This is a genomic window from Aquamicrobium sp. LC103 (assembly GCF_001014615.2).
Lineage (GTDB): Bacteria > Pseudomonadota > Alphaproteobacteria > Rhizobiales > Rhizobiaceae > LBCQ02.
Genome location: NZ_LBCQ02000010.1, coordinates 217,571 through 273,202, shown reverse-complemented (window position 1 = coordinate 273,202; position 55,632 = coordinate 217,571). Strand labels below are relative to the sequence as shown.

The window sequence follows — 55,632 nt, the reverse complement described above, 5'->3', positions numbered from 1 at the left end:
TGGCGGCGGCAGTGCAGACGCCGGCCGACGCCGGCGAAACGAAAAGCTGGGATCTCGATCCCGTCCTCACGGTCGAGCATCTGACGATGCGTTTCGGCGGCCTGGTCGCCATCAACGACCTGTCCTTCAACGTGGGACGCGGCGAGATCACCGCGCTGATCGGTCCGAACGGCGCCGGCAAGACGACGGTCTTCAACTGCGTCACCGGCTTCTACAAGCCCACCGAGGGTCGCATCGCCATGCGCCACGGGCTCGGCCAGCAGGCTCAGACCGTGTCGGAGGTCACCCATAGCAGCCTGAAATGGAAGCCCTCGCCCGAAGGCGCGGTCTTCCTTCTGGAGCGCATGCCCGATTTCGAGATATCGCACCATGCCAAGGTGGCGCGCACCTTCCAGAACATCCGCCTCTTCGGCGGCATGACGGTGCTGGAGAACCTGCTCGTCGCCCAGCACAACCCGTTGATGAGGGCGTCCGGCTTCACGCTCGGCGGCATCCTCGGCCTGCCCGGTTTCCGCAAGGCGGAGCAGGCTTCGATCGACAAGGCGGTTTACTGGCTCGAACAGGTCCGCCTGATCGAGCGCGCCGACGATCCGGCCGCCGACCTGCCCTATGGCGACCAGCGCCGGCTCGAGATAGCGCGGGCGATGTGCACGGAGCCGCATCTCCTCTGCCTCGACGAGCCGGCGGCGGGACTCAACCCGCGCGAATCGCACGAACTCAACGAATTGCTGCAGTTCATCCGCAGGGAACACGGAACCTCCGTGCTGCTGATCGAGCACGACATGGGCGTCGTCATGGAGATTTCCGACCACATCGTCGTTCTCGACTACGGCGTGAAGATCTCGGACGGCGATCCGGCGGCGGTGAAGACCGATCCGAGCGTGATCGCGGCCTATCTCGGCGTCGAGGACGAGGATCTGGCGGAGAAGCCGGAAGTCGCGTCGATCGTCGTCGAAGCGCTGGGCGAGGAAGCCGCGGAGGAAGCGGGCATCGAAATTCCGCCCGCGCGGAAGAACGGAGGCGACAAATGAGCGACGCTTCCGAAATGCTCCTCTCGGTCCGCAAGGTGGAGACCTATTACGGCAAGATCGTCGCGCTGCGCGGCGTCGACATCGACGTCCATCGCGGCGAGATCGTCACGTTGATCGGCGCCAACGGCGCCGGCAAGTCGACGCTGATGATGACGATCTGCGGCAGCCCGCAGGCACGGGTCGGGCAGATCGTCTATGACGGCCAGGACATAACCACGATGCCGACGCACGAGATCATGCGGCTCGGCATCGCCCAGTCTCCGGAAGGCCGGCGCATCTTCCCGCGCATGACCGTCATGGAGAACCTACAGATGGGCGCTTCGCTGGTGCCGGACCAGTATTTCGAGGACGATCTGAAGCGTGTCTACGATCTCTTCCCCCGGCTCAAGGAGCGCGCGGGCCAGCGCGGCGGAACGCTCTCGGGCGGCGAACAGCAGATGCTGGCGATCGCCCGCGCGCTGATGGGCCGACCCAAGCTGCTCCTGCTCGACGAACCTTCGCTGGGGCTGGCTCCGCTCATCGTCAAGCAGATCTTCGAGGTCATCAAGGAACTGAACAAAAACGAGGGCCTGACGGTGTTCCTGGTGGAACAGAATGCGTTCCACGCGCTCAAGCTCGCCCATCGCGGCTACGTCATGGTCAACGGCAACATCACGATGAGCGGCACCGGCCCCGAACTGCTCAAGCGCGAGGAAGTGCGCGCGGCCTATCTCGAAGGCGGGAGGCACTAGGCATGGAAAAGGAATACAGCCTTCTCTGGGAAGTCACCTTCTGGGAGTTCCTGTTCGTGACCGTCGCGCTCGCGGGCAGCGCGGCCTACATGACCGGTCGGGCGATCGCGAGAAGCTGGCAGGGGCTGCCGGTGCTCGCGATCTACATGGTGCTGCTGGCTGCTGCCACGCGCTTCATCCATTTTGCCCTGTTCGAGGGCTCGCTCCTGACCATCCACTATTACATAGTCGATCTCATCGTCCTGCTCCTGATCGCGTTCGCCGGCTTCCGGTTCACCCGCGGCAAGCAGATGGCGAGGCAATACGGATTTCTCCTCGACGGAAAGGGCGCCTGAAAGGGGGGCGAGACCGGCAGTTGGCAAGCTGCCGACGAAGTTCGACGGATGAGCTTTATTTCGCAAAGGAATTGGGCTTTGATGTCGATCAAGCGGGTAGGGAACGCCCGCATGGTGTCGGACCTGGGAATTCGAAACACCAGCCCAGCCGGCACCGGAATTGTCAGGTGTTTATGGGAGTCATCATGAAGAAGGCACTATTGGCAGGCGTGGCGCTCGGCTTCGCGTTTTCGAGCCCCGCATTCGCAGACATTCTTATCGGTACTGCCGGACCTATGACCGGTCAGTACGCGTCCTTCGGCGCGCAGATGAAGGCTGGCGCCGAACAGGCGGTCGAAGACATCAACGCCGCCGGCGGCGTCAACGGCGAAATGCTCAAGCTGGAGATCGGCGACGACGCTTGCGATCCGAAGCAGGCGGTCGCGGTCGCCAACCAGATGGCCGGAAACGGCGTCGTGTTCGTGGCCGGCCATTTCTGCTCCGGCTCCTCGATCCCCGCTTCGGCGGTCTATTCCGAGGAAGGCATCATCCAGATCTCGCCGGCCTCCACCAACCCGACCTTCACGGACGAGCGTCCGGGGCCGGGCATCTACCGGACCTGCGGTCGCGACGACCAGCAGGGCGATGTCGCCGGCAAGTATCTGGTCGAGCATTTCGCCGACAAGAAGGTGGCGTTCGTCCACGACAAGACCGCTTACGGCAAGGGTCTCGCCGACGCGACGATGGCGGCCTACGAGGCGGCCGGCGGCAAGCCGGCGCTCTACGAAGCCTACACCGCCGGTGAAAAGGACTATTCGGCGCTGGTCTCCAAGCTGAAGCAGGAAGGCGTCGGCGTCCTCTATGTCGGCGGCTACCACACGGAAGCCGGCCTGATGGCGCGCCAGATGAAGGAGCAGGGCATGGATACCGTGCTCGTCTCCGGCGACGCGCTCGTCACCGACGAGTACTGGGCGATCACCGGCGATGCCGGCGAAGGCACGCTGATGACCTTCTCGCCCGATCCGCGCAAGAACCCCGATGCAGCCCCGCTGGTCGAGAAGTTCCGCGCCAAGGGCATCGAGCCGGAAGGCTACGTGCTGTACACCTACGCTTCGATCCAGGCATGGGCCGATGCCGTGAAGACGGCCGGTTCCACCGACTTCGACCCGGTGGTGAAGGCGCTCGACGACGGTACGTTCAAGACCGTGCTCGGCGACCTCAACTTCGACGACAAGGGTGACGTCACGCTTCCGGGCTACGTCTTCTACGAGTGGAAGAGCGGCAAGTATGACTACGTGACCCAGTAAGCCGGGGTTTCATCATCGTACGGACGGCCCGGCGCTTGCGCCGGGCCGTCTGCTTTCCGGGCTCTTCCGGTTCGGTTTGCACTGCAGCATTTTGCGGGCTAATGAGGACGCAGGTTGTCGTTGCGTCACCTTCGGAGGCCCGTTCGTGAAGATTTCAAAAATCCTCGTCGCCAATCGATCCGAGATCGCCATCCGTGTTTTTCGGGCGGCCAACGAGCTGGGCATCCGCACCGTCGCGATCTGGGCCGAGGAGGACAAATATTCGCTCCACCGCTTCAAGGCCGATGAGAGCTATCAGGTTGGCCGCGGACCGCATCTGGAGCGCGACCTCGGGCCGATCGAAAGCTATCTGTCGATCGAGGAGGTGATCCGGGTGGCGAGGCTGTCGGGAGCCGATGCGATCCATCCCGGTTACGGGCTGCTTTCGGAAAGCCCGGAATTCGCCGAGGCCTGCGCCGACGACGGCATCGTCTTCATCGGCCCGAAGCCGGAAACGATGCGGCGGCTCGGCAACAAGGTCGCCGCCCGCAACCTTGCCGTCGAGGTCGGGGTTCCGGTCGTGCCCGCGACCGAGCCGCTGCCGGACGACATGGAAACGGTGAAAGAGATGGCCGCCGAAATCGGCTATCCCGTCATGCTCAAGGCGTCCTGGGGCGGCGGCGGCCGCGGCATGCGCGCGATCCGCGCCGAAGCGGATCTGGCACGCGAGGTGACGGAGGCAAGGCGCGAGGCCAAGGCCGCCTTCGGCAAGGACGAGGTCTATCTGGAAAAGCTCGTCGAGCGCGCCCGCCATGTCGAGGTCCAGGTGCTCGGCGACACGCATGGCAATGCGGTCCATCTCTTCGAGCGCGACTGCTCGATCCAGCGGCGCAACCAGAAGGTCGTGGAGCGCGCGCCGGCGCCCTATCTCAGCGATGCGCAGCGCGCGGAGCTTTGCGGCCACGCGCTGAAGATCGCCGAGGCTACCGACTATGTCGGTGCGGGCACCGTCGAGTTCCTGATGGATGCCGACACCGGCAAGTTCTATTTCATCGAGGTCAACCCGCGCATCCAGGTCGAGCACACGGTCACCGAGGAGGTGACGGGCATCGACATCGTCAAGGCGCAGATACGTATCCTGGAGGGCGCGGCGATCGGCTCGCAGGCATCCGGCGTGCCGGCGCAGGGCGACATCCGCCTCAACGGCCACGCGCTGCAGTGCCGTATCACCACCGAGGACCCGGAGCAGAACTTCATTCCCGATTACGGCCGCATCACCGCCTATCGCGGCGCGACCGGCTTCGGTATCAGGCTCGACGGCGGCACGGCCTATTCGGGCGCGGTGATCACCCGCTACTACGATCCGCTGCTGGAAAAGGTGACGGCCTGGGCGCCTTCGCCGGAAGAAGCGATCAACCGCATGGGGCGGGCGCTGCGCGAATTCCGCATTCGCGGCGTGGCGACCAACCTCACCTTCCTCGAGGCGATCGTCAACCATTCGAAATTCCACGACAATTCCTACACGACGCGCTTCATCGACACGACGCCGGAGCTGTTCGAGCAAGTGAAGCGCCAGGACCGCGCCACCAAGCTGCTGAATTATCTCGCCGACGTCACCGTCAACGGGCATCCGGAGACGCGCGACCGGCCGAGGCCCAACGCGGAGGCCGCCGCGCCGCGCGTGCCATATGCCAACGGCGCGATGCCGGATGGAGCGAGACAGCGGCTCGATGCGCTCGGGCCGGAGAAGTTCGCCGCCTGGATGCGGGCGGAGAAGCGCGTGCTCGTCACCGACACGACAATGCGCGACGGGCATCAGTCGCTGCTCGCCACCCGCATGCGCACCCACGACATCGCGGCGATCGCCGGCGTCTATGCGCGTGCCCTGCCGCAGCTTCTTTCGCTCGAATGCTGGGGCGGGGCGACCTTCGACGTCGCGATGCGCTTCCTGACGGAGGATCCCTGGGAGCGGCTCGCCAAGGTGCGCGAGGGGGCGCCCAACCTGCTCCTGCAGATGCTGCTGCGCGGTGCGAACGGCGTCGGCTACACCAATTATCCCGACAATGTCGTGCGCTATTTCGTGAAGCAGGCGGCAAAAGGCGGCATCGACCTCTTCCGTGTCTTCGACTGCCTCAACTGGGTCGAGAACATGCGCGTGGCGATGGATGCCGTGTGTGAGGAGAACAAGCTCTGCGAGGCGGCGATCTGCTACACCGGCGACATCCTCGATCCAGCCCGTGCGAAGTACGACCTCAAATACTACGTCGCGCTCGCCAAGGAGCTGGAGGCCGCCGGTGCGCACATCATCGCGGTGAAGGACATGGCCGGCTTGCTCAAGCCCGCCGCGGCGCGCGTTCTCTTCAAGGCGCTGCGCGAGGCGACGGAGCTGCCGATCCATTTCCACACGCACGACACGTCGGGCATTGCCGCCGCGACGGTGCTGGCGGCGATCGAAGCCGGTGTCGATGCGGTGGACGCGGCGATGGACGCGCTGTCGGGCAACACGTCGCAGCCCTGCCTCGGATCGATCGCCGAGGCGCTCTCCGGCGACGCGCGCGACCCCGGCCTCGACACCGGCTGGGTCAGGCGGATTTCCTTCTACTGGGAGGCGGTGCGCAACCAATATGCCGCTTTCGAAAGCGATCTGAAGGGACCCGCTTCCGAGGTTTATCTGCACGAAATGCCGGGCGGCCAGTTCACCAATCTCAAGGAGCAGGCGCGCTCGCTGGGGCTCGAGACCCGCTGGCACGAGGTGGCGCAGGCCTATCACGACGTCAATCTGATGTTCGGCGACATCGTCAAGGTCACGCCGTCCTCCAAGGTGGTGGGCGACATGGCGCTGATGATGGTGAGCCAGGACCTGACCGTCGCCGATGTCGAGAACCCGGCGAAGGACATCGCGTTCCCGGATTCGGTCGTCTCCATGCTGCGCGGCGATCTCGGCCAGTCGCCGGGCGGCTGGCCTGCGGCACTGCAGAAGAAGGCGCTGAAGGGCGACAAGCCGATCACGGTGCGACCCGGTTCGCTCCTGAAGGCCGCCGATCTCAAAAAGGAACGCAAGGAGATCGAGACGAAGCTGGAGCGCACGCTTTCCGATATCGAGTTCGCCTCATGGCTGATGTATCCGAAGGTCTTTTCCGACTTCGCCGCCGCGCAGGAGGAATACGGTCCGGTCAGCGCGCTGCCGACGCCGGTCTATTTCTACGGCATGAGCCAGGAGGACGAGATCTTCGTCGAGATCGAGCGCGGCAAGACGCTTGTCATACGCTGCCTCGCCATCGGCGAGGTGGACGAGAAGGGCATGGCCACCGTCTTCTTCGAGCTCAACGGTCAGCCGCGCCGCGTCAAGGTGCCGGACCGCAAGCACGGCGCGTCCGCCGGCAAGGCGCGGCGCAAGGCGGAGGCCGGCAACGACGCGCATCTCGGCGCGCCGATGCCCGGCGTGATATCGACCGTGGCGGTCGCGGCCGGGCAGAAGGTCAAGGCCGGCGACGTGCTGCTTTCCATCGAGGCGATGAAGATGGAAACCGCGCTTCACGCAGAGCGCGACGGCGAGATCGCCGAGGTGCTGGTGCGCGCCGGCGAGCAGATCGACGCGAAGGATCTGCTTCTGGTCTATGCCTGACGGTCCCTCCGCCGCCCTCCCGCGCATATGTTCGAGCATTTCCGGACAAGGTGAAATCGCCCCCTGCGAACAGCGCCCCCTCCGGCTGCCGGAGGGGGCTTCAGGCAGAACTGAAACGGTCTAGACCATATCGCAAAGGAGCCCAGTCTTGAGCACGGCAAGCGACGCGCGTTTCTGGGACCGGTCCTCACGGAAATATGCCGCGGCTGCGATTACGGATCCGGCGGGATATGAACGTACACTGGATCGGACTCGCGCCCTGTTGGGATCGGATGTCCGGGTGCTCGAGCTGGGCTGCGGGACGGGAACGACGGCGCTTCGGCTTGCGGGCGGCGTGCAAGACTATCTTGCGACGGATATTTCGGCCGAAATGATCGCGATCGCCGAGGAGAAACATGCCGCCGATCCCATTCCCGCGCTTTCCTTCCGCGCCGCGACCGTGGAGGTGCTTGCATCCGAGGCCGGACAGTTCGATGCGGTCCTGGGCTTCAACTATCTTCACCTGGTCCGCGACCTGTCCGGCACGCTGCGCCGCATCCATGACCTCCTCGCAGCGGAGGGCTTGTTGATCTCCAAGACGCCCTGCGTCGGCGACATGAACCCGCTCATCCGACTTGCCCTGCCCGTCATGCGCGCGATCGGCAAGGCGCCCTATGCCGGGGTCTTCCGGGCGGCGGAGCTCAACCAGCATCTGCGCGCGGCGGGTTTCGACATTCTTGCGACCGAAAGCCACTCAACCAGGGGCAACGAAGCCCGTCCCTACATCGTGGCGCGCAAGAGATGACGTGAACGATCGAGCCCATGTGAAGCCCGTTCCGTTCCGGTCTTCTCGCGCTGTTCGAATGTTGGAGAAAACCCGAGGCGGTCGACGGCGCGCTGAGCGCAACGGCCCTCGGCCTTTCCGGTTTGGATTGCGCTCCGGCCGGTCAGCGCTCGCTCTCGCGCGGCGGCGCGCCGGAAATCGTCGGCGTCGGCCGGGGCTCGGGCGCCGGCACTGCCGCTGTCGGCGCCGTCCGCGCGGCGCTCGGCGCGGTCTCGCCGGCCGATGCCTGATCGGGATAGCTGATGAAGGAGCGGTAGATATAGCCGCGTCGGCCCTGATAGACCGCTTCGCACCAATTGCAGTCGCGCGCCGCCTCGATCACCGCATTGGCGGGGACGACCAGCAGGACCTCGGCCTCGTCGGCGGGGCCGGAACGGAGGTTCACATACCGCCCGACCGTGGCGGGAGACAGGGAGATATTGGTGAAATCCGGCTCCGCCGCAGCCTCGGGCGGCGGCACGGCTTCCGACTGCGGGGCGGAAGGTTCGAGCGCGCTCATCTCGTCGGCCTGAGACCTCTGTGCCGCCTCGAGCGCGGCGATCTCCTCGGCCGTTTCCGCGACTTCCACGTCTTCTTCCGTCAGGGCCGAAACGTCGGCCCCGATGGATGCGGTCGCATCCCGGTTGAGGCCGGCCTGCGCCGCCGGATCTCCGTTGAGCTTGGCGCGTGCCGCCTCGACGAGTTGCTCCTGAATGGCGGATTGATCCTCCTCGGCTGCCTGCGGGCCGGAAGCGGCGGGCGCCTCGGCCGTCGCCTCGGCTTCGTCGCCCCAACGCGGATCGTTCCCAGCCGGCGCCCGCATCGCGTTTCCGGCATCCGGCGCGGCTGTCTCGGGCGTGGCGACGCGGGGCAGGGTTTCGGCCTCCGCGGCCGTCGCGTCGATCGCGATAACCTCCGCGGCTGAGGTGTCGGCGGTCCGGGCGGGCTGGGCTTCGACCGTTGCGGATGGCGGATTGCCTCCCGACAACGTCAACGCCACCAAAGTGACGATCGCGGCGACACCGAACAGCGAGATTGCCGCCGGCAGCGCGAGCGTCCGCCACCGGTCGCGCGCGTCGGGTTTGAGATTGTGCCAGTAAGAGCTCACGCTCGCGGCGGCCCGGTTTAGCCAAACGGGGGCCTTTGCCGTTTTCAGGGGGCTTTTCACGCCAAGGTCTCCACGCAGTTACGCTGGTACATGACTGAGCCGTGCCCCATCGGCTGCCAACGGAACGCCGATCAGGCGAAAGCTCAGCTTCCTCCGCCTGCCGAGCCATGTTTTGCTGCCTGAATGTGGCCGCGTTTGGTCCGGAATCTGGCAAGAGGCAAGAATCCTGGGTTTCTTGGTCCAACGACTTTCCGCCCGTTGCCATTGACTGGCAACTAAACCGATTTAATTTCCCTTCGTTGCAAAAATGGATTCGCATATGGACGCCACCAACGTCATGACGAGTGCGCGGCTTGGCCGCTGGGCCGTCGCCGCCATGTTCTTCGCCAACGGCTTTCTCGTGGGCAGTTGGGCGCCGCAGATCCCGCTGGTCCTCACGCGTCTCGAAATCCGCGAGTCGACGCTCGGTATTCTCATCCTCGTCTTCGGCCTGGGCGCGCTGGTGGCGATGCCGTGGGCTGGCTATCTGATCTCGCGCCACGGCTCGAAGAACGTGCTTCGCCTCTTCGCGCTGACGAGCACGGTCGGGCTCCTCGTCGTCGCGCTGTCGCCGAACCCCTGGCTAGCCGCGCCGGCCATGTTCTTCTTCGGCGGTGTCGTCGGCGGCACCGATGTGGCGATGAACACCAACGCGGTGGCCGTGGAGAGGCGGCTCGGGCGGGCGATCATGTCGGCCTCGCACGGCTTCTGGAGCCTGGGCGGCTTCGCCGGCGGCGGCCTCGGCGGCCTTTTCATCCAGAACTACGGCTATCTTCCCCATGCCGGTTTCGTCACGCTCGTCGCGCTGGCGATCGTCCTTGGCGCCTGTTTTTATCTGGTGGGGGAAGACAGGCCCGTCGCGCAGGAGCACCGCAAGTTCTCGTTTCCATCCAGCCCGACCGTCTATCTGGTCGGAATGATGGCGCTCTTCTCGATGATCCCCGAGGGCGCGATCCTCGACTGGGCCGCGCTCTACCTTCGCCAGGAGCTCGGGGCCGACATCGCAACCGCCGGCTTCGCCTTTGCCGCGTTCTCCGCCACCATGGCCTCGATGCGCTTTCTCGGCGACGGGGTGCGCAACCGGTTCGGCGCGGTCACCACCCTGCGCGTTTCGAGCCTCATCGCGGCCGTGGGCATTCTGCTCGGCGGGCTCGCGCCCAATGCCTGGGTGGCGATCGCCGCCTTCGCCTTCGCCGGCCTGGGCATCGCCAACATGGTGCCGATCGCCTTTTCGGCGGCGGGCAACCAGGAGGGCATGGCCGCGGGAACCGGCATGAGCGTCGTCACCACGATGGGTTATTCGGGCATCCTGATAGCGCCCTCGGCGATCGGCTTCATCGGCGAGCATACGGGCTTCGCGCCGATCTTCATGGTGCTTTCGGGGTTGTTGGTCGTCGTCTGCCTCATGGCAGGCCTCGCGCATCGCGCGGATTTCAAGGCGCACTATCCTGCCGAATAGGGACGCGGTTCGGCTTCCGCGAAGTCAGGCCTCCATCCATCATCTGGCTTGCCGCCATCTGACGGAGCTGCCCGTCGGGGGCAATCGATTCCACTAGATTCTGCCCATGAGCATCAGGATCAGGACGATGATCAGGACCACGCCCAGTATGCCGGACGGCCCATAGCCCCAGCCGCGGGAGTAAGGCCATGCCGGGACCGCGCCGAGCAGGATCAGGATGAGGATGATGATCAGAAGCGTGCCGAGTGACATGGCGATCCCCTTGAAATCAGGGTTGTTGAGACACCATGACAATGCGGCGCGGAGCCGAAAAGTTCCCCCGGCGAACGGTTGCGGACCGTTGCCGGGGCTTTAGTTTTTCTATTCGGCCGCCTTCGGATAGGCCACGGCCTCGTCGGGAAGCTTGTCATCATTCTCTTCAACCTTGGCGCCGCCGCGGCGGAAGAGACGGGACCAGAAGCTGCGCTTGCCTTCGGGGCGCTTCTCCCGCGTGAAGACCATCAGCGCGGAGGGCGTGACCACCAGCGTCAGCACCGTCGCGAAGGCGAGGCCGTAGACGATGGCGCTCGAAAGCGAGATCCACCACTGCGTCGACGGCGCGTTGATCGTCGTCTCATGATGCGAAAGCTCCAGCCCCAGGCCGAAGGCGATGGGCAGCACGCCCAGGATCGCGGCCGCCGCCGTCAGCACGACGGGACGGGCGCGCTCGCGGCAGGTCTGGAGCACCGCATCGAGCTTGTTCCAGCCTTCGTCGCGCAAACGGTCGTAGGTGTCGATCAGAACGATGTTGTTGTTCACCACGACACCCGCCAGCGCGATGATGCCCAGGCCCGACATGATGATGCCGAAGGCTTGCCCGGTGAGGAGAAGGCCAAGGAACACGCCGATCGTCGACATGACCACGGTCATCAGCACCAAGAACACGCTGGTGAACTTGTTGAACTGTGCCAGGAGCACGATGAAGATCAGGAAGACGGCTGCGCCGAAGGCCCTGGACAGGAAGGCGCTCGCCTCGTCGCTCTCCTCGCTCGAGCCGGCCAGCTTCCACTTCGTCTCGCCGATCTCCATGCCGCCGAGAAGCTGGGAGACCTGCTCCTGCACGGCGGCGACCTGGAAGCTGCTCGCGACATTGGCCTGGACGACCACGGTACGCTCGCCGTCGATGCGGTTGAGGATGCCGACACGCGGCTCGGGCTTGCGCGTGACGAAGTTGGAGATCGGCACAGAACCCTGCTGGGTCTCGACGCGGAGCTGGTCGAGCGAGGACAGGGTGCGCCGGTCCTCCGGCAGGCGCAGGCGGATATCGACCGCATCGTCGGCGCCGGCCGGCCTGTAGTCCGTGAGCTTCAGGCCGGTGGTGACGAGCTGAACCACCGTTCCGACCGCCATCGGGCTGACGCCGTAGCGGGCAGCCTTGCTGCGGTCAACCTCGATCGCCCAATCGACGCCGGGCGGCGGCAGGCCGTCCGATATGTCGATGACGCCGGGGACCTCGCCGATGCGCTGCGCGACCGTGCGGGCCGTGTCGTCCAGCCCTTCCGGGTTGACGGCGGAAAGACGGATCTGGATCGGCTTGCCGGTGGGCGGGCCCGCGTCGGGGACGCGCACCTCCACGTCGACGCCGGGAATGCCGGCCATGGCGACGCGCAGCTCATCCAGGATTTCATGCGCCGGCTTGCGCTCGCGCCAGTCGACGAACTCGTATTGGATGACGCCGACGACGTCCTCCGGAATGTCCTGCCCGCCGCCCTGCGTCTTGCCGACGCGCGTGTAGACGGATTCGATGCCGGGCCACCCGAGCAGGCGATTCTCGGCTTCGCGCGTGGCGAGATCCATCTCGGCCAGCGAGAGGTTGCCGCGCGCATGCACGTAGAGCAGGCCGTAATCGGGCTCGACATTCGGGAAGAACTCGACGCCCGCGCCGTATTTCGTGTAGGCGAACTGGACACCGACCAGCAGCGCCACCGTGAGCACCAGCACCGTCTTCGGAAACTGCACCGCGCGCTTGACGATGGCCATGTACCAGCCGTCGCGATGGTCCTCTTCCGTGTAGGGATGCGCCTTGGCGAACATCGCGCCCAGCGTGGGCGTGAAGACCAGCGCGTAGAGCATGGACGCCGCCAGCGTCACGATCAGCGTGATCGGCAAGTACTTCATGAAGTCGCCGACGATGCCCGGCCAGAAGAGCAGCGGCGAGAAGGCCGCGATGCGGGTCATGGTCGCCGCGATGACCGGGCCGGCCATGCGGTTCGCCGCCAGCTCGAAGGCCTGTTCCCTCGGCATGCCTTCCGACATGCGCCGCTCGGCGAATTCGGTGACGATGATCGCGTCGTCCACCAGCATGCCGACCGCCAGGATGAGGCTGAACAGCACGATCATGTTGATCGTGTAGCCCATCATCGCCAGCAGCAGGATGCCCATCAGGAACGACGACGGAATGGCAAGGCCGATCAGGATCGATGAGCGGCCGGACAGCGCATAGAGAATGACGATGAAAACCAGGATGACGGCGATCACCACATGGTTCTGGAGCTCGCCCAGAAGCTGTTCGATGAAGACCGATTTGTCCTGGGTGTAGGTGACCTCCATGCCTTCCGGCAATTGGGTCTGGTACTGGTCGGCTATCGCCTTCACGGCCTCGACCGTATCGACCAGGTTGGAGCCGATGCGCTTCTTCACCTCGATGGCGATCGCCGGGCGGCCGTCGAGCCGGGTGATCGTTTCGGCATCCTTGAAGGTGGAGCGCACGGTGGCGAGGTCCTGCGCGCGCACGACAGCGTTCGGCCCGGCGACGATCGGCAGGTTCGCGACGTCGTCGACGGTTTCGATCAGCGCCGGCACCTTGACGGCATACTTGCCTTCCGAGCCCTCGATGGCGCCTGCTGCCACGAGGCTGTTGGACTGGCCGACGGCCTCCATCATCTGGTCGAGCCGCAGCCCGTAGGAAGACAGCTTCATCGGGTCGATCACGACCTCGACGAGGTCGTCGCGCGCGCCCTGGAGAGAGCCTTCGAGAACGCCGGGCACCTCCTCGATGCGGTCGCGCAGCTCGCGCGCCGCCTTGGTCAGCATGCGTTCGGGCACGTGGCCCGAAAGCGTCACCACCAGCACCGGGAATTCGGAGATGTTGACCTCGTTGACGGTCGGCTCCTCCGCGCCCTGCGGCAGGTCGCCCCTGGCGTCGTCGACCTTGGAGCGGGTATCGTCCAGCGCCGTCTTCAGGTTCGTCGAGGGGTCGAACTCCAGCAGCACGTAGCCGCCGCCCTGATAGGCGGCGGAGCGCATCTCCTTGATGCCCTTGATGCTCTTGAGCTTGGTTTCCATCGGCCGCAGCAGCAGCCGTTCGGAATCCTCAGGCGAGATGCCCTGATAGGTCAGGCTCACATAGATGATCGGAATCGCGACGTCGGGCTCGGCTTCCTTCGGGATCGCCTGGTAGGCCAGCGCGCCCGCGATGACCAGGAACAGGAGGACCGAAAGCGTGAGCCGCGCATTGCGGATCGCTATGCCAACGATGTTCATGCCTATTGCGTCCCATTCGCCGGTTTACCCGCCAGTTCCTCTAGTTCTTCCTTGTCGGCCTCGACCGCCTGGACGGTATCGCCGTCGCTGACCAGTTCCTGGCCGGCGACGATGATGCGCGCGCTCTCGGGGATGCCGGCGAGCACCAGACCCTTCGGCGTGTCGTCGACCAGGTCGATCGGGTAGAACATCACCTTGTTGTCGGCGCTGACCGCGCGGATGCCGAGGTCGCCATTGTTGCTGAGCGAGACGACCGAGCGCGGCAGTATCACCGAATCCACGGGATCGGCGCGAAGCGTGATTTCAGTGGTCATGCCGGCCGGAACGGCGAGGTCGTCGTTGGGAATCGCGATCTCGACGCGGAAGGTGCGCGTCGCCGTCGTCGCGTCGCGACTGATATAGCGGACCACGCCGCCGCCTTCGATCTCCTGCCCGTTGACGAGGCGCACGTCGGCCTTGTCGCCCGGCTTGATGTAGCGCAGATCGCGCTCGGAAACCTCGCCGATCGCCAATACGGGATCGAGCTTCAGGATGGTCGCGACCTGCGTGCCGGCCTGGACCGAGCCGCCGATCTGGACGTCGATGCGGTCGACGACGCCGTCGAATGGCGCGCGCACTTCGATGCGGCCGAGCTCGGCAAGGGCCGCCTCGAGCTGCGATTTCGCGGAAGAAAGCGCCGAGCGCGTATTGTCGAGCTGCAGCTTGGCCAGATTGCCGCTTTTCGCAAGCCTCTCCGCCGCGTCCGCTTCCGCCTGGCGCTGGGCAAGCAACTGGCGGGCGGTGTCGACCGCGGCTTCCTTCTCCTCGGCGTCGAGCTTGATGATCAGGTCGCCGGCCTCGACGCGGTCGCCCTGGTCTACCGGCCGTTCGGCGACGATGCCGGGCGCGCGGGTCGCGAGCGTGGCGCGCTTATCGGCTTCCGTGTGACCGGAGATGCGGATGGCGCGGGAATGCGTCACGCGGGGCGGCGTCACCACCGCGACGGTGCGCGCGGGCGCGGCTTGCTGTTCCTTTTCCGCGGGCTTGGCGGTCTCGTCGGCGGCGCTGCCGACCGAGGAGAACTCGCCGGTGGCGACCCAGGCGGCGGTCGCGAGGAACACGCCTATGGCGGCAATCTTGTGAAACTTGAACTTCGACATTTTCGAATCCGTCAAGCAAGCCCCGACCAAGCCGCCGCCATCGGCGAAAACACGGGTGGATATGGGGGTGCGTTTCTTTCCGTTCAATCAGCTTTTCGCCGATTCCCGGAGGGGTGGTGCATCTATACCATTTTCGCAGTGCAATATAGTCAAGAAAATTGACATGATCATCAATCCTCCGGACATGGCATGCCATTTGCGGACAGCCGTTCTATTGCGCTGAACGTCTCCTCCGCTGAGCCGGGCGTGGGCTCTTTTCCTGGAACCGGGCACCGACCCCAGGCCACGACTTCGTTGTCCCGCACATGGACTATAAGTTCTTCCAATGTACGTCCTCCATTTCTTTCGCGATCCTTATCTGTTCTCGGATTTGCGCCGAGAACCTCCCGCCGAAGCAGGATACCAAAGGTGCCCCGGCAGGAGCTGTCAGCAATGTTTTGCCGAGCCTCATGCAAAGGCCACCTCGCGGGAAAGTGGCAGTTGCCTCACCCGCTTGCCGGTGAGCGCGAAGACCGCGTTGGCGAGGGCCGCGACGGCCGGCGGCGTGCCGATCTCGCCGGCCCCGCCCATGCGCCCGGCATTTTCGAGTATGGCCACTTCGAATTGCGGGCACTGATGGATGCGCATGGCGTCGAAATCGTGGAAATTCGACTGTTCGACCATGCCGTCGGCGAAGGTGATCTCCTGGTTCATCGCGGCGGAAAGACCGTAGATGGCGCCGGAGAAGAGCTGCGCCTCGACGATCGAGGGATCGAGCGCGGTTCCGACATCGGCCGCAATCCACACCTTTTCGATGCGAATACCCTCGGGCGTGTCGGCGATCTCGACGATTTCGGCCACCCAGCTTCCGAAACTCAGCGTGAAGGCGAAGCCGCGCGCCCTGCGGTCCGGCAGGGGATCGCCCCATCGCGCCATGTCGGCGACCTTCTCGATGGCGCCGAGCGCGGTCGGGAAGTCCGTCATCAGCCGGCGGCGTAATTCGATCGGGTCGGTGGCGGATGAATGCGCGATCTCGTCCATGAAGCATTCATGGAAGTAACCGTTGTAGGAATTGCCGACGGAGCGCCAGAAGCCGACCGGCAGCGGCAGCGGGGCCTTCACCGCCGCCACGCGATAGTTCGGTATACGGTAGGGCTGGTTGTAGGAGCCGTCGACGACGGTCGCGTCGGGGCCGAGCGCGGAAAGCGCCGGATAGAAACGCGGCATGACGCTCGCCATGATCGACGGCGCGGCGATCTTCATGTCCAGCGCCTCGGGCAGGCCGTTCTCGCCGAGCCGCGCCGTGAATCGCCCGATAGCCGCCGGCCGGTACATGTCGTGGGTGATGTCCTCCTCGCGGGTCCAGATCACCTTGACCGGCGCACCGCCGGCTTCCATCGCGAGCCGGGTCGCGAAGACCGCGTAGTCCGCCTCCAGCCTGCGGCCGAAGCCTCCGCCGAGATAGGTGACGTGGACGTTGCAGGCGGCCTCCTCGATGCCGGCCTCGCGTGCGCAGACGGTGCGCAGCAGCGTCGGCGCCTGGTTCGGCGCCCAGATGTCGAGCACGCCGTCGGCGAATCGCGCGGTGGCGTTCATCGGCTCCATGGTCGCGTGGGCGAGGAAAGGCACGCGGTATTCGGCTTCGACGACGCGCTCGCGCGGCGCGTCGGCAAGCGCCGTGTCGACGTCGCCGTCATTGCGCAGCGCCGTGCCCGCATCCGTCTCCATAGCGCGCTGGAGTTCGCTCCAGATGCCGGCGTCGTCGGGCGGGAAGGGAGCTTCGCCCCATTCGGCCTCGACCGCGTCGGCGGCGCGGAACGCATGCCATGTGCTTTTCGCGATGACGCCGTAACCCTCGCCGAGATAGGTGCGCAGCGGAACGATCTTGACGACGCCCGGCAGCTTCTCGGCCTCGGCCGCGTCGATCGAGACCATCCTCGCTCCGCGCCTCGGGCTCATCCTCACGGTCGCGAACAGCATGTCCGGCAGGCTGACGTCGACGCCGAATATCGGCGCGCCGGTGACCTTGGCGTGCATGTCCGTCCGCGGCTGCGACCTGCCGAGCAGGCGCCAGTCGGAGCGGGGCCGAAGCGCGGCGTCGGATGGCGGGCGAAGTGCCGACGCGTCCAGCGCCAGTTCGCCATAGGAAAGGCTGCGCTCCGAAGCGGGATCGACGACGCGGCCGGCCTCCGTCCGCAGCGTTCCGGCGGCGACGCCGAGCTTTTCGGCGGCCGCCGACTTCAGCATTTCGCGCGCCGTTGCGCCCGCCTGGCGCATCCTTTCGAATGCGTCGGTGGTCGAAGTGGAGCCGCCCGTACCCTGGATGGCGAGGAACTTGCCGACCACGCCGACGCCATCGCGCGCGAGGTTTGCCAGTGTCGACTCGTCGAACACGGGGAAGGGCAGGCCGTCCTTGATCATCGTCACATTGGCGTAGGCCGATGCCGGCGGCCCGTGCTCCACTACGATCGCGTCGAGTTCGACGTCGAGCTCTTCCGCGACGAGGGCGGCGAGCGTGGTGGCCACGCCCTGGCCCATCTCGGCGCGCGGGACGATCACCGTCACCCTGTCGTCGGAGCCGATCTTCACATAGGGATTGAAGGTCGCTTCGCCTTCGGCGAGCCCGTCCTCGAGCGGGTTGGGGAAAGGCTTGCGATAGAAATAATAGCCGACCGCCAGACCGCCCGCCACGGCTGCCGCTCCGACCAGGAAGGTGCGGCGCGCTATCCTGCCCGCGCGCGACATCTCAGGCACCCGCCCGCATCGCCGCGGCCCGCTTGATCGCCGCGCGGATCCTCGGATAGGTGCCGCAGCGGCACAGATTGCCGCTCATGGCGCTGTCGATCTCCTCGTCGGTCGGTTCGGGAATCTCGTCGAGCAGGGCAACCGCGCTCATGATCTGGCCGGCCTGGCAATAGCCGCACTGCGCCACCTGCCCGTCGAGCCAGGCCTGCTGGACCGGATGCAGGGTGCCGTCCCTGGCGAGGCCTTCGATCGTGGTGACATCGCCTTCGACCTGCGCCACGGGAAGGATGCAGGAACGGACCGGCGCGCCGTCGATGAGAACGGTGCAGGCCCCGCAGGCCGCGATGCCGCAGCCGAATTTCGGCCCGAGCACGCCCGCGAGATCCCGCAACGCCCACAGCAGCGGCATCTCCGGTTCCGCATCGATGTCGATGGTCTTTCCGTCAACTGTAAGACGCATTGGGACCTGCTCGAAACGGATCGGGATCGCTCCTCCTCCCGAGCAGCGCCTCCGATGAGCTGGACACCTTGACAAAAAATGTAATTTTGTCAAGACAAGGAAAAGCAAGGAAGGACGCGATTGTACCTGCCCGTCGAAGTCACCGAGGATCCGAAACGCATCCGCATCATGGAAGGCGCGCTGAAGGTCTTTCTCGCCTACGGGTTCGATCGCACCAAGATGGACGACATCGCGCGGGCGGCCGAATTCTCACGGCCTAGCCTCTATCTGCTCTTCAAGAACAAGACGGACATCTACCGCGCGATCGCAAGCTGCCTGCTGACGCTGTCGCTGAAGCGCGCCGAGCTCGCGCTGGCGAAGGAAGGGACGCTCGCCGAGCGTCTCGACGGGCTGATCGAGTGTTCGCTGCACGATCTCATGAAGGACATCGTGGAATCGCCGCATGGACAGGAAATCATCGACATGCGCAGCCGGCTCGCCGGCGACATCATAGCCGAATGGCGCGGGCGCATGGACACGCTGATCGAGCGGGCTGTCCGGCAGGAAGCGCAAAGGCTCGGCGCCGACCTTTGCGCGCGGGGCGTGTCGGCGCGCACGGTCGCCGAGACCCTGCTCGACGCGCTCGAAGGCATGAAGCCGCGCGTCAGCGATCCCAACGACCACCTGGAGGCGGGAAAACGCCTCGTTCGGGTGATTGCCGCGGCGGTTCGGCCTTGACGTGATGGTTGGCCGCGGCGGGGCGCTTGCGCGTCGCCAGGAAATCGCGCACCCGCGCGCCGGGCGATTTCGCAGGTCCGGCGGCGAGGCCGGGCGCGAGTTCGCCGGAAAGGTCGAGCGTGGCGCGCTTGCCGACATGGATGAAATTCTCGGCGAGCCAGTCGTCGGCCGCCGAGCGTCCGAGATCGCGCAGATATTCCAGGAACGCCCATTCGGCGTTGACCTTCGACGACGCGGAAAGGTCCTTGAACGCCGCGTCGGCGTCGATGCGGTGCATGCGGATATGGCGGTAGTGATCGCGGTCGATACGCCCGCTTTCGATCAGCTCATTGACGAAGGCGATGGCCCGGAATTCGCGCAGCATCGCGGCGTTGAAGGTGATCTCGTCGATGCGGTTCTGGATTTCCTTCGCCGATTTCGGCGCGCCCTCGCGAACCACCGGATTGATCTGCACCAGCAGCACGTCCTCGGTCGGGCTCGCGTAGAAGAACGGGTAGAGCGCGGGATTGCCGCCATAGCCTCCGTCCCAATAGGGTACGCCGTCGATCTCCACCGCCTGGAAAATCTGCGGCAGGCAGGCCGAAGCCATGACGACGTCGGCGTCGATCTCGTGTGTCTCGAAGACCCGCAGGCGCCCGGTCTCGACATTGGTGGCGGAGATGAAGAGCTTGGTGTGGCGGCAATTGCGGACGCGCTCGAAATCGATTTCGTCGCGCACCACGTCATGCAGCGGATTGTGGTTGAAGGGATTGGCGCTGTAGGGCGAGAACACGCGCGAAAAGGTATCGAACCAGAAATAGCCGGGCGTGTTCTCGACCGACCAGTTGCCCCAGAGCACGTCCCAGGGCATTCGCCGGACCGGGCTGAAACGGCCCTTGAGCGCGACGGCGCGCCAGAAATCGTGAAGCTTCTCGCGCGCGCCTTCCGCGCCGTTGCGCGCCCATCCGTCGGCGAGCGCCACCGCGTTCATCGCGCCGGCGCTGGTGCCCGAAATGGCTGAAAACTCCAGCCGCCCGTCTTCCAGCAGCCGGTCGAGCACACCCCAGGTGAATGCCCCGTGCGATCCGCCGCCCTGAAGCGCGACGTTGATCGGCTTCCTTGGTGAATTCCCGGCATCGGCTTTCATCCGGTCTTCCTCGTCCTCCCGGTTTGCCTCCCGAAAGGTCAAGCTCATTGCGCCGTCCAGCCTCCGTCGACGGAGAGGGTGGTGCCGGTGATCTGCGCGGCGTCCTCGGAACACAGGAAGGCCACCGAGGCGCCGATCTGGTCGATGGTGGCGAATTCCCGGGACGGCTGCTTCTGCAGGATCACCTCGCGGATCGTCCTGTCCCGGTCGAAACCGGTTTCCCTCATGCGGTCCTCGATCTGGGTCTCAACCAGCGGAGTGAGCACGAAACCGGGGCAAACCGCATTGCAGGTGACGCCCTTGCCGGCAAGCTCGAGCGCGATGGTCTTGGTCAGGCCGACCACGCCGTGCTTGGCCGCGACATAGGCGGATTTGTTGGGCGAGGCGCGCAGGCCGTGCGCGGAGGCGATGTTGACGATGCGTCCCCAGCCGGCATCGCGCATCATCGGGATGGCGGCGGCGGAGACATGGAAGGCCGAGGAGAGATTGATGGCGATGATGGCGTTCCACTTGTCGATCGGGAACTCGTCGACCGGCGCGACATACTGGATGCCGGCATTGTTGACGAGGATATCCACGCCGCCGAACCGTGCCGCTGCCTTCTCGATCAAAGCGCGGCACTCCTCGGGCTTCGACATATCGGCCTTGACGTAGACGCTTTCGACCCCGTGTTTCGCGGCGATGTCGGCGGCGATGGCGTGATCCTCCTTGCCATCGGAGAAGGAGTTGATGACGACGTTGCAACCCCTGGCCGCCAGCGCGTTTGCGGTGGCAAGCCCGATGCCTGAGGTGGACCCGGTGACGATTGCGGTTTTTCCCGTGAGCATGGCGTTTCCTTCCCGTCCTGGTTCGTGAAATATATTGCGGTGCAGCATAAATTCCAAGGCAACGGCGTTTCGTGCCATTGTCATGCCCGAAATACCGGATTGTGCTAGAACCCCTCCAGGCACTACATAACGAACAGGCATAGTACGGGATCGTCCCTTGAACACCACGCAGCAATTCCTCGACCGTCCGCTGGAGCGCAGAAGGTCCGTAGGCGTCCTTGTCGGCAATGTCCTGGTCGGCGGCGACGCGCCGGTGGTCGTCCAGTCGATGACCAATACCGACACGGCCGATGTCGACCAGACCGTGGCGCAGGTCGCGGCACTTCACCGCGCCGGCTCCGAGATCGTGCGCATCACGGTCGACCGCGACGAAAGCGCGGCCGCGGTGCCCAGGATACGCGATCGCCTCGTGCGTCTCGGCATCGACGTGCCGCTGGTCGGCGACTTCCACTATATCGGGCACAAGCTGCTGGCCGATCATCCGGCTTGCGCCGAAGCACTCGCCAAATACCGCATCAATCCCGGCAATGTCGGTTTCAAGGAAAAGAAGGATCGGCAGTTCGCCGATATCGTCGAAATGGCGATCCGGCACGACAAGCCGGTGCGCATCGGCGTCAATTGGGGTTCGCTCGACCAGGAACTGCTCACCCGCCTGATGGACGAGAACCAGGCAAACGGCTCGCCGCTGACGGCACAGCAGGTCACGCGCGAGGCGATCGTGCAGTCGGCGTTGCTGTCGGCGGAGATGGCGGAAGACATCGGCCTGCCGCGCGACAAGATCATCCTGTCGGCCAAGGTCAGCCAGGTCCAGGATCTCATCGCCGTCTATGTCGAGCTCGCGCGACGCTGCGACCATGCGCTGCATCTCGGCCTGACCGAGGCCGGAATGGGCACCAAGGGCGTCGTCGCCTCGTCCGCTGCCATGGGCATCCTGCTGCAGCAGGGCATCGGCGACACGATCCGCATCTCGCTGACGCCGGAGCCGGGCGGCGACCGCACGCGCGAGGTGCAGGTGGCGCAGGAATTGCTCCAGACCATGGGCTTCCGCCAGTTCCTTCCGGTGGTCGCGGCCTGCCCGGGCTGCGGGCGGACCACTTCGACGGTGTTCCAGGAGTTGGCGCAGACCATCGAGGGCGACCTCCGCCGCAACATGCCGGTCTGGCGCGAGAAATATCCGGGCGTGGAGGAGTTGAAGGTCGCGGTCATGGGCTGCATCGTCAACGGGCCGGGCGAGTCCAAGCATGCCGATATCGGCATCTCGCTGCCGGGCACGGGCGAGACGCCGGCTGCGCCGGTCTTCATCGACGGCAGGAAGGCCGCGACGTTGCGCGGTCCGGCGATAGCGGAGGATTTTCAGAAAATGGTCGCTGAATATATCGAGCGGCGCTACGGCAGCGGTAGGCAGGCAGCGGAATAGCGCATGCGCGGCCTCGCAAAAGCAGCCCTGCTCTTTTGCACGATCGCCTGGAGCGGGGACACCCTGGCCGACCCGCCCGGCAAGTCGAAAACGGCGACGGTCGAGCGCATCTGCGATCTCATCGACACCCATGCCGGACGCTTCGGCGTGCCGCGCGATTTCTTCGCCCGCCTCATCTGGAAGGAAAGCCGTTTCGATGCCAATGCCGTCAGCCCGGTCGGGGCGGAAGGCATAGCCCAGTTCATGCCGGGAACGGCCAAGATACGCGGTCTTGCCGATCCGTTCGACATCGAACAGGCGATCGAGGCCTCGGCCAGGTATCTCGGCGAGCTGAAGACGGGCTTCGGCAATCTCGGGCTCGCGGCGGCCGCCTACAATGCCGGCGAGAGCCGCGTGTCACGGTGGCTTTCCTCCGGCGGCTTCCTGCCGCTGGAGACCGAGAACTACGTGCTCGACATCATGGGCGAGCCGGCGGAAAACTTCACCAATGCATCCTATGCGGGGACCGTCCATCCGCTCGACAAGGAAAAGGATTTCGCCGAGGCTTGCCGACGGCTGCCGATCGTCAGGGCGGCGACCACTCCGATGGCGCGCATCAATATCAAGCCCTGGGGCGTGCAGGTGGCCGGCAATGTCCGGCGCGATGCCGCGATCCGGCAATGGCAGCGGGAGCGAGCCAGGTTTCCGTCGCTTCTCAGGGGATACGATCCGGTGGTCAGCCGCGTGCGTTCGCCGATCGGCCGGCAAGGGATCTATGCGGTCAGGATCGGCGCGGACAGTCGGGCGGCCGCCGACGTGATCTGCCAGAAGCTGCGCGGCGCCGGCGGCGCCTGCGTGGTGATGCGCAACCGGTAGCTGTCGGCCGGCGCTAGGCCGTCCTCGTCAGCACCGCCGTCTCGCTCAGCCACGAGCTGATCTTGGCGCTGAGCCGGTCGGGCGAAATCGGCTTCGAAAGGTAATCGTCCATCCCTGCCTCGATGCATTTCTCGCGATCGCCCTTCAGCGCGTGGGCGGTGATGCCGATGATCGGCGTATGCAGGCTGGTTGCGGCTTCCGCCATGCGGATCGCGCCGGTCGCTTTCAGACCGTTCATCTCCGGCATGGAAACGTCCATCAGGATCAAACGCGGACTGAACGTGCGGTGCATCTCGACGGCGGTACGTCCGTTCGAGGCGATGCGGTAGCTCAGCCCGAGGCCGTCGAGTATCTGGCTGAAGACGAGCTGGTTGACCTCGTTGTCCTCGGCGACGAGAACGTCGAGCGCGGGAACATGTGAAAGCTTCGCCAAGGACGGCACCTGACGCGGGGTGGCCGGCCGCAGGGCGACCGCCGGCGCGGGCGGTGCGGAAGTTTTCGGCCGATCGGGTGCCGGCGAGGACTTCGCCCTTTGCATGATCGAGACCAGCGTCTCCAGCAACGCCGACGAGCGCGCCGGCTTGTTCAGGTGGGCCGAGATGCCGGATTCCATCGTCAAGATGCCCGTAACGGCCTGATCGACGGATGTGAGCAGCAGGATCGGAACGTCCCAGGTGGCGGGGTTCGCGGCCACCCGGCGCGCGACCTCGGCGCCGTTCATGTCCGGCATCTGGTAGTCGAGGATGATGCAGTCGACATGGATGCCGAGTTCGCCGGCGCGATCGAGGAAGGCGAGGCCCATTTGGCCGTCCTCGGCCGCCGCGCAGTCGAAGCCCCAGCTTCTGAGCTGCTCGAGCAGGATGTCGCGATTGACCTTGTTGTCGTCGATGACGAGGACGCGCGCCCCCGAGACGTCGACCGGCACCGGCCGCGCCGGCTCCGCATCCTCGTGGATCGGCAGCGGGACGGTGAACCAGAAGGTCGAGCCGCGCCCGACCTCGCTTCTCACACCGATCTCGCCGTCCATCAGCTCGATGAGGCGCGAGGCGATGGCGAGGCCGAGCCCGGTGCCTTCGTGGCGGCGCGTCGAGGTGGCGTCGACCTGCGAGAATTTCTCGAAGATCCTTTCCTGCATGTGCCCGGGGATGCCGATGCCGGTATCCTCCACCTGTATGGTGACATGCGCGACGCCGCGAACGACATGCCCGCCAACGTCGACGAGCACATGGCCCTTCTCGGTGAACTTCACGCCGTTGCCGACGAGGTTCGTGACGATCTGGCGGATGCGCCCGACATCGCCGACCACGCAGGCGGGCAGGCCGGGATCGACCCGGACGATGAGTTCCAGGTCTTTTTCCGCGACGCGGATCGAAACCAGCGTCGCCACGTCCTCGATGGCTTCCGCGAGGTGGAAGGGTGCGGGGTCGAGGCTCAACTGCCCGGCATCGATCTTCGAGAAGTCCAATATGTCGTTGATGATCGTGAGCAGCGCGTTGCCGGATTTCAGGATGACGTCGGCAAAGGTGCGCTGGCGGCTGTCGAGATCGGTCCTGACCAGCAGTTCCGCCATGCCGAGCACGCCGTTCATGGGCGTGCGGATCTCGTGGCTCATATTGGCGAGGAATTCGGATTTCGCGCGATCGGCCGCCTCCGCCTTGACGCGCGCGGCCTCGATGGAATCGTGCGCTTGCTGAAGGTCGCCATGCGCCCTGGTGATGTTGCGCATCATCGGCAGGAACACCAGCGAGCCGATGAGGACGCCGACGACCACGATCGACAGCGCGACCGCGAGCAGAACCCTCTGCAGCCAGCCATAGCTTTCGATCATGTCGCCCTGGAGATCGGCGAGCACGGCGTTGAGATTGGGCCGCACCCGCTCGTTGGCAAGAAGCTGCAACTGGCTGAAGACGCCTTGCGCGGCGCGGCCGGAATAATCGCGAAAGACGTCGAGCCGATTGGCGAGCGTCATCACCTCGCGCAGGTCGCGCTTGATCGCGAAGGTGCCGTCCGCGCCTTCCCACAGCGTCTTGAGCGCTGGCGGCACGGCAAGACCGTTTATGCCCCGGATGATGGCGGCTTCCTCCCCGCTCGCCCCGGCGAGCATGTCGGCCGTCGCTTCGCTTGCGGTAATGCGCTGGCTTTCGAGCATCTGCACGTCGCCATCGGCGGCACGGCCAAAGGCGCGGTAGGCCCGATCGAGGCGATCGATCGCGTGATGAAGCTGTGTTCTGGCATTCTCCGTGGCGGCATCCGCGTCGAAGGCGGGCGGCGCCACGACCGGCCCTTGGGGCAGGGCAAACCTGCCGCTTTCGACCTCCGCCTGGGCTCGCCAGGATTGGGCTTCGGCGAGATCGGCGCGCAGCCGCGCCTGGTGGAGCAACAGGGCATGATAGAGCACGTCGCTCGTCGCTTCGCTCATCAGGCCGATGACGGCGCCGAATTTCACCGAGGTCTTGGCGTTCTCGGCCTGCCAATGGATGAAGGCGGCGCCTGCGCCGACGGCGAGCAGGAAGCCTGCCATGATGAAGATCAGGCGTCCGCGCATGTAAGCGCGCGTTACAGCAAATGACATGGCCCCCGCCACCCCTCGTGCAGCATGACCGCACGAGAATTGGGCAATCCGATTAAAGTGCTGTTAATCGCGGCAGGAAATCGGAGGCAGGTCAGGAAGAGCGTTCGGCGACGAAGCGGGCGGCCTGCCTCAAGAGCGTCGCCTTGTCCCCGAAGGGCTCGAGAAGCTCGCTTGCCTGGGCGACGAGGCCCGACAATTGCGACCTCGTCCAGTCGACGCCGTGGAGCGAGACCAGCGTCGCCTTGCCGGCTGCGGCGTCCTTGCCGGTGGCCTTGCCGAGCGCCTCCGCGCTCGACGTCATGTCGAGCAGGTCGTCGGCGAGCTGGAAGGCGAGGCCGATCGCCGAGCCGAACTCGGAAAGCCTCTCGCGTTCCTCGGGGCTTGCGCCGCCGATGATCGCGCCGGCCTCGCAGGCGAAGCGGATGAGCGCGCCCGTCTTCATCGCCTGCAGGGTGACGATGCCGGCCTCGTCGGGCTTTTGCCGCTCCGCCTCCAGGTCGAGCGCCTGGCCGCCGACCATGCCGCCCATGCCCGCCGCGCGGGCGAGGCCGAGAACGAGTTCGGCGCGTGCGAGCGGCGCCAGTTCGGTCGCTCCGTCCGCGATGATGTCGAAGGCGTAGGTCAGAAGCGCGTCGCCCGCCAGGATGGCACTCGCCTCGTCGAAGGCACGATGCACGGTCGGCTGGCCGCGGCGCAGATCGTCGTCGTCCATCGCCGGCAGATCGTCGTGGATCAGCGAATAGCAATGCACGCATTCGAGCGCGGCGGCGACGCGTGAGGCCGCCTCTCCGTCGGCGCCGAACAGCGCGGCGCTCTCCATGACCAGGAACGGCCGCAGCCGCTTGCCGCCGTTGAGCACACCGTGCCGGATCGCGGCGAGCAGCCGCGCGGGTCTGGCGGTCTCGCCCGAGCGAGGAGTCCCGTCCAGCAGACGCGCCAGCAGGGCTTCCGTTTCCTCGGCGCGCGAGACGAGCGTGGATTCGAATTCGAGGGATGCCGCATTGTCCATAGGCGCGCAATGGAGGCAATTTCGGTTTTGGTCAAGCCCATGAAAGATGCCCGACGGCGTTGCGCTGGGCGCTCGCGCTCTGTATCTCGAAAGGACAACTTCGAGGAGTGCGGGTGCAGGAGCCATCCATCGAGATCGAACCGCGGATGAAGGGGAAGCGAAGTCGAGCGAGGGGGCGCAGCTCCTTGCTGGTATGGGCGCGGAGGGGCTTCCTCGTCCTCCTGGCGCTCGCCGTCGCGCCGCTCGTTCTCACCTTCGTCTACCTGCCGCCGATGGTTCACCCGATCTCGACCCTGATGGTCAGGGATGTCGTCGCCCTGCGCGGCTATGACCGGCAATGGGTTTCGATCGGCGACATGGGGCCGCGTGTCATTCACTCGGTGATGATGTCGGAGGACGGCCAGTTCTGCTCCCACAAGGGCATCGACTGGGCAGAACTCAATCTGGTGATCGAGGACGCGCTTTCCGGCGAGGCGACGCGGGGGGCGTCGACGATCACCATGCAGACGGTGAAGAACCTCTATCTCTGGCCGGGCCGCTCGGTGATACGGAAGATGCTGGAGCTTCCTCTGGCGGTCTATTTCGACCTCTTCGTGCCGAAGAAGCGGATCATGGAAATCTACATGAACATCGCCGAATGGGGCCCGGGCATCTACGGTGTCGAGGCGGCCGCGCGGTATCATTTCGGCAGGTCGGCGCGCGATCTCACCTCCCGGCAGGCGGCACTCCTGGCGGTGACGCTGCCCAATCCCCATCTGCGCGATCCCGCCAATCCGACACGCAATCTCGGCCGCATCGCGGCGACGATCGAGCGCCGGGCGCAGCGGGCAGGCGGTTATGTCGGCTGCCTCAGGTGACGCGTGGTCGCCATGGCGAAATTTTTCGCGGCCGGGCTGGTCAAATCCGGCCTATCCGTGTATAGGCACGCAACTTTCATAGAGTCCGGCCGAATTGCGGGGCCCTTTCACGAGGGCGGCAGCGGCCATTTGACCGATCAGCGGAGCAGGATCCATGGCTGTACCTAAACGAAAGACCTCGCCGTCGAAGCGCGGCATGCGCCGTTCGGCCGACGCGCTGAAGGCCCCGACCTATGTCGAGGACAAGAATTCCGGCGAACTGCGCCGTCCGCACCATATCGACCTGAAGACCGGTATGTATCGCGGCCGCCAGGTTCTGGAGCCGAAGGAAGGCTGAGCTTTCCCGACGCTTCCCAAGCTTGAATATCGAAAGACCGGCCCGCGCCGGTCTTTTTTGTTGCCGATCGTCGGGCCGTTCAGCCCTTGCCCATTGCGTCCAGCTTGCGCTGCATCGCGGCGATCTGCTCCTTCAGGTCCTGAAGGTCGTCGCTCTTCTCGGCGGGCTGCTCGTCTTCCTCCGCCGTCGGCTGCGCGCCGGGCGGCGGGAACGGCGTGAACATCCGCATTGCGTTCTGGAAGAGCTCGATGTTGCGGCGTGCCTGCTCCTCGATCGCCTTCATCGGCGTCGTGATCTTCATCATCTCCATGGGCGACTTGCCCATCGCTTCCTTCATCTGCTCGCGGAAGCGTTCCTGCTCCTTCGCGAACGCGATCATCGACTGTTCGAGGAAGCTCGGCACGACCATCTGCATCTGGTCGCCGTAAAACGCGATGAGCTGGCGCAGGAAGGAGACCGGCAGCATGTTCTGCCCGTCCTTGTTCTCCAATTCGAAGATGATCTGCGTCAGGACGGGATGGGTGATGTCCTCGCCGGTCTTGGCGTCCTGCACGGTGAAGTCCTCTCCCTTCTTCACCATTTCGGCCAGGTCTTCCAACGTCACATAGGTGCTGGTGCCCGTGTTGTAGAGGCGGCGGTTGGCGTATTTCTTGATGACCACCGGATCGTTCTTTGCGGGCATCCATGACCTCCCTGGAATTGCTGTAGCGCGGCTTTCGAACGGTACCGTCAAAGGCCGGATGAAGGCCTGTCGGGCAGGATATGCGCAAAAGCCCGGCAAATGAAAGCGGTTTGTGCACTGCGAGAACATGGTTTCGCCTCAATTTTCCACCGGGCACGGAAAGAACGTGCTCAGGACGGCTTGGCCGGAGATGGATTTTTTGAGGTTTGACTTGAACCCGGGAACCGGCAAGAACATCTTCGAAGACGTTCACCAAGAGTTCGAGGAATTCGGTCATGTCAGCTTCCAACGCCATCGTCGTCGCAAGCGCGGCGCGCACGCCGGTCGGCTCGTTCAACGGCTCCTTCGCCAGCGTGCCGGCGCATGAATTGGGCGCCATCGCGATCACGGAAGCGCTGCGGCGCGCCGGCGTGGACGGCAAGGAGGTCGACGAGGTGATCCTCGGCCAGGTGCTGACCGCCGGCCAGGGCCAGAACCCGGCGCGCCAGGCAGCGATCAAGGCCGGTCTTCCCAAGGAAACGACGGCCTGGGTCCTCAACCAGGTATGTGGCTCCGGCCTGCGCACGATCGCCGTCGGCATGCAGCAGATCGCCAGCGGCGACGCCACGATCATCGTTGCCGGCGGGCAGGAATCGATGTCGCTTTCGCCGCATTGCGCGCATCTGCGCGCCGGCGTGAAGATGGGCGACTACGCGATGATCGATACGATGATCCGCGATGGTCTCTGGGACGCCTTCAACGGCTATCACATGGGCAACACCGCCGAGAACGTCGCCCGCCAGTGGCAGTTGACCCGCGAGGAGCAGGACGCCTTCGCCGTCGCCTCGCAGAACAAGGCGGAAGCGGCGCAGAAGGCGGGCAGGTTCAAGGACGAGATCGTTCCGGTCACCATCAAGACCCGCAAGGGCGACGTGGTCGTCGAGGACGACGAATATATCCGCCATGGTGCCTCGCTGGAGGCGATGCAGAAGCTGAAGCCCGCCTTCGACAAGGAGGGAACGGTCACCGCCGGCAACGCTTCCGGCATCAACGATGGCGCCGGCGCGGTGGTGCTGATGAGCGAGGCGGAGGCGACACGCCGCGGCATCACGCCGCTCGCGCGCATCGTCTCCTGGGCGACCGCCGGCGTCGATCCGCAGATCATGGGCACCGGACCGATTCCGGCTTCCCGCAAGGCGCTGGAAAAAGCCGGTTGGAGGCCCGAGGACCTCGATCTCGTCGAGGCGAACGAGGCCTTCGCGGCGCAGGCCTGCGCCGTGAACAAGGACATGGGCTGGAACCCGGAAATCGTGAACGTCAATGGCGGCGCGATCGCCATCGGCCATCCGATCGGCGCTTCCGGCACCCGCATCTTCAACACGCTCGTTTACGAGATGCGCCGCCGCGGCGCCCGCAAGGGCCTCGCCACGCTGTGCATCGGCGGCGGCATGGGCGTGGCGATGTGCGTCGAGCGAAGTGAATAGCGAACAATAGCAGCGAATAGGGAGACGGGGACGCGAAAGCCAGGGGACACAAGATCCTCACCGCTATCGCAATCCTATTCGCCTTGACCAATGGGAGGTTATGCGGATGACCAGAACGGCAATCGTCACCGGCGGGACGCGGGGCATCGGCGCGGCGATATCGGTCGCGCTGCGCGATGCGGGCTATATGGTGGCCGCCAATTATGCCGGCAATGACGAAGCGGCGGCGAAGTTCAGCGCCGAGACCGGCATTCCGGCCTATAGATGGTCGGTCGCCGATTACGATGCGTGCATTGAAGGGATCGCAAGGGTCGAGGCGGAACTCGGGCCCGTCGGCGTGCTCGTCAACAATGCCGGCATCACGCGTGACGCCATGTTCCACAAGATGACGCTGGAGCAATGGCGCGAGGTCGTCGATACCAACCTCAACGGCGTCTTCAACATGACGCATCCGCTGTGGCCGGGCATGCGCGAGCGGCGGTTCGGCCGCGTCATCACGATCTCGTCGATCAACGGCCAGAAGGGCCAGGCCGGCCAGGCGAACTATTCCGCGGCCAAGGCCGGCGATCTCGGCTTCACCAAGGCCCTGGCGCAGGAAGGCGCGCGGGCCGGCATCACCGTCAACGCGATCTGCCCGGGATACATCGCGACCGAGATGGTGATGGCGGTTCCGGAAAAGGTGCGCGAGGCGATCATCGCGCAAATCCCCGTCGGGCGCCTGGGCGAGGCGACGGAGATCGCGCGCTGCGCGGTCTTCCTCGCTTCCGAGGAGGCCGGCTTCATCACCGGCTCGACGCTCACCGCCAATGGCGGGCAGTTCTTCGTGTAGACCACGCCTTCGGCTTCGCTCGGAGACCGGGGCGGCCTGCTGGCGCCCCGGCCCTGACTTCGATCCCGCTTACTCCGCCGGTACGGCCTTGTCGCCTACAGGGGCCCGGTCCTCGAATATCGAGGCGTGGAACAGGCCGGCGGCGACGGCGCCGACGATAGGGGCCACCCAGAACAGCCAGAGCTGCTGCAGCGCCCAGCCGCCGGCGAACAGCGCCGGGCCGGTCGAGCGGGCAGGGTTGACCGAGGTGTTGGTCACCGGGATCGAGATCAGATGGATCAATGTGAGCGCCAGGCCGATGGCGATCGGGGCGAACCCCGCCGGCACGCGGCTGGTCGTCGCGCCGAGAATGATCATCAGGAACATGAAGGTCAGCAACACCTCGATGACGAGCGCCGAGGTCAACGAGTAGCCGCCCGGGGAATGCTCGCCATAGCCGTTGGCCGCGAAACCTCCCGCGAGCGAGAAATCCGCCTTGCCGCTGGCGATCACATAGAGCGCGGTGGAAGCGATCACCGCGCCCACGAGCTGGGCCGCGATATAGGGCAGAAGGTCCTTTGCCGGAAAACGCCCCGCCGCCGCGAGACCGATCGAAACCGCCGGATTGAAATGGCCGCCGGAGATGCCGCCGACCGCATAGGCCATGGTCAAGACCGTCAGGCCGAAGGCGAAGGCGACGCCGAGCAATCCGATGCCGACGTCGGGAAAGGCCGCCGCGATGACGGCCGCACCGCAGCCGCCGAACACCAACCAGAATGTACCGAGAAACTCCGCAACGAGACGTTTTGACATGAGGAACCCCCTCGCAAGAAAAACACCGTCTACTGGGACGGATACCGGGATCAAGACACGACGGATGCTCGAATTCAATCGTTACGTGAGGTCGGAAACATGTTCGACTTGCGCCGGATAAGAAAAAGTCCGCGCTTTTCCTTGTTTCACTCTGAAACGGAATCGTTAATGCGCGCTGCGCCGGGGAGGCGGAGGTGTGTTTAAAAGCTGTGGAATTATTGTGGACAAGCTGTGCGGAGCACAAGATCTCGTAGTGAACAAACGGAGAATTCCGCGCGGTCGGTGATTCGTCGCCGCTTCGTTCCGGGTTTGGCCGGTTCGTTAACGTTCCTGGCGTGCGCAGGCGTCGGAAGGTAAAGATTTTCCTAATGATATCTTCGTGTTGCCCCTGCGGCGTGTCTGAATTCTCCCTTCTGCCGTCGTTTCAGCGCAAAGATTAACGCCGAGGCTCCTTTCCGCTGAAAGGGAGAATCGTCGATTCAGCATCTGGTGAAACGAGGAGGCTCAAGCGCTACATGTCGTGGGATACAAATCAGGAACATTCAGGAGTCAGCGATTCGTCGCCGATTCGTTCCAGACTCGTTCCATCGATTAATCGGATCGGGCCTGATTGGAGAAATTTTCATCTGGTGCTGGCCCAGCGAATTCCTATCTTTCGTCAAAGGCCGGCATCTTTCGTCCGGCCGCCGCAAATACTATAAGCCGCGCCAAGAGGGGCGATCCTTCCGCTATGAATATGCTGACGAGACAAAACGCGCCGCTGGTTCTCACCGGCAGGGACGTGACCGCCGTGCTCGGCCCGACGAACACGGGCAAGACGCATTTGGCGATCGAAAGGATGGTCGCCCACGAAAGCGGCGTCATCGGCCTGCCGTTGCGCCTGCTCGCACGCGAGGTCTATGGGCGCGTCGTCAACAAGGTGGGAGTGGACAAGGTCGCCCTCATCACCGGCGAGGAGAAGATCATCCCGCCGGGGGCGCGCTATTCGGTCTGCACCGTCGAGGCGATGCCGCGCGAGACCGACGCCGCCTTCGTCGCGATCGACGAGGTGCAGCTCGCCGCCGATCTGGAGCGGGGCCACATCTTCACGGACCGCATCCTGCACCTGCGCGGTCGGCAGGAAACGCTGCTTCTGGGCGCGGCGACGATGCGCGGGATCCTGGAGAAGCTTCTGCGCGGGATCTCCGTCGTCACCCGGCCGCGCATGTCGCATCTGGCCTATGCCGGCTCGAAGAAGCTCACCCGCCTGCCGCATCGATCGGCGATCGTCGCCTTCTCGGCGGAGGAGGTCTACGGCATCGCCGAGCTCATCCGACGCCAGCGCGGCGGCGCCGCCGTCGTGCTCGGTGCGCTCAGCCCGCGCACGCGCAACGCCCAGGTCGAACTCTACCAGTCGGGTGACGTCGACTATCTCGTCGCGACCGACGCGATCGGCATGGGGCTCAATCTCGATGTCGATCATGTCGCCTTCGCGCAGAACCGCAAGTTCGACGGCTTCCAATATCGCGATCTCACCGCGGCCGAGCTCGGCCAGATCGCCGGCCGCGCCGGCCGGCACGTGCGCGACGGAACCTTCGGCGTCACCGGGCGGGTCGATCCGCTGTCGGACGAGCTGGTGGAGCGCATAGAGGCGCACGACTTCGAACCGGTGAAGGTCGTCCAGTGGCGCAGCGCCGATTTCGATTTTTCAAGCCTGGAAGCGCTGAAGCGGTCGCTCGACACGATCCCGCCCGTCGAGGGGCTGACGCGGGCGTTGCCGTCGGTCGATGCACGTGCGTTCGAACATCTTTCCCAGGATGCGGATGTCCGCGGGCTCGCCACCAGCCGGCAGCACGTCTCGCTATTGTGGGACGCGTGCGCCCTGCCGGACTACCGTCGCATCGCGCCCGCCCAGCATGCCGACATCATCGGTTCGATCTATCTCGACCTCGCCCGCAAGGGCCATGTCGACGAGGATTATCTCGCCGAGCAGGTCCGCCGCGCCGACGCCACTGAAGGCGACATCGACACGCTCTCCCATCGAATCGCGCAGATACGCACCTGGACTTTCGTGTCGCACCGGCCCGGCTGGCTGGCCGATCCGGCACACTGGCAGGAAAAAACGCGCGAGATTGAGGACAGATTGTCGGATGCGCTGCATGAAAGATTGACGAAACGCTTCGTAGACCGCAGGACTTCCGTGCTCATGAAGCGCCTGAGAGAAAATACGATGCTTGAAGCTGAAATAAACCCGTCCGGCGAAGTGCTCGTTGAAGGACATCACGTCGGCGAGTTGCAAGGGTTCCGCTTCACCGCGGATCAGTCCGCTGGCGGGGAAGACGCCAAGGCGGTGAGGGCCGCCGCGCAGAAGGCGCTTGCCCAGGAATTCGAAACGCGGGCGGAACGCTTCGCGATCGCCGCCAACGGCGATTTCGCGCTGGCTTCCGACGGGCTCCTGCGCTGGATCGGCTCGCCGGTGGCGACGCTGGCCGCCGGCGAGGATCCGCTGAAGCCGCGCGTCATCCTGCTGGCGGACGAGCAGCTTACGGGTGCGGCGCGCGACAAGGTCGCCGCGCGGGCGGAACGCTTCGTCAATTATCAGATCGAGACGCTGCTGAAGCCGCTTTTCGACCTCTCATCCGCCGAGCAGCTCTCCGGCATCGCCAAGGGGCTGGCGTTCCAGCTCGTCGAGAATTTCGGCCTGCTCAACCGCCGTGACGTCGCCGAGGACGTCCGCTCGCTCGACCAGGAGGCGCGCGGCGCGTTGCGTCGGCTCGGCGTCCGCTTCGGCGCCTTCCATGTCTTCGTGCCGACGCTTCTGAAGCCGGGTCCGGCCGGACTCGTCACGCTGCTCTGGGCACTGAAGAACGACGGCAAGGAAAAGACCGGCTTCGGCGACGTGGTCAATGCGCTGGCGACCGGCCGCACCTCGCTGGTGACGGACAACGCATTCGAGCCCACCTTCTATCGGCTCGCCGGCTATCGCAATCTCGGCCGCCGCGCCGTGCGCGTCGATATACTGGAGCGTCTCGCCGATCTCATCCGGCCGGCGCTCGCCTGGAAGGAAGGAACCGGTCTCCGGCCCGAGGGCGCCTATGACGGCAATTCGTTCCTCGTCACGCCGGCGATGATGTCCATTCTGGGTGCAACCGCCGAGGACATGGAAGAAATCCTGAAGGGCCTCGGCTACCGCGCTGAACCCAAGCAGGCCGGCGAGGTCCAGGCGCGGATCGAGGCGTTGGACGCCGCGGCTAAAGCCGCGCTGGCGGCGAAAGCGGACGCCGAGGCACAGCCCGAAACTTCCGAGCAGGCGGTCGCCGAAGGCGAGGCTCCGGGCGAGGCCGAGCCGGCCGCTTCCGACGACCAGGCAACTGAAAGCGGCCAGGCCGAAAGCGACGCGGTGACGGCAGATTCCGCTGCGACGGAGGTCGAAGCGGCCGCGAGCGGCGAGGCGGCGGCCGGAGAGGTTCCGGAAGACGTTTCCACGACAATCGAAAGTGCCGAGGCGGAAGCCGTCGATGCGCCGCTCGAAACCGGCGCCGAGCCGGTCGCCGTGCCCGAGGCCGCGGAAGCGGAAGAGGAGCCGAAGCCGATCCTGATCTGGAAGCCGGCGCGCAGCGACGGTCGTCCGCGTCACCAGCGTCGCGGCGGCCATGGCGGCCAGCGCAAGGAAGGTGCCGGCGCCGGCGAAAAGGCACGCGGGGGACGCGAGCGTTTCGAACGCAAGTTCGGAGGCGGAACGGGCAAGCGCGAGGACGGGCGAGGCGGCCGGGGCGAGGACCGCAACAAGGGCAAGCCGCCCTTCCGCGAGAAGCCGCGCCAGGAAAAGCCGGCGCGGATCGATCCGGATTCGCCCTTCGCCAAGCTTGCCGCGCTGCGCGACCAGCTCAAGAAGTAGATGGCGGGCGAGGGCAGGCAACGCATCGACAAATGGCTGTTCTTCGCGCGCGTGGTGAAATCACGCTCGCTGGCAGCCAAGTTCGTGCAGGCCGGCCGCGTCCGCATCAACCGCGACAAGACCGACCACCCATCGCAGACGGTGAAGCCCGGCGACGTGCTGACGATAACGCTCGAGCGCCGGGTGATCGTCTATCGCGTCGTCGACTGCGGCGCGCGTCGCGGTCCGGCGGAGGAGGCGCGCACGCTTTACGAGGATCTGACGCCGCCGCCGGCACCGTCCGGCCAGGCGCTGCCGGATGCGCTCGCGCCCGTACGCAAAGCCGGCAGCGGCCGGCCCACAAAGAGAGAACGGCGCGATCTCGACGCCTGGCGTGGCGGCGATGACGGTGGCAATGGCGAATAGGCCCTGATCCAATACGGGGAAAACCGTTCCGCCACGTCCGCAATGTGCGCAATGGTCACCCTTGCAACACGGGGGCAAAGGCGTTACCTCACCGCCGGATATCGAGAGTGCCGAAAGGCTGGAGCCTTCCCATGACCTACGTCGTGACCGACAATTGCATCAAATGCAAATATATGGACTGCATCGAGGTCTGTCCGGTCGATTGCTTCTACGAAGGCGAAAACATGCTCGTCATCCACCCTGACGAGTGCATCGACTGCGGTGTCTGCGAGCCGGAATGCCCCGCCGAGGCGATCAAGCCCGACACCGAGCCCGGCCTCGACAAATGGCTGCAGATCAACACCGAATACGCCTCGAAATGGCCCAACATCACCGCGAAGAAGGAGCCTCCGGCGGACGCCAAGGAGTTCGACGGAATCGAGGAGAAGTTCGAGAAGTATTTCTCGGCCGAACCCGGCGAAGGCGACTGAAGCGAGGCGCGACCTGACGTTGCGTCAGGTCTGGATGTCCATCGGCGATGGTGTCGGAGGAAACGGGCGTTGCGGCGGCCGTCTTTTCGCGCATGCGGCAAATTCTTGATTCTTTCAGCTTTTTATGATAGATATACGTCAACATGCCGGTGACGAACGTCGATTTATGGCGCAAGCGCTCTAATCATTGAAAGGCAGGCAAGCGATCCGGACCAGGCGAGCTGGGCCAGGCGACATCTTCGTGTCGTGCAGGGCTCTCAAGCGCTTCTCCGGCCGCTGCCTCATGTCGCGTCTCCGGTTCCACTGGCCGGCCGGCTTTTCGGCCAATGTACATGACAACGATCGCCGAGAAACGGTGTCGAAAGAAGGAGTACAGGGCGTATGGCAACCCAGCAGAAGAAATCCGCGACCCGTCAGGGATTCAAGACCGGCGAATACATCGTATATCCGGCTCACGGCGTGGGGCAGATCGTAACGATCGAAGAGCAGGAAGTCGCGGGACACAAGCTGGAACTGTTCGTTATCGATTTCCAGAAAGACAAGATGCGGCTGAAGGTGCCGGTCGCCAAGGCGACGTCGATCGGCATGCGCAAGCTGTCGGAGACCGACTATGTCGACCGCGCGCTCAAGGTCGTCCAGGGCCGTGCCCGGGTGAAGCGCACCATGTGGTCGCGCCGCGCGCAGGAATATGATGCGAAGATCAATTCCGGCGACCTGATCTCGATCTCCGAGGTCGTGCGCGATCTCTATCGCGCCGAGAACCAGCCCGAGCAGTCCTATTCCGAGCGCCAGCTCTACGAGGCTGCGCTCGACCGCATGGCGCGCGAGATTGCCGCCGTCAACCGCATGTCGGACACGGAGGCGGTTCGCCTCATCGAGGCCAACCTCAACAAGGGTCCCCGCCGCGGCACCAAGGCCGACAACGAGGAGACCGAGCAGGAAGAGGCGGCATAAGCCAGCTTCCGGTTTCGCGAATGAAAAAGGCTCCGGGAGACCGGGGCCTTTTCTTTTTTGGGTTTTATGGTGGGTGCGTCCTTCGAGGCTCGCTGCGCTCGCACCTCAGGATGAGGGGCGTCGTGCGTCGGGCCGTCGCGAGTACAGCGAACTCAAATTCGAGCGCCTTTACTTTGGGAGGTTCGTTGCGCCGGCCTCCCTCATCCTGAGGTGCGAGCGCAGCGAGCCTCGAAGGACGCACGACGCACCTGAAACCCAGGTCTACCTCTCGTCGCCTTTATTCCGGTCGGAATGGCCGAGATCGCGCTCCGGCCAGACGATGTCGCGAACGCGCTGCTTCAGCACCTTGGCTTCCGGGAAGCCGCCGTCGCGCTTGCGCTCCCAGATGAGTTCTCCGTCACAGTGTATCTCGAATATGCCGCCCGTGCCCGGAACCAGCGCGACCTCGCCGATATCGGACCCGAAGGTCGAGAGCAGTTCCTGCGCCATCCATGCCGCCCGCAACAGCCACTGGCATTGCGTGCAGTAAACGATGCGGATGACGGGGCGCGACGTGCTCATGGGTCGTCCTGATCGTGCGAGCCGAAGTCGCGGGCTTCAGGCCGCGCTCAGCTTCGCCATGGTCTCGTCGTCGACCTCGAAATTGGCGTAGACGTTCTGCACGTCGTCATCGTCGTCGAGGGTGGCGACGAGCTTGAGGATCGATTGCGCGCGGTCCTCGTCGACGGGCGTCGTCGTCTGCGGTTTCCAGATCGTCTTGACCGATTCCGCCTCGCCCAGCGCGGCTTCCAGTGCTGAAGTCACGTCGCCGATGCTCTCGAAGGCGCAGAGGATGACATGGCCGTCCTCGTCCGACTGCACGTCGTCCGCGCCGGCCTCGATCGCGGCTTCCATCACCTTGTCGGCATCGCCGGCCTCGGGCTTGTAGACGATCTCGCCGACACGGTCGAACATGAAGGCGACCGAGCCGGTCTCGCCGAGAGCGCCGCCGGCCTTGGTGAAGGCGGCGCGTACATTGGAGGCGGTGCGGTTGCGGTTGTCGGTCAGCGCCTCCACGATGACGGCGACGCCGCCCGGCCCGTAGCCTTCGTAGCGCACTTCCTCGTAATTCTCCGCATCGCCGCCGGCGGCCTTGTTGATGGCGCGCTGGATGTTGTCCTTGGGCATCGACTGCGCCTTGGCGTTCTGGATCGCCAGACGCAGGCGCGGGTTCATGTCGGGGTCGGGCAGGCCGGCCTTGGCGGCGACGGTTATCTCGCGCGCAAGCTTCGAAAACATCTTCGACCGGACCGCGTCCTGGCGGCCCTTGCGATGCATGATGTTCTTGAATTGTGAATGGCCGGCCATGGGACCCCTGTCTGGATTTCCGAAGATGATCGTGAATGGCGGCGTTATAGATAAATTGCCGTCAAACGTCCAGATGATCGAAAAAGGCGCCGCCGCTCGCGAAATCGTGACCCGGCAAGGCGGTGAAATGAATGGCCACGGTTGTGGTCCGGCTTAGGCTGTCATCGCCTTCCAGGCCCTTAACGCAGCCGACACCGGAGCCGCAAATGATCTCCATCCGCCTGCTCGCCGTCATCCTCCTTCTCAGCCTCGCCACGCCTGCCTCAGCGCAGGAGGAGGCACCGAGCCAGTGCCTCGCCGTGGCGCAATCGCTCCCCAACGTCACCTACGCGAATTTCTCGCTCGCCCAGGCGGAGGAGGGCGAGGTGACGATCACCTATGCCGGCCATTCCACCTATATCGTCGAGACGCCGGCCGGCGTGCGCATCGCCACCGATTTCAGCGGCGTTTACGGAGGCGATCCGCTGCCGCGGGTCGTAACCATGAACAAGGCGCACCGGACGCACTACACGGAAATGCCCGATCCAGGCATCGAGCACGTCCTGCGCGGCTGGAATCCGGATGGCGGGCCGGCGAAGCATGCGGTCGTGATCGACGATGTCTATATCCGCAACGTGCCGACCGACATCCGACGCTGGGGCGAGATGGAGCGGGACGGCAATTCGATCTTCATCTTCGAGGTGGCGGGGCTGTGCATCGGCCATCTCGGGCATCTGCATCACCATCTCGAGGATGCGCATTACGGCGCGATCGGCCGGCTCGACGTCGTCATGGTGCCGATCGACGGCGGCATGACGCTTTCGGTCGATGCGATGAGCGAGATCGCCAAGCGGCTCTTCTCGTCGATCATCCTGCCCATGCATCGCCACGCGACGCCGATGGGCGAGTTCACCGCCGCGATGGGCGAAACCTTCGACGTCAGGTTTTCCGAGGAGCGCTCGTTCAAGGTCTCGCTGCGCAGCTTGCCGAAACGGCCGACCATCCTGGTGCTGGAAGGTGTGTGAGGCCTCCCCGCGGCTCGCGCCGCGGGGAGATCGACGGCGCAGCCTCAGGCGGCCGCGCGGACCTCCAGTTCCTCGGGCGTGACATGGCCGAGGAAGCCGCCGCTGGAAGTCGCGGGCCTGCCGTCCTCGATGGCATGGGCGAAGACGACGCCGGGATCCGCCTCGAGCTTGCGGATGTGCTCGTGGAGGCCAGGATATTCGCTGGCGAGATCGAACAGGCCGAGATCCTCGCCCCAGCGCGCGATGCCGATGAAATAGGCGTCGGCCACGGTCTTCCTATCGCCGGCGAGCCAGCCCCTGCCCTCCAGCATGTCCTGGAGACGGGCATAGCACTTCGCCGCCTGATCCCTTGCCAGCGCGCGCAGCATTTCCCGGTCGGGATCGTCCTCCGCCAGCTTGTAGGCCGTCCATGCCGGCGCGAAGGCCGAATGGAAGGTCGTGTGGAGATAGGAAAGCATGCTGTTCAGCCGGTCGAGTTCGGGCGTGCCCTGGGCAAAGCCCAGCCCGCTGCCGAGATCGCGCCCGGCGATGTTGAGCAGTATCGCGAGGCTCTCGGTTAGCGGACGCCCATCCTCGAGAACGAGCGCCGGCGTCTGGCCGAGCGGGCTCACCTCGATATAGCGGGCGTCCTTTTCCTTCGCCAGCATGTCGATGCGGACGAGACGATATGGTTTGCCGAGCCATTCGAGCGCGACGATCGAGCCGAACGAGCAGCCATGCGGGATGCCGTAGAAGAGCACAGGTTCCATTGCAGTTTCCTTTCTTGTCGAGCCCGCCGCCGATGCGGGATCGGTGCGGAACTGCGGCAAACCTATGCAATACTTGACGATCGGCAAGTACCTACAATATGGTAAGGTACTGACTTTATGGTAAGTATTGAGGAAAACCATGGCAAAACAGCAGCCGGAATTTTGCGGGCTGGGCCCCGCCTTCCAGGTGATCGGCGGCAAATGGAAGGCCTATATCCTCTGGCTGGTGCGCAACGAGCCGCGTCGCTTCGGGGAGTTGCGACGGCTGGTGCCCGAGATCAGCGAGAAGGTGCTGATCCAGCAACTGCGCGAGATGGAGGCCGACGGGATCGTGCACCGCAAGGTGTTCCACGAGGTGCCGCCGCGGGTCGAATATTCCGCGACGGAACTCGGTGCGTCGCTCGACGACGCACTGGTCTCGCTCGCCAAATGGGGCGAGGAGCATGGCGGCAAGCTGGAGGCGCTTCGCGCCGGCGCGAAAAAATAGGCCGCTGGCTCAGACGGCCTGAGCCGGAGGCATGCGGCGCGTCAGTGCGCGCCGCCGCCTTCCTTGTCCAGCTTGCGCTTGCGGCGCGCCAGCATGTTCAACCCCTCGACCAGCGCCGAGAAGCCCATGGCGGCATAGATGTAGCCCTTGGGCACGTGGAAGCCCATGCCGTCGGCGATCAGCGTCATGCCGATCATCAGCAGGAAGCCCAGCGCCAGCATGACGATGGTGGGGTTCTTCTCGATGAAGCGCGACAGCGGGTTGACCGCGATCAGCATCACCGTCACGGCGGCGATCACCGCGATGTACATGATGGCGATCTCGTCGGTCATGCCGACCGCGGTGATGATCGAATCGATCGAGAAGACCAGGTCGAGCAGCAGGATCTGGAAGATCGCGCCGGCAAATGACACCTGCAGCGTTTCGCCGACGATGTTGTCCTTGCCGTCTTCGGGATCGACCGAATGGTGAATTTCCTTGGTCGCCTTCCAGACGAGGAAGAGGCCGCCGCCGATCAGAATCAGGTCACGCCAGGAGAATGGATGCCCGAAAGCCTCGAAAAGCGGCTGGGTGAGCTGCACGATATAGGCCACCGTCGCCAGCAGCAGCAGCCGCATGACGAGCGCGGCGCCGATGCCGATCCTGCGCGCGCTGACCCGATGCTCTTCGGGCAGCTTGTTGGTCAGGATCGAGATGAAGATCAGATTGTCGATACCGAGAACAATCTCGAGAACGACGAGCGTGACGAGCGCGACCCAGGCGGTCGGGTCGTGGAGCCAATCGAGATGCTGCGCGAAGAATTCGATCATCGGCTTTGCGGACTTTCTGTGAAAAAACAAAGAAAAGTCTGCAAGAGGTAGGGCGAAGCCCGATTGCCGTCAACGGCTTACCAGAATGCGGGCACCGTTTCCTCGAGCCTGGGGCCCAGCCTGAGAGGCGCGATCTTCTCGGCGAGGCCGGTGCGGTCGGAAATCTCCACCGCCACACCGCAGATCGTCGCCGGCCCCGCCGCCGCCTCGAAACGGCCCTTGGGAACCTTGGAGAGGAAGCGGTTGAGCGGCTCTTCCTTGTCCATGCCGAGCGAGGAATCATAGTCGCCGCACATGCCGGCATCGGTGAGATAGGCCGTGCCGCCGTTTAGGATCTGATGATCGGCGGTCGGCTGATGGGTATGCGTGCCGACGACCAGGCTGGCGCGCCCGTCGACGAAATGCGCGAAGCACATCTTCTCCGACGTGGCCTCGGCGTGGAAGTCGATCACCACCGCGTCCGCCTGCTCGCCGAGCGGGCAGGCGGCCAACTCGTGCTCGGCGGCCTGGAACGGATCGTCGAGCTCGGGATGCATGAAGACGCGTCCCATGATGTTGGCGACGAAGACGCGCGCGCCGTTCCTCGCCATGTAGACGCCGGAGCCGCGGCCGGGGGTGCCCTTCGGGAAATTCGCGGGCCGGAGGAAGCGGTCCTCGCGCGGCGCGAAGGTCAGCGCCTCGCGCTGGTCCCAGACATGGTTTCCCGTGGTCACCACATCGGCGCCGGCGTTCAACGTCTGGTGGAAAATCTCTTCGGTGATGCCGAAGCCGCCGGCCGCGTTCTCGCCATTGACGATGACGAAGTCGAGCCTGAAGTCGGAAATGAGCGAGGGGAGCCGCTCCCACACCGCCGTGCGGCCCGAGCGCCCGACCATGTCCCCGAGAAAAAGAAGTCTCATATGGCAATCCTTGCGGCGGCTCCGGCCGGCGGAATGATGAGGTGGATAGCTACGCGGAATGATGCGAGCCAGCTAGCGCCTCTCCGGCGGCACGAAACGGCGATCCTGATAGTCCTCCAGATAGCCGCTATGGGCGGGTTTGGCCAGTTCGGGCGCCTTGACGAAGGCGAAAGCCCGGCGAAGCTCGCCGGCGCCGACCAGTTCGACGTCGAGAACGATGCGGAAATTGCCGGGCTCGCCGACCGATTCCAGCCGATCGAGGACGAGGAGCCGCGCATCGTCGACCTGGTAGAGTTCGCCTTTGACGCGAAAGCCCTCGCCTGGCCGATCGAGCATCATCGGCGCGAACCATGGGCCGGCGACGAGCATCGGCATGCGCTTGACGATGCGGCATGCGCCAAGAAATCGCGCGCCGCCAAGGCCGCGATCATGCAGCGCAAAGCCGCGCTTCAGCGTTCCGAAGGCAAAGACCAGGTGCATCGGCTACTCCGATCATGACGTCGCCGGCCGCGCCGTTCATCCGGCGGGAAACCGGCGCAAGCCGCTTTCGGTGAGGATTTCGCCGAGCCTGACGTCGTGCGGTTCGTCCGGCACTTCCGACACTTCCTGGCAGTCGAAAGCAATGGCGACGAGGCGCGGTTCGGTGCCCTTTTCCCGCAGCCGCTCGATCGCCCGGTCGTAATAGCCGGCGCCGTAGCCGATGCGATGGCCGCGCGCATCGAAGGCGGCGAGCGGCACGAGCATCACGGAAGGATCGAGCACCTGCGCCTCCTCGCCGGGTCCCGCCGTGCCGAAGCCCATCTCGACCAGCGGCGCGCCGCGCACCAGCTCGCGGAACACCATCGTCGTCCTGTCGAGAATGGCGGGAAGGCAAAGCCGGGCGCCGCTTTCGCGCAAGGCGAACATCAGCGGGCGCACGTCGACCTCGGAGCGCATCGGCCAGAAGCCGGAGACGATCGTTCCCGGCTCCACTGCGAGCTCGCCGGCGGCCCGCGCCATCGCGAGCGAGGCTTCGATGCGCCAGAGAGGATCGAGCGCGTCGCGCCGCGACAGCGCCTCCTGGCGCAGCTGCTTCTTGAGTGCCTTCAGCTCGGTCATGGCGCCTTTTATGCCGCGAGGACACCGAAAAGGCCACGACAGGAAGCGACCTTTTGCAAAGGCAAAACGAAATCAGGAAGGAGCGATCCACGCAACCGGTGGAGAAGTCGATCCCGGGAACCTACAAAGTAGGTGGGCGCCGTGTGAGAAAACCCACGGGTCTTCCCAGGGACAGCTCCCTTAAGGATCGATAAGGCCCCGGGGAATGTTACTCCTGCCGCGAGGCGCAGACCGCGACGTCTAATATAGAATGCGGCCGTCTCCTTCGCCAGCGGAATGGCACGAGAATCACGCGGGGAGACAGAGTTTTTTGCGAGAGTTCCGGCGAGGAGGAGCAATGTTCGTCCGGGATGCTAATCGGGTCGGCGGGCATGCGAAGCCTTGCCCTGCGCGCCCGGCGCCCCTACTGTCTCGCCGGCATCAAAACGGAGTTGGGAATGCGTTTCGAAGGCACGTCGGCCTATGTGGCGGACAAGGATCTGATGGTCGCGGTCAATGCGGCGATCGCGCTGGAGCGGCCGCTGCTGGTCAAGGGCGAGCCAGGCACCGGCAAGACGGAACTCGCCAGGCAGGTGGCCGCCGCGCTCGGCGTCGAGCTCCTCGAATGGCACGTCAAGTCCACCACCAAGGCGCAGCAGGGCCTCTACGAATATGACGCCGTGTCGCGGCTTCGCGACAGCCAGCTCGGCGACGAGCGCTTCAACGACATCCGCAACTACATCCGCCACGGCAAGTTGTGGGAGGCCTTTAGCGCCGACAGGAAGGTGGTGCTGCTGATCGACGAGATCGACAAGGCCGATATCGAGTTTCCCAACGATCTGCTGCAGGAACTCGACAAGATGGAGTTCCATGTCTACGAGACCGGCGAGACGATCCGCGCGAAGCACCGCCCGATCGTCATCATCACGTCCAACAACGAGAAGGAACTGCCGGACGCCTTCCTGCGCCGCTGCTTCTTCCACTATATCCGCTTTCCCGACGCCGATACGCTGACGAAGATCGTCGAGGTGCACTATCCCGGCATCAAGCAGAGCCTGGTGCGCGCCGCGCTCACCCAGTTCTACGAGGTGCGCGAGGTGCCGGGCCTGAAGAAGAAGCCATCTACTTCCGAGGCGCTCGACTGGATCCGGCTGCTGGTCGCCGACGACGTCGACCCCGCCGACCTGCGCGGCGATGCCAAGAACGCCTTGCCCAAGCTGCACGGCGCGTTGCTCAAGAACGAGCAGGACGTGCACCTCTTCGAGCGTCTGGCCTTCATGGCGCGGCGGCAGGGGTGAGAGGCGGTCCGCCTGGCGGGCGCAGGCGGACAACGCTTTCCTCGTTCTGGACCGTTGGCATCGCGCCGAGGTTCCGGCATGGATCCCCGGGGTTCCTGCACCTCACTTCGTTCGGCTCCGGACCCGAGGATCCATGCCGGAACATCGACGCCCGCACAGCGGCGAATGCATAAACGGAAAGCGACAACCATGACCGAAGTCACCATCCGCCCCCTCGAACAGTCCGACCACGTCGAATGGCGCCGGCTTTGGACAGACTATCTCACCTTCTACAAGGCGACCGTGCCGGAGGAAGTCTACCAGACCACGTGGAAGCGGCTGTTCACCGAAGGCGAGTTCGAGCCCAAGGGTTTCATCGCCCTGCTCGACGGCAAAGCGGTCGGCCTGACGCATTACATGTACCATCGCTCCTGCTGGTCGATCGTCAACAATTGCTATCTGCAGGATCTGTTCGCCGATCCGGAGATCCGCGGCAAGGGAGTGGGCGCCGCTCTAATCGAAGCGGTGAAACAGGAAGCCGGCAAGATCGGCGTCACCAACGTCTACTGGATGACGCACGAGACCAACGAGACGGCGCGCAGGCTCTACGACCGCGTCGCGCGGCGCACCGGCTTCATCGAATACGATCTGCTGTAGCCACCTCGGCCCTGCCGCCAGTCACCCGGCCGATCCAGCGATGCCATTCGTCCTCGCTGCCGTGGAAGACGTTAAGGTCGATCTTGCCGTCCACGCCATGCGACAGGCCGGAACCCGAATACTGCCAGAACACCCAATTCCTACCGGGATAGACCTTGGAAGGATGCGCGGCCACCGAGCGCAGCCAGAACGGATAGTCCTTGAACGCGCCCCGCAAATTGTCGCGGTAGAAATCCGGCGGCGTGTAGATGATCGGGCGCTGTCCGTAGTGCCGCTCGAGCCGGTCCATGAAGACCTGCATCTTCTCCTGGATCTTCTGGCGCGACAGGCGGCGCTTGCAGTTCGACTGGTGATTGTATTCGACGTCGATGACAGGCGGCAGCGCGCCGGGTTCGCGCGGCACGTTGCGGATGAACCAGTCGGCCTGCTCGCTGGCGGCCCGGCACCAATAGAAGAAGTGATAGGCGCCCCGCTTCAGCCCGGCCTCGGCCGCTCCGCGCCAGTTCTTCCTGAACATTGGGTCGAGATGGTCGCCGCCGTCGGTCGCCTTGATGTAGGCGAAGTTGGCGCCCTGCGTGCGCAGTTTCGCCCAGTCGATCTCGCCCTGCCAGCGTGAGACGTCGACGCCATGCACGGCGAGCTTCCTGGGCGAGGCGGAACCGAAATTGATAGGCTTGGCGTCGCGGAAGCTGTGGCTGTAGATTCGCGATCGTTGCGCCGGCGCGGTGCGTGTGGCCGGCCTCGGCGGCGCCAGCATCGCAACCGTATTCCCGGCGGGCACTGGCATTCCCGCGGTTCTGGCCTCGGGCACCAGCACGTCGGGCATGGGCGCCTGCGTCGGATCGGGACCGGCCCAGGCCAGAATCTCCTCCACGCTGCCCACGTCCACGGAAGGCACCGGAGCGCTCGACCGGACGACCGAGCTCGTCGTCTCGGGCGAGGGTTTTTGCGCGAGAACGTCCTCTATGCCGGAGCTGGAGGTGCAGCCCGCCAAGACCATGAACCCAAGAAGGATTGCCGGCACGCCTGAGAAACGCATGAGCACCCGTACGCAAAACAAACACTGACGGAAGAATCAGAACCGAACCCGCCGACGGGAATTGCTAACGGGAAATTACCAAAAAAGGCTGAATCCGGTTTTTTACCATATGCGGCGGAAAGCCGACGGCGCGCCGGGCTTGTCTGGCGGACGGATGCGACGCAAAGTGCCGCGCATGTTCATACCCTTCTTTCTCGAACTCAAGGCCGCCCGCGTTCCGGTTTCCCTGCGGGAGTATCTGACCCTGCTCGAGGGAATGGATGCCCATCTGGTCGACTATGACGTGGAGGGCTTCTACTACCTTGCCCGTGCCGCGCTGGTGAAGGACGAGCGGCATATCGACCGCTTCGACCAGGTCTTCTCCCATGTCTTCAAGGGCGTCGAGGCGGTCTCGGGCGAAGGCGCAGTCGACGTCGCCAACCTCCCGGAAGAGTGGCTGCGCCGGCTTGCCGAGAAACACCTGTCGGAGGAGGAGAAGAAGCTGGTGGAGGCGCTCGGCGGTTTCGACAAGCTCATGGAGACCTTGAAGCAGCGGCTCGAGGAGCAGAAGGGTCGCCACCAGGGCGGCTCGAAATGGATCGGCACCGCCGGCACCTCGCCCTTCGGCGCCTATGGCTACAATCCGGAGGGCGTGCGCATCGGCCAGCACGAAAGCCGCCACCGCCGCGCGGTCAAGGTGTGGGACAAGCGCGAGTTCAGGAACTTCGACGATTCCGTCGATCTCGGCACCCGTAACATCAAGGTCGCGCTGAAACGGCTGCGCCGCTGGGTGCGCGAAGGCTCGCAGGAGGAACTCGACCTTCCGGGCACCATCCATGCGACCGCGGAGCATGGCTATCTCGACGTTCAGACCCGGCCCGAACGGCGCAATGCGGTGAAGCTCCTGATGTTCTTCGACGTCGGCGGCTCGATGGACGACCATATCCGCGTCGTCGAGGAGCTGTTCTCGGCCGCCCGCGCCGAATTCAAGCACATGGAATATTTCTACTTCCACAACTGCCTCTACGAGGGCGTGTGGAAGGACAATCGCCGCCGCCACAGCGAGGTCATCCCCACCTACGACGTGCTGCACAAATACGGCCACGACTACAAAATGATCTTCGTCGGCGACGCCTCGATGAGCCCGTACGAGATCGCCTATGCGGGAGGGTCGGTGGAGCACTGGAACGCCGAGCCGGGAATCGTCTGGCTGCAGCGCGTGCTTGCGCAATGGCCGAACGCGGTGTGGCTCAATCCGACGAGGGAGAAGCACTGGAGCTATACCCATTCGATCGGGATGATCCGTGAGATATTTTCGGACCGGATGTATCCGCTGACGCTGTCGGGGCTGGAACGCGCGACCAGGGAGCTTTCGAGGAAGCATTGAGGTTGGTGAACGTCGCTTTCAGCCTTACATTCAGCAGGAACCAAAAACTCCCATTGGAGACGTCCCATGGACACCCACACCCATCCCGTAACCCGCACCGACGCGGAGTGGCGCGCGCTGCTGACGCCGGAACAATATGCCGTCATGCGCCAGCACGGAACCGAGCGGCCGGGAAGCTGCGCGCTCCTGCATGAGAAGCGCGCCGGCACCTTCTCCTGCGTCGGCTGCGATCAGCCGCTGTTCGAATCCAAGCTGAAATTCGAAAGCGGCACGGGCTGGCCGAGCTTCAACGATCCGGTTCCCGGTTCCGTGGAGACCACGGTCGATCGCAGCTACGGCATGGTGCGCACCGAGGTGCATTGCGCGCGTTGCGGCAGCCATCTCGGTCATGTCTTCGAGGACGGCCCGCCGCCGACCTATCTGCGCTACTGCATCAACGGCGTGGCGCTGAAGTTCGAACCCGCCTGACGGCCTATCGCGGAGCCAGCGCGGTTTCCGTCAGCCTCACCCAATAGCTCACGCCGGCGGGGATCGCCTCGTCGGCGAAATCATATGCCGGGTGGTGAAGTTCGGCGCTGTCGCCATTGCCGATGAAGATGAACGAACCCGGCCGGGCGGCGAGCATGCGCGCGAAATCCTCGCCCGCCATGGACGGCTTAACATTCGCGTCGACCCGGTCCGCGCCGACCACCTCCTGCGCGACTTGCGCCGAGAAGCGCGCTTCCTGCGGCGGGTTCACGGTGCTCGGATAGGGGCCCTCATAGTCGATCTCGATCTTGGCGCCCGTGGCCGCCGCCACGCCGGCGCAGACGGCGGTGACCTGCTCCTTGCCGGCTTCGGCATCGGCCATGCGCAAGGCGCGGACGGTGCCCCAGAGCTCGATCTTTTCGGGAATGATGTTGTAGGCCGTGCCGGCGTCGACCTTGGTGATGGTGACCACGACGGAGGCCAGCGGGTCGGTCCGGCGCGAGACGATCGTCTGCAGCGCGGTCACGAGCTGCGCGCCGGCGAGGATCGGGTCTATCGTGGTGTGCGGCCTCGCTGCGTGGCCGCCCCGGCCGCTGATGGTGATCGAGAATTTCGCGGGGGCTCCCATGATAGGGCCGTCGCAGATGGCGAAATGGCCGAGCGGAATCCCAGGCATGTTGTGCATGCCGTAGATGCGCTCGATGCCGAAACGCTCCATCAGACCCTCGGCGAGCATCTCGCGGGCACCGCCGCCGATCTCCTCGGCCGGCTGGAAGACGACCACGACGCTGCCGGCGAAATTGCGCGTCTCGGCGAGATATTTCGCGGCTCCGAGCAGCATCGCCGTGTGGCCGTCATGGCCGCAGGCATGCATCCTGCCGGCGGTATGAGATGCATGCGACACGCCGCTCCGCTCGTCGAGCGGCAAGGCGTCCATGTCGGCGCGCAGGCCGACCGTCCGGCCCGCGCCGTGGCGTCCACGGATGACGCCGACCACTCCGGTCCGCCCGATGCCGGTCACGACCTCGTCGCAGCCGAAGGCCCGCAGCCTGTCGGCGACGAAGGCCGAGGTGTCCGCAAGATCGAAGCCCAGTTCGGGATTTTGGTGGAGATGCCGCCGCCAGCCGACGATTTCCTCGTGCATCTCGCTGGCGCGGTTCAAGATCGGCATGGCGTCCCCCGGGCTCACATTGGTCGTGCCGGAGGATGATCCGACCCGGGGAGACTAAGGGCTGGGGATGACGTTCGCCAGCCCGAATTTCCGGCTTGCGGACTTTTCGCCGGCTTATTCCATGCCGAGGGCGGCCTTGTAGAGGTCGAGCATCGCCTCTTCCTCCTGCCGCTCGGCCTGATCCTTCTTGCGCAGGCGGATGATGGTGCGCATGGCCTTGGTGTCGAAGCCGGTGCCCTTGGCTTCCGCGAAGACTTCCTTGATGTCGTCCGCGATCGTCTGTTTCTCCTCCTCGAGGCGCTCTACGCGCTCGATGAAGGCGCGGAGCTGACCCGCGGCGACGGTCTGGGCGGTTTCGGTGATGTCTTCAGTCATGAGGGCTCCAACTGGCTGGTGCGCGACTCGCGCTAAAATCGGTCGCGCTTGGTTGCCTCACACGGCCGTAACAATCAATGGTCTTTCGGGCGGTTTTCCTCGAATGCCGCTTTCTGAGCGTTTGATGCTTCGCGCTGGTGCTTCGCCTGCCACTCGGCATAGGGCATGCCGTAGATGATCTCCCGCGAGGTCTCCTTGTCCATCTCCACGCCGGCTGCATTGGCCGCGTCGCGGTACCAGTTGGACAGGCAGTTGCGGCAGAAACCGGCGAGGTTCATCAGGTCGATGTTCTGCACGTCGGTGCGTTTGCGCAGATGCTCGACCAGCGTGCGAAACGCCGCCGCCTCGAAATCCCGCTTCTGTTCGTCGCTCAGATCGACCATGGCTGTTCTCCCTGTCGGACCGGCCCGGTGCGCGAGCCGAATTGCTTGACCTCATGGATATCGGGCATGGCGTTGATGGCTTCAAGGATCGGTGCGAGGCGCTCGGCCCATTCGGCAGCGCTTTCCTCGTCCGCGATCAGATCCTGCCTGATCTCGATCAGGGCGTGGGCGAAGCCGTTGACGATCGCGTGGCGGAACATCGTGTCGCCGCGCAGCGCGCCGTCATAGGGCTCGTTGTCGCCGACGACGAAGATCGGATCCTCGCGAAGCATCTCCAGAAGCGGCAGGGCGGCGCGCGGGTCGCTGTCCCAGAGCACCCCGACATGCCATGGACGCTTCCGGCCCTGCATCTGCGGCGTGAAGGAGTGCACCGAGAAGATAAAGGGCGCGTGGCCGGATTCGGCCGCGGCCGAGGCTATCATCGAGCCGACCGCATCGTGATAGGGGCGGTAGAAGCCGTCGAGCCGGCGGCTCCGCTCCGTTTCGGTCATCGGATAGTTTCCGGGCACGATGGTGCCGTCGTAAAGCTGCCGGATCAGCGTGGGATCGTCCTCGCCGCGATTCGGATCGATCAGAAGCCGGGAGAAATTCGCCATCACGGCGGGTACGCCGAGCAGCGCCGCCAGCCGCCGCGTCACCGTCGCCACGCCGATGTCGTAGGCGATGTGACGTTCGAACTCGGACGCCGGCAGGCCGAGGCTGCCATATTCCTCGGGCAGGTCGCGTCGGGCATGGTCGGCAACCAGCACCAGGCCCTTCTTCCGGTCGCCTTCGATGATCTCGAAAGGTGCGAAAAGGGCGGTACGCGTCATGCCGGCAAGAATCCCCGTCGCCTATCGTTTGAGCGGTCGGGCCTTGTGTTTCATGAAGCGCGCGCGAGCGCAATGCCGCTGTTTGGCCAATCTTGTCGGCCAGAGCCGAAGCCGGGCTATGATCGTTCCGGCATCTAAATCGATTCGGATGGCCGCTCGGAACGCGTTGACATGCGCGCGCACTTCTTCGAAAAGGGTCTCTTACAGATGCTGATTTCATTAGCGAAGGGCATGAGCATGCGACTGGCAAGGGCGATGCGGAACCGCTTTGCGGCCGGTTTTGCCGTTCTCGTCCTCGCATCCGGGTTCATGACCATGGGTGCGGCGCCCGCATTCGCCGATTTTCGCGTCTGCAACGCGACGCAAGGCCTCGTCGGCGTGGCGATTGGCTACCGCGCCAAGACCGGCTGGGTTTCGGAGGGCTGGTGGCACATCGAGGCGTCGACCTGCAAGACGCTGATCGAGGGCGCGCTCTCCTCCCGCTACTACTATCTCTACGCGGAGGACGCCGAGCGCGGCGGCCGCTGGGACGGCGCGGTCAACATGTGCGTGGCGGAACGGGAATTCAAGATCGCCGGGGCGGGCGATTGCTTCGCGCGCGGTTTCCAGCGCGCGGGCTTTCAGGAATACGACACGGGGGAACAGGGGAGCTGGATGGTTCAGCTTACCGACGAACCCGCAACAGACGGCGCGGCAGCCGTCACGGGAACAGGCAATCGATGAGACGCAGCCGGAAGGTCAAGATACTTGCAACATTGGGGCCGGCATCTTCCGAAGAAGTAATGATCAAGCGGCTTTTCGAAGCTGGAGCGGATGTCTTCCGCATCAATATGAGCCATGCCGACCATCCGCTCATGCGCACGCTCGTCGCGCGCATCCGCAAGGTGGAAAAGGAGGTCGGTCGGCCGATCGGCATTCTCGCCGACCTCCAAGGGCCGAAGCTGCGCGTCGGCAAGTTCGCCAATGGCAGCGAGGAGCTGAAGATCGGCGAGAGCTTCACGCTGGACGACGATCCGACGCCGGGCAATGCGTCCCGCGTGCAGATGCCGCATCCGGAAATCCTGGAATCAGTGAAGCCGGGAGACCGGCTGCTCATCGATGACGGCAAGCTGCAGCTGAAGGCGGTGAAGACGAACGGCAAGTCGATCACCTGCACCGTCGTTTCCGGCACCAAGATATCCGACCGGAAGGGCGTGAGCCTGCCCGACACCGAACTGCCGGTCGGCGCGTTGACCGAGAAGGACCGCAAGGACCTCGACGCGGTTCTGGCGACCGGCGTCGACTGGATCGCGCTTTCCTTCATCCAGCGCCCCGAGGATCTCGCCGAGGTGCGCAAGGTAGCGCGCGGCCGCGCCGCGCTGCTGGCCAAGATCGAGAAGCCGCAGGCCGTGGCCCGGCTGGCGGAGATCATCGAGCTTTCCGACGCGCTGATGGTGGCGCGCGGCGACCTCGGCGTCGAGATGCCCCTGGAGGCCGTGCCCGGCATCCAGAAGCAGATCACGCGCGCCTGCCGTCGCGCCGGCAAGCCGGTCGTCGTGGCCACGCAGATGCTGGAATCCATGATCAGCGCGCCGGTGCCGACCCGAGCGGAGGTTTCCGACGTCTCGATCGCGGTGTTCGAAGGCGCCGATGCCATCATGCTGTCGGCGGAATCGGCCGCCGGCGAATATCCGGTCGAGGCGGTGGCGACGATGAACCGCATCGCCGAGCGGGTCGAGCAGGACCCCAATTACCCCAGCATCATCAACGCGCAGCGCTCCGAGCCGGAGGCGACCGGCGCCGACGCGATCTCGCTGGCGGCGCGTCAGATCGCCGAGACGCTCAAGCTCTCCTCGATCGTCACCTACACCGCTTCCGGCACCACCGGCCTGCGTGCAGCGCGTGAGCGGCCGCAGGTGCCGATCATCGCGCTTTCGCCGGTGGTGGAGACGGCCAGGCGGCTGTCGCTGGTCTGGGGCACGCATTGCGTGGTCACCGCGGACGCCTCGGATCTCGACGACATGGTGAACCGCGCCTGCCGAATCGCCTATCAGGAAGGGTTCGGCCGCGAGGGCGATCGCGTGATCATCACAGCGGGCGTTCCGCTGCGCACGCCGGGCGCGACCAACATGCTGCGCATTGCCTATATCGGCACGGACGGGCAGGGCGGTATCTGAGGTGGCGAAGTCTTCCGTCGGGGCTCCGAGCTCGCGTGAAGCTCAGATGCCCTCGCCGGTGAGCTCGTCGGCAAGCGTGCCCAGCTCGTTCTGGGCGCTGCGCAGCATCGGATAGATATCGAGAATCCGCTCATAGGCGCGCAAGGCGAGCTCCTTGCGGCCCGTGTTCTTCATGATCTCGGCCATGCCGGCCAGCGCGCCGAAATGGCGCGGCTCCAGCCGCAGCGTGTGCTCGATGTCGGACATCGACTTGGCATAGCTGTTCATCTCGTAATGGACCGTCGCGCGGCGGTTCCAGCCCTCGGCATAGTCGGGGGCGAGCATCACCACCTGGTCTAGGAAATCGAGCGCGGCGTCGTATTTCTTCTCCTTCGCCGCCTTGTCGGCCCACTGGACGAGAAGATCGATCGATGCGCTGCCCGAACGCGCCCATTCCTGCTTGATGCGGTTGGAGATGCGCTCCGCCGCGCGCTCGTTCCCGGCGCGTTTCAGCTCGGAAAAGAGATCGCCGAGCCTGTCCTTGGGTGCGGCAAGGACCGCGTTGCGGGGACCGGTCACGTCGGATGCGGCGAAGGCGGCAACCGGCGCGGCGATGGCGAATGCAAGGAGAAAAGCAAAAACGTTCCGCATGTGCGGGAATCTATTCCCACACGGCGGAACGTCAAACTGAAATTCGCGTGAAGGCGGGCTGACGGGCGAAATCCCGTGGGCGCCCGCGGCCGAAAGCCTCAGCCCTGGCGAGCCTTGAAGCGCGGGGCGGTCTTGTTGATGATGTAGATGCGGCCCTTGCGGCGAACCATGCGGTTGTCGCGGTGACGGCTCTTCAGCGCTTTGAGCGAGTTCTTGATCTTCATTTTCTTCAGCCCGTTCTTCTGAGCCCTTTTTGCGGGCCGAACAAAAACGCGCCTCGCGGCGCGCCACAAATCTGGGCTGGCTCTTAAACGACAGGCCGCCCTTCTGTCAACCGGAGTCAGCGCGCGAGCCGCGTGAAATGACCCATCTTGCGGCCAGGCCGCGATTCCGTCTTGCCGTAGAGATGGAGCATCACGTCCGGCTCGCCGAGGAGCACGCCCGCGCGCAGCACCTCGTCACCGACCAGGTTCTCCATCACGCAGTCCGAATGTCGGGACGCGTCGCCGAGCGGCAGGCCGCATATGGCGCGGATATGCTGCTCGAATTGCGAGACGGTGCATGCCGCTTCGGTCCAGTGGCCGGAATTGTGCACGCGCGGCGCGAATTCGTTGACGAGGATCGAGCCGTCAGCCATCAGGAAAAACTCGACGCCGACGACGCCGACATAGTCGAGCCCCTCGAGCAACGTGAAAGCGGCGTCGCGCGCGACACTCGCCGTGGCTTCGGAAATCGCGGCCGGGACGGTGGAACTGTGCAGGATGCCGTCGCGATGAATGTTCTCCGCCGCGTCGTAAGCCGCCATGCGGCCGTCATGGCCGCGCGCGGCGATGATCGATATTTCGCGCTCGAACGGGACGAGCGCCTCCAGGATCAGCGGCACGCCGCCCATGGCTGTGTAAGCGCCGTCGGCCGCGTTGCCGGCCGCGTTGCGGAAGACCCGCTGGCCCTTTCCGTCATAGCCCAGGCGCCGGGTCTTGAGGACGCCGCTGCCGCCGAATTCCGACAAGGCGGATGCGAGATCGCCGTCGCCGTCTACCTTGCGGAAAGCCGCCGTCCTTATGCCCATGTCGTTCAGCGCGGTCTTTTCGACCAGCCGGTCCTGCGAGACCTCCAGCGCGCGCGGCAGCGGCAGGACGGGGACGTCGGCGGCGAGCAGCCGTGCTGCGGATACCGGCACGTTCTCGAACTCGTAGGTGACGACCTGGCAATTCTCGGCCAGCTCGGTCAACGCGTATGCGTCGTCATAGGCGGCGAACAATTGCCGGTTGGCGACCTGCGCGGCCGGACAATCCGCCTGGGGTTCGAGAACGAGCGTCTGGTAGCCGAGCCGGGCGGCGGCCATGGCAAGCATGCGGCCGAGCTGGCCGCCGCCGATGATGCCGATGGTGGAACCGAGGGGAAGGGGAGCGCTCATGCGTCGGACGACGGCCGTTCGGCCACTTTCGCCGTCTGCGCCGCGCGCCATTCGTCGAGGCGAGCGGCAAGCGCGACGTC

General features: G+C 65.0%; 55 protein-coding genes and 1 other RNA gene (2 of these 56 only partly in view). 26 read left to right on the top strand and 30 right to left on the bottom strand.

Annotated features, from left to right (window positions below; translation table 11 throughout):
* The 6 genes from XW59_RS20345 to XW59_RS20320 form a co-directional block, all read left to right on the top strand.
* Nucleotides 1-1,031, top strand: the 3' portion of a protein-coding gene (locus XW59_RS20345; RefSeq protein ID WP_047147477.1) for an ABC transporter ATP-binding protein. The gene continues 1 nt to the left of window position 1, outside the view; only the last 1,031 of its 1,032 coding nucleotides appear in the window; the start codon is cut by the window's left edge — 2 of its three bases fall inside, at nt 1-2; the stop codon is at nt 1,029-1,031.
* Complete coding sequence (locus tag XW59_RS20340; RefSeq protein ID WP_047147476.1) at nt 1,028-1,762, top strand: ABC transporter ATP-binding protein; 735 nt, start codon at nt 1,028-1,030, stop codon at nt 1,760-1,762. Before XW59_RS20345 ends, XW59_RS20340 begins: the two co-directional genes overlap by 4 nt.
* Nucleotides 1,763-1,764: 2 nt before the next feature.
* Nucleotides 1,765-2,097 carry a DUF6867 family protein gene (locus tag XW59_RS20335; protein ID WP_047147475.1) on the top strand — a complete coding sequence of 111 codons (333 nt, stop codon included), beginning with the start codon at nt 1,765-1,767 and terminating at the stop codon, nt 2,095-2,097.
* 185 nt (nt 2,098-2,282) lie between these two features.
* On the top strand, nt 2,283-3,383 hold the full coding sequence (locus XW59_RS20330; RefSeq protein ID WP_047147550.1) for a branched-chain amino acid ABC transporter substrate-binding protein: 1,101 nt from the start codon (nt 2,283-2,285) through the stop codon (nt 3,381-3,383).
* A gap of 145 nt (nt 3,384-3,528) precedes the next feature.
* Entirely contained in the window at nt 3,529-6,987 is a 3,459-nt protein-coding gene (pyc, locus tag XW59_RS20325) for a pyruvate carboxylase (protein ID WP_047147474.1), read from the top strand.
* 148 nt (nt 6,988-7,135) lie between these two features.
* Entirely contained in the window at nt 7,136-7,771 is a 636-nt protein-coding gene (locus XW59_RS20320; protein ID WP_047147473.1) for a class I SAM-dependent methyltransferase, read from the top strand.
* A 142-nt stretch (nt 7,772-7,913) separates the two neighbouring features.
* Here XW59_RS20320 and XW59_RS20315 read toward each other — a convergent pair whose 3' ends face one another.
* The gene (locus tag XW59_RS20315; RefSeq protein ID WP_047147472.1) at nt 7,914-8,897 is read right to left on the bottom strand and encodes an SH3 domain-containing protein; all 984 of its coding nucleotides are present in this window, start codon (nt 8,895-8,897) and stop codon (nt 7,914-7,916) included.
* 319 nt (nt 8,898-9,216) lie between these two features.
* Between XW59_RS20315 and XW59_RS20310 the strand changes: the two genes are divergently transcribed.
* Nucleotides 9,217-10,395, top strand: coding sequence for an MFS transporter (locus XW59_RS20310; protein WP_047147549.1), 1,179 nt, complete (start codon nt 9,217-9,219; stop codon nt 10,393-10,395).
* A 93-nt stretch (nt 10,396-10,488) separates the two neighbouring features.
* Here the strand turns inward: XW59_RS20310 and XW59_RS20305 are convergent, their stop codons facing one another.
* From XW59_RS20305 to XW59_RS20285, 5 genes are all read right to left on the bottom strand, one after another.
* A complete protein-coding gene (locus XW59_RS20305; protein ID WP_047147471.1) occupies nt 10,489-10,647 on the bottom strand; it encodes a DUF3309 domain-containing protein in 159 nt (52 codons plus the stop codon).
* A gap of 108 nt (nt 10,648-10,755) precedes the next feature.
* Nucleotides 10,756-13,917: an efflux RND transporter permease subunit gene (locus tag XW59_RS20300; protein ID WP_047147470.1), complete on the bottom strand. Its 3,162-nt coding sequence runs from the start codon at nt 13,915-13,917 to the stop codon at nt 10,756-10,758.
* Between the two features lie 2 nt (nt 13,918-13,919).
* On the bottom strand, nt 13,920-15,056 hold the full coding sequence (locus XW59_RS20295) for an efflux RND transporter periplasmic adaptor subunit (protein WP_047147469.1): 1,137 nt from the start codon (nt 15,054-15,056) through the stop codon (nt 13,920-13,922).
* A gap of 447 nt (nt 15,057-15,503) precedes the next feature.
* Nucleotides 15,504-17,780, bottom strand: coding sequence for a molybdopterin cofactor-binding domain-containing protein (locus XW59_RS20290; RefSeq protein ID WP_047147468.1), 2,277 nt, complete (start codon nt 17,778-17,780; stop codon nt 15,504-15,506).
* A 1-nt stretch (nt 17,781) separates the two neighbouring features.
* Nucleotides 17,782-18,240 carry a (2Fe-2S)-binding protein gene (locus XW59_RS20285; RefSeq protein WP_047147467.1) on the bottom strand — a complete coding sequence of 153 codons (459 nt, stop codon included), beginning with the start codon at nt 18,238-18,240 and terminating at the stop codon, nt 17,782-17,784.
* A gap of 120 nt (nt 18,241-18,360) precedes the next feature.
* Between XW59_RS20285 and XW59_RS20280 the strand changes: the two genes are divergently transcribed.
* Nucleotides 18,361-18,957 carry a TetR/AcrR family transcriptional regulator gene (locus tag XW59_RS20280; protein WP_246666151.1) on the top strand — a complete coding sequence of 199 codons (597 nt, stop codon included), beginning with the start codon at nt 18,361-18,363 and terminating at the stop codon, nt 18,955-18,957.
* Here XW59_RS20280 and XW59_RS20275 read toward each other — a convergent pair.
* Together XW59_RS20275 and XW59_RS20270 are read right to left on the bottom strand one after the other, a co-directional pair.
* A complete protein-coding gene (locus XW59_RS20275; protein WP_082137717.1) occupies nt 18,884-20,083 on the bottom strand; it encodes a patatin-like phospholipase family protein in 1,200 nt (399 codons plus the stop codon). The two genes, XW59_RS20280 and XW59_RS20275, sit on opposite strands and share 74 nt — an antisense overlap.
* Before the next feature lie 44 nt (nt 20,084-20,127).
* Complete coding sequence (locus XW59_RS20270; protein WP_047147466.1) at nt 20,128-20,910, bottom strand: 3-hydroxybutyrate dehydrogenase; 783 nt, start codon at nt 20,908-20,910, stop codon at nt 20,128-20,130.
* 157 nt (nt 20,911-21,067) lie between these two features.
* On the opposite strand from XW59_RS20270, the gene ispG reads away from it, so the two are divergent.
* Nucleotides 21,068-22,327 (top strand): flavodoxin-dependent (E)-4-hydroxy-3-methylbut-2-enyl-diphosphate synthase, encoded by a 1,260-nt coding sequence (ispG, locus tag XW59_RS20265; RefSeq protein ID WP_047147465.1) that lies wholly within the window; start codon nt 21,068-21,070, stop codon nt 22,325-22,327.
* 3 nt (nt 22,328-22,330) lie between these two features.
* Nucleotides 22,331-23,182, top strand: a complete 852-nt coding sequence (locus XW59_RS20260; RefSeq protein WP_047147464.1) for a lytic transglycosylase domain-containing protein — start codon at nt 22,331-22,333, stop codon at nt 23,180-23,182.
* A 13-nt stretch (nt 23,183-23,195) separates the two neighbouring features.
* Here XW59_RS20260 and XW59_RS20255 read toward each other — a convergent pair whose 3' ends face one another.
* Both XW59_RS20255 and XW59_RS20250 read right to left on the bottom strand, forming a co-directional pair.
* On the bottom strand, nt 23,196-25,754 hold the full coding sequence (locus XW59_RS20255) for a response regulator (protein WP_052958324.1): 2,559 nt from the start codon (nt 25,752-25,754) through the stop codon (nt 23,196-23,198).
* Between the two features lie 91 nt (nt 25,755-25,845).
* The gene (locus XW59_RS20250) at nt 25,846-26,763 is read right to left on the bottom strand and encodes a polyprenyl synthetase family protein (RefSeq protein WP_047147462.1); all 918 of its coding nucleotides are present in this window, start codon (nt 26,761-26,763) and stop codon (nt 25,846-25,848) included.
* A 146-nt stretch (nt 26,764-26,909) separates the two neighbouring features.
* On the opposite strand from XW59_RS20250, the gene XW59_RS20245 reads away from it, so the two are divergent.
* Both XW59_RS20245 and rpmF read left to right on the top strand, forming a co-directional pair.
* Nucleotides 26,910-27,620 carry a transglycosylase domain-containing protein gene (locus tag XW59_RS20245; protein ID WP_047147546.1) on the top strand — a complete coding sequence of 237 codons (711 nt, stop codon included), beginning with the start codon at nt 26,910-26,912 and terminating at the stop codon, nt 27,618-27,620.
* A 154-nt stretch (nt 27,621-27,774) separates the two neighbouring features.
* Nucleotides 27,775-27,957, top strand: a complete 183-nt coding sequence (gene rpmF, locus XW59_RS20240; protein WP_047147461.1) for a 50S ribosomal protein L32 — start codon at nt 27,775-27,777, stop codon at nt 27,955-27,957.
* A gap of 79 nt (nt 27,958-28,036) precedes the next feature.
* Here rpmF and phaR read toward each other — a convergent pair whose 3' ends face one another.
* A complete protein-coding gene (gene phaR / locus XW59_RS20235; RefSeq protein ID WP_047147460.1) occupies nt 28,037-28,639 on the bottom strand; it encodes a polyhydroxyalkanoate synthesis repressor PhaR in 603 nt (200 codons plus the stop codon).
* 275 nt (nt 28,640-28,914) lie between these two features.
* On the opposite strand from phaR, the gene XW59_RS20230 reads away from it, so the two are divergent.
* Together XW59_RS20230 and phbB are read left to right on the top strand one after the other, a co-directional pair.
* Nucleotides 28,915-30,102: an acetyl-CoA C-acetyltransferase gene (locus XW59_RS20230; RefSeq protein ID WP_047147459.1), complete on the top strand. Its 1,188-nt coding sequence runs from the start codon at nt 28,915-28,917 to the stop codon at nt 30,100-30,102.
* Nucleotides 30,103-30,208: 106 nt separating this feature from the next.
* Entirely contained in the window at nt 30,209-30,931 is a 723-nt protein-coding gene (gene phbB / locus XW59_RS20225; protein ID WP_047147545.1) for an acetoacetyl-CoA reductase, read from the top strand.
* A gap of 69 nt (nt 30,932-31,000) precedes the next feature.
* On the opposite strand, the gene aqpZ is transcribed toward phbB, so the two are convergent.
* Nucleotides 31,001-31,723, bottom strand: a complete 723-nt coding sequence (aqpZ, locus tag XW59_RS20220; RefSeq protein ID WP_047147458.1) for an aquaporin Z — start codon at nt 31,721-31,723, stop codon at nt 31,001-31,003.
* Between the two features lie 730 nt (nt 31,724-32,453).
* Between aqpZ and XW59_RS20215 the strand changes: the two genes are divergently transcribed.
* The 4 genes from XW59_RS20215 (at nt 32,454) to XW59_RS20200 (ending at nt 37,429) form a co-directional block, all read left to right on the top strand.
* Nucleotides 32,454-35,600 carry a helicase-related protein gene (locus XW59_RS20215; RefSeq protein WP_137327063.1) on the top strand — a complete coding sequence of 1,049 codons (3,147 nt, stop codon included), beginning with the start codon at nt 32,454-32,456 and terminating at the stop codon, nt 35,598-35,600.
* Complete coding sequence (locus XW59_RS20210; RefSeq protein WP_047147456.1) at nt 35,601-36,005, top strand: RNA-binding S4 domain-containing protein; 405 nt, start codon at nt 35,601-35,603, stop codon at nt 36,003-36,005. It abuts the gene before it with no gap.
* A 131-nt stretch (nt 36,006-36,136) separates the two neighbouring features.
* A complete protein-coding gene (gene fdxA, locus XW59_RS20205; protein ID WP_047147455.1) occupies nt 36,137-36,475 on the top strand; it encodes a ferredoxin FdxA in 339 nt (112 codons plus the stop codon).
* A 381-nt stretch (nt 36,476-36,856) separates the two neighbouring features.
* Nucleotides 36,857-37,429, top strand: coding sequence for a CarD family transcriptional regulator (locus XW59_RS20200; RefSeq protein ID WP_047147454.1), 573 nt, complete (start codon nt 36,857-36,859; stop codon nt 37,427-37,429).
* Between the two features lie 261 nt (nt 37,430-37,690).
* On the opposite strand, the gene XW59_RS20195 is transcribed toward XW59_RS20200, so the two are convergent.
* The 3 genes from XW59_RS20195 to XW59_RS29530 form a co-directional block, all read right to left on the bottom strand.
* A complete protein-coding gene (locus XW59_RS20195) occupies nt 37,691-37,990 on the bottom strand; it encodes a SelT/SelW/SelH family protein (RefSeq protein WP_047147453.1) in 300 nt (99 codons plus the stop codon).
* A gap of 36 nt (nt 37,991-38,026) precedes the next feature.
* A complete protein-coding gene (locus XW59_RS20190; protein ID WP_047147452.1) occupies nt 38,027-38,776 on the bottom strand; it encodes a YebC/PmpR family DNA-binding transcriptional regulator in 750 nt (249 codons plus the stop codon).
* A gap of 61 nt (nt 38,777-38,837) precedes the next feature.
* Nucleotides 38,838-38,993 (bottom strand): hypothetical protein, encoded by a 156-nt coding sequence (locus XW59_RS29530; RefSeq protein ID WP_206077729.1) that lies wholly within the window; start codon nt 38,991-38,993, stop codon nt 38,838-38,840.
* On the opposite strand from XW59_RS29530, the gene XW59_RS20185 reads away from it, so the two are divergent.
* Entirely contained in the window at nt 38,983-39,780 is a 798-nt protein-coding gene (locus XW59_RS20185; RefSeq protein ID WP_136068388.1) for an MBL fold metallo-hydrolase, read from the top strand. The two genes, XW59_RS29530 and XW59_RS20185, sit on opposite strands and share 11 nt — an antisense overlap.
* A gap of 44 nt (nt 39,781-39,824) precedes the next feature.
* Here XW59_RS20185 and XW59_RS20180 read toward each other — a convergent pair whose 3' ends face one another.
* Nucleotides 39,825-40,529: a glutathione S-transferase family protein gene (locus tag XW59_RS20180; RefSeq protein WP_047147451.1), complete on the bottom strand. Its 705-nt coding sequence runs from the start codon at nt 40,527-40,529 to the stop codon at nt 39,825-39,827.
* A 139-nt stretch (nt 40,530-40,668) separates the two neighbouring features.
* On the opposite strand from XW59_RS20180, the gene XW59_RS20175 reads away from it, so the two are divergent.
* Complete coding sequence (locus tag XW59_RS20175; protein WP_047147450.1) at nt 40,669-41,016, top strand: helix-turn-helix domain-containing protein; 348 nt, start codon at nt 40,669-40,671, stop codon at nt 41,014-41,016.
* 41 nt (nt 41,017-41,057) lie between these two features.
* Here the strand turns inward: XW59_RS20175 and XW59_RS20170 are convergent, their stop codons facing one another.
* The 5 genes from XW59_RS20170 to ssrS form a co-directional block, all read right to left on the bottom strand.
* Complete coding sequence (locus XW59_RS20170; RefSeq protein WP_047147449.1) at nt 41,058-41,825, bottom strand: TerC family protein; 768 nt, start codon at nt 41,823-41,825, stop codon at nt 41,058-41,060.
* 77 nt (nt 41,826-41,902) lie between these two features.
* Nucleotides 41,903-42,724 carry a TIGR00282 family metallophosphoesterase gene (locus XW59_RS20165; protein ID WP_047147448.1) on the bottom strand — a complete coding sequence of 274 codons (822 nt, stop codon included), beginning with the start codon at nt 42,722-42,724 and terminating at the stop codon, nt 41,903-41,905.
* A gap of 72 nt (nt 42,725-42,796) precedes the next feature.
* Nucleotides 42,797-43,204, bottom strand: coding sequence for a gamma-glutamylcyclotransferase family protein (locus XW59_RS20160; protein WP_047147447.1), 408 nt, complete (start codon nt 43,202-43,204; stop codon nt 42,797-42,799).
* 36 nt (nt 43,205-43,240) lie between these two features.
* On the bottom strand, nt 43,241-43,822 hold the full coding sequence (locus tag XW59_RS20155) for a 5-formyltetrahydrofolate cyclo-ligase (protein WP_047147446.1): 582 nt from the start codon (nt 43,820-43,822) through the stop codon (nt 43,241-43,243).
* An 80-nt stretch (nt 43,823-43,902) separates the two neighbouring features.
* Nucleotides 43,903-44,058: non-coding RNA, 6S RNA (gene ssrS / locus XW59_RS20150), on the bottom strand.
* Between the two features lie 201 nt (nt 44,059-44,259).
* Here ssrS and XW59_RS20145 point away from each other — a divergent pair.
* Nucleotides 44,260-45,099: a MoxR family ATPase gene (locus tag XW59_RS20145; protein ID WP_047147543.1), complete on the top strand. Its 840-nt coding sequence runs from the start codon at nt 44,260-44,262 to the stop codon at nt 45,097-45,099.
* A 189-nt stretch (nt 45,100-45,288) separates the two neighbouring features.
* Complete coding sequence (locus tag XW59_RS20140) at nt 45,289-45,735, top strand: GNAT family N-acetyltransferase (protein WP_047147445.1); 447 nt, start codon at nt 45,289-45,291, stop codon at nt 45,733-45,735.
* Here XW59_RS20140 and XW59_RS20135 read toward each other — a convergent pair.
* Nucleotides 45,713-46,774, bottom strand: a complete 1,062-nt coding sequence (locus tag XW59_RS20135; RefSeq protein WP_047147444.1) for a GH25 family lysozyme — start codon at nt 46,772-46,774, stop codon at nt 45,713-45,715. The two genes, XW59_RS20140 and XW59_RS20135, sit on opposite strands and share 23 nt — an antisense overlap.
* 175 nt (nt 46,775-46,949) lie before the next feature.
* Here XW59_RS20135 and XW59_RS20130 point away from each other — a divergent pair, with 175 nt between their 5' ends.
* Entirely contained in the window at nt 46,950-48,140 is a 1,191-nt protein-coding gene (locus XW59_RS20130; protein WP_047147542.1) for a VWA domain-containing protein, read from the top strand.
* A gap of 66 nt (nt 48,141-48,206) precedes the next feature.
* Nucleotides 48,207-48,608 carry a peptide-methionine (R)-S-oxide reductase MsrB gene (msrB, locus tag XW59_RS20125; RefSeq protein ID WP_047147443.1) on the top strand — a complete coding sequence of 134 codons (402 nt, stop codon included), beginning with the start codon at nt 48,207-48,209 and terminating at the stop codon, nt 48,606-48,608.
* A 4-nt stretch (nt 48,609-48,612) separates the two neighbouring features.
* On the opposite strand, the gene XW59_RS20120 is transcribed toward msrB, so the two are convergent.
* The 4 genes from XW59_RS20120 to XW59_RS20105 form a co-directional block, all read right to left on the bottom strand.
* Nucleotides 48,613-49,779 carry a M20 aminoacylase family protein gene (locus XW59_RS20120; RefSeq protein ID WP_047147442.1) on the bottom strand — a complete coding sequence of 389 codons (1,167 nt, stop codon included), beginning with the start codon at nt 49,777-49,779 and terminating at the stop codon, nt 48,613-48,615.
* Between the two features lie 114 nt (nt 49,780-49,893).
* On the bottom strand, nt 49,894-50,154 hold the full coding sequence (locus XW59_RS20115) for a DUF2312 domain-containing protein (protein ID WP_047147441.1): 261 nt from the start codon (nt 50,152-50,154) through the stop codon (nt 49,894-49,896).
* Between the two features lie 74 nt (nt 50,155-50,228).
* Nucleotides 50,229-50,537: a DUF1244 domain-containing protein gene (locus XW59_RS20110; protein ID WP_047147440.1), complete on the bottom strand. Its 309-nt coding sequence runs from the start codon at nt 50,535-50,537 to the stop codon at nt 50,229-50,231.
* Nucleotides 50,525-51,349, bottom strand: a complete 825-nt coding sequence (locus tag XW59_RS20105; RefSeq protein ID WP_047147439.1) for an N-formylglutamate amidohydrolase — start codon at nt 51,347-51,349, stop codon at nt 50,525-50,527. The genes XW59_RS20110 and XW59_RS20105 overlap by 13 nt, the downstream gene beginning before the upstream one ends.
* 309 nt (nt 51,350-51,658) lie before the next feature.
* Here XW59_RS20105 and XW59_RS20100 point away from each other — a divergent pair, with 309 nt between their 5' ends.
* Both XW59_RS20100 and pyk read left to right on the top strand, forming a co-directional pair.
* The gene (locus XW59_RS20100) at nt 51,659-52,072 is read left to right on the top strand and encodes a DUF1036 domain-containing protein (protein WP_246666156.1); all 414 of its coding nucleotides are present in this window, start codon (nt 51,659-51,661) and stop codon (nt 52,070-52,072) included.
* Complete coding sequence (pyk, locus tag XW59_RS20095; protein ID WP_047147438.1) at nt 52,069-53,505, top strand: pyruvate kinase; 1,437 nt, start codon at nt 52,069-52,071, stop codon at nt 53,503-53,505. The genes XW59_RS20100 and pyk overlap by 4 nt, the downstream gene beginning before the upstream one ends.
* A 42-nt stretch (nt 53,506-53,547) precedes the next feature.
* Here pyk and XW59_RS20090 read toward each other — a convergent pair whose 3' ends face one another.
* The 4 genes from XW59_RS20090 to purE all read right to left on the bottom strand — a co-directional run.
* Nucleotides 53,548-54,135 (bottom strand): hypothetical protein, encoded by a 588-nt coding sequence (locus XW59_RS20090; protein WP_047147437.1) that lies wholly within the window; start codon nt 54,133-54,135, stop codon nt 53,548-53,550.
* A gap of 98 nt (nt 54,136-54,233) precedes the next feature.
* Nucleotides 54,234-54,359 carry a type B 50S ribosomal protein L36 gene (ykgO, locus tag XW59_RS20085; protein ID WP_047147540.1) on the bottom strand — a complete coding sequence of 42 codons (126 nt, stop codon included), beginning with the start codon at nt 54,357-54,359 and terminating at the stop codon, nt 54,234-54,236.
* 116 nt (nt 54,360-54,475) lie between these two features.
* Nucleotides 54,476-55,552: a 5-(carboxyamino)imidazole ribonucleotide synthase gene (locus XW59_RS20080; RefSeq protein ID WP_047147539.1), complete on the bottom strand. Its 1,077-nt coding sequence runs from the start codon at nt 55,550-55,552 to the stop codon at nt 54,476-54,478.
* Nucleotides 55,549-55,632 carry the 3' portion of a 5-(carboxyamino)imidazole ribonucleotide mutase gene (purE, locus tag XW59_RS20075; protein ID WP_047147538.1) on the bottom strand. The gene runs 414 nt beyond the window's last position, so the window shows 84 of its 498 coding nt (coding positions 415-498); its start codon lies beyond the right edge, outside the window; the stop codon is at nt 55,549-55,551. Before purE ends, XW59_RS20080 begins: the two co-directional genes overlap by 4 nt.

Bases quoted from the DNA above. Each gene is read 5' to 3' on its own strand.
- XW59_RS20340 (WP_047147476.1), top strand. From the start codon at position 1,028: ATGAGCGACGCTTCCGAAATGCTCCTCTCGGTCCGCAAGGTGGAGACC.
- XW59_RS20335 (WP_047147475.1), top strand. From the start codon at position 1,765: ATGGAAAAGGAATACAGCCTTCTCTGGGAAGTCACCTTCTGGGAGTTC.
- XW59_RS20330 (WP_047147550.1), top strand. From the start codon at position 2,283: ATGAAGAAGGCACTATTGGCAGGCGTGGCGCTCGGCTTCGCGTTTTCG.
- XW59_RS20310 (WP_047147549.1), top strand. From the start codon at position 9,217: ATGGACGCCACCAACGTCATGACGAGTGCGCGGCTTGGCCGCTGGGCC.
- XW59_RS20305 (WP_047147471.1), bottom strand. From the start codon at position 10,647: ATGTCACTCGGCACGCTTCTGATCATCATCCTCATCCTGATCCTGCTC.
- XW59_RS20300 (WP_047147470.1), bottom strand. From the start codon at position 13,917: ATGAACATCGTTGGCATAGCGATCCGCAATGCGCGGCTCACGCTTTCG.
- XW59_RS20295 (WP_047147469.1), bottom strand. From the start codon at position 15,056: ATGTCGAAGTTCAAGTTTCACAAGATTGCCGCCATAGGCGTGTTCCTC.
- XW59_RS20290 (WP_047147468.1), bottom strand. From the start codon at position 17,780: ATGTCGCGCGCGGGCAGGATAGCGCGCCGCACCTTCCTGGTCGGAGCG.
- XW59_RS20285 (WP_047147467.1), bottom strand. From the start codon at position 18,240: ATGCGTCTTACAGTTGACGGAAAGACCATCGACATCGATGCGGAACCG.
- XW59_RS20275 (WP_082137717.1), bottom strand. From the start codon at position 20,083: ATGAAAGCCGATGCCGGGAATTCACCAAGGAAGCCGATCAACGTCGCG.
- XW59_RS20270 (WP_047147466.1), bottom strand. From the start codon at position 20,910: ATGCTCACGGGAAAAACCGCAATCGTCACCGGGTCCACCTCAGGCATC.
- XW59_RS20260 (WP_047147464.1), top strand. From the start codon at position 22,331: ATGCGCGGCCTCGCAAAAGCAGCCCTGCTCTTTTGCACGATCGCCTGG.
- XW59_RS20255 (WP_052958324.1), bottom strand. From the start codon at position 25,754: ATGTCATTTGCTGTAACGCGCGCTTACATGCGCGGACGCCTGATCTTC.
- XW59_RS20250 (WP_047147462.1), bottom strand. From the start codon at position 26,763: ATGGACAATGCGGCATCCCTCGAATTCGAATCCACGCTCGTCTCGCGC.
- XW59_RS20245 (WP_047147546.1), top strand. From the start codon at position 26,910: ATGAAGGGGAAGCGAAGTCGAGCGAGGGGGCGCAGCTCCTTGCTGGTA.
- rpmF (WP_047147461.1), top strand. From the start codon at position 27,775: ATGGCTGTACCTAAACGAAAGACCTCGCCGTCGAAGCGCGGCATGCGC.
- phaR (WP_047147460.1), bottom strand. From the start codon at position 28,639: ATGCCCGCAAAGAACGATCCGGTGGTCATCAAGAAATACGCCAACCGC.
- XW59_RS20230 (WP_047147459.1), top strand. From the start codon at position 28,915: ATGTCAGCTTCCAACGCCATCGTCGTCGCAAGCGCGGCGCGCACGCCG.
- phbB (WP_047147545.1), top strand. From the start codon at position 30,209: ATGACCAGAACGGCAATCGTCACCGGCGGGACGCGGGGCATCGGCGCG.
- aqpZ (WP_047147458.1), bottom strand. From the start codon at position 31,723: ATGTCAAAACGTCTCGTTGCGGAGTTTCTCGGTACATTCTGGTTGGTG.
- XW59_RS20215 (WP_137327063.1), top strand. From the start codon at position 32,454: ATGAATATGCTGACGAGACAAAACGCGCCGCTGGTTCTCACCGGCAGG.
- XW59_RS20210 (WP_047147456.1), top strand. From the start codon at position 35,601: ATGGCGGGCGAGGGCAGGCAACGCATCGACAAATGGCTGTTCTTCGCG.
- fdxA (WP_047147455.1), top strand. From the start codon at position 36,137: ATGACCTACGTCGTGACCGACAATTGCATCAAATGCAAATATATGGAC.
- XW59_RS20200 (WP_047147454.1), top strand. From the start codon at position 36,857: ATGGCAACCCAGCAGAAGAAATCCGCGACCCGTCAGGGATTCAAGACC.
- XW59_RS20195 (WP_047147453.1), bottom strand. From the start codon at position 37,990: ATGAGCACGTCGCGCCCCGTCATCCGCATCGTTTACTGCACGCAATGC.
- XW59_RS20190 (WP_047147452.1), bottom strand. From the start codon at position 38,776: ATGGCCGGCCATTCACAATTCAAGAACATCATGCATCGCAAGGGCCGC.
- XW59_RS20185 (WP_136068388.1), top strand. From the start codon at position 38,983: ATGATCTCCATCCGCCTGCTCGCCGTCATCCTCCTTCTCAGCCTCGCC.
- XW59_RS29530 (WP_206077729.1), bottom strand. From the start codon at position 38,993: ATGGAGATCATTTGCGGCTCCGGTGTCGGCTGCGTTAAGGGCCTGGAA.
- XW59_RS20180 (WP_047147451.1), bottom strand. From the start codon at position 40,529: ATGGAACCTGTGCTCTTCTACGGCATCCCGCATGGCTGCTCGTTCGGC.
- XW59_RS20175 (WP_047147450.1), top strand. From the start codon at position 40,669: ATGGCAAAACAGCAGCCGGAATTTTGCGGGCTGGGCCCCGCCTTCCAG.
- XW59_RS20170 (WP_047147449.1), bottom strand. From the start codon at position 41,825: ATGATCGAATTCTTCGCGCAGCATCTCGATTGGCTCCACGACCCGACC.
- XW59_RS20165 (WP_047147448.1), bottom strand. From the start codon at position 42,724: ATGAGACTTCTTTTTCTCGGGGACATGGTCGGGCGCTCGGGCCGCACG.
- XW59_RS20160 (WP_047147447.1), bottom strand. From the start codon at position 43,204: ATGCACCTGGTCTTTGCCTTCGGAACGCTGAAGCGCGGCTTTGCGCTG.
- XW59_RS20155 (WP_047147446.1), bottom strand. From the start codon at position 43,822: ATGACCGAGCTGAAGGCACTCAAGAAGCAGCTGCGCCAGGAGGCGCTG.
- XW59_RS20145 (WP_047147543.1), top strand. From the start codon at position 44,260: ATGCGTTTCGAAGGCACGTCGGCCTATGTGGCGGACAAGGATCTGATG.
- XW59_RS20140 (WP_047147445.1), top strand. From the start codon at position 45,289: ATGACCGAAGTCACCATCCGCCCCCTCGAACAGTCCGACCACGTCGAA.
- XW59_RS20135 (WP_047147444.1), bottom strand. From the start codon at position 46,774: ATGCGTTTCTCAGGCGTGCCGGCAATCCTTCTTGGGTTCATGGTCTTG.
- XW59_RS20130 (WP_047147542.1), top strand. From the start codon at position 46,950: ATGTTCATACCCTTCTTTCTCGAACTCAAGGCCGCCCGCGTTCCGGTT.
- msrB (WP_047147443.1), top strand. From the start codon at position 48,207: ATGGACACCCACACCCATCCCGTAACCCGCACCGACGCGGAGTGGCGC.
- XW59_RS20120 (WP_047147442.1), bottom strand. From the start codon at position 49,779: ATGCCGATCTTGAACCGCGCCAGCGAGATGCACGAGGAAATCGTCGGC.
- XW59_RS20115 (WP_047147441.1), bottom strand. From the start codon at position 50,154: ATGACTGAAGACATCACCGAAACCGCCCAGACCGTCGCCGCGGGTCAG.
- XW59_RS20110 (WP_047147440.1), bottom strand. From the start codon at position 50,537: ATGGTCGATCTGAGCGACGAACAGAAGCGGGATTTCGAGGCGGCGGCG.
- XW59_RS20105 (WP_047147439.1), bottom strand. From the start codon at position 51,349: ATGACGCGTACCGCCCTTTTCGCACCTTTCGAGATCATCGAAGGCGAC.
- XW59_RS20100 (WP_246666156.1), top strand. From the start codon at position 51,659: ATGACCATGGGTGCGGCGCCCGCATTCGCCGATTTTCGCGTCTGCAAC.
- pyk (WP_047147438.1), top strand. From the start codon at position 52,069: ATGAGACGCAGCCGGAAGGTCAAGATACTTGCAACATTGGGGCCGGCA.
- XW59_RS20090 (WP_047147437.1), bottom strand. From the start codon at position 54,135: ATGCGGAACGTTTTTGCTTTTCTCCTTGCATTCGCCATCGCCGCGCCG.
- ykgO (WP_047147540.1), bottom strand. From the start codon at position 54,359: ATGAAGATCAAGAACTCGCTCAAAGCGCTGAAGAGCCGTCACCGCGAC.
- XW59_RS20080 (WP_047147539.1), bottom strand. From the start codon at position 55,552: ATGAGCGCTCCCCTTCCCCTCGGTTCCACCATCGGCATCATCGGCGGC.